57 protein-coding genes (1 of these 57 cut by a window edge) are annotated in these 55,561 nt (G+C 69.9%); 33 read left to right on the forward strand and 24 right to left on the reverse strand.

Going from position 1 to position 55,561, the window contains the following annotated elements; genetic code table 11:
- Positions 1-122 precede the first annotated feature (122 nt).
- The 3 genes from ABD259_RS19705 to ABD259_RS19715 form a co-directional block, all read right to left on the reverse strand.
- A complete protein-coding gene (locus ABD259_RS19705) occupies positions 123-899 on the reverse strand; it encodes an LOG family protein (protein ID WP_344101614.1) in 777 nt (258 codons plus the stop codon).
- 94 nt (positions 900-993) lie between these two features.
- Positions 994-2,106: a succinyl-diaminopimelate desuccinylase gene (gene dapE, locus ABD259_RS19710; RefSeq protein WP_344101616.1), complete on the reverse strand. Its 1,113-nt coding sequence runs from the start codon at positions 2,104-2,106 to the stop codon at positions 994-996.
- A 145-nt stretch (positions 2,107-2,251) separates the two neighbouring features.
- Complete coding sequence (locus tag ABD259_RS19715) at positions 2,252-3,088, reverse strand: 2,3,4,5-tetrahydropyridine-2,6-dicarboxylate N-succinyltransferase (protein ID WP_344101618.1); 837 nt, start codon at positions 3,086-3,088, stop codon at positions 2,252-2,254.
- Between the two features lie 311 nt (positions 3,089-3,399).
- Between ABD259_RS19715 and ABD259_RS19720 the strand changes: the two genes are divergently transcribed.
- Positions 3,400-4,254, forward strand: a complete 855-nt coding sequence (locus tag ABD259_RS19720) for a hypothetical protein (RefSeq protein WP_344101620.1) — start codon at positions 3,400-3,402, stop codon at positions 4,252-4,254.
- A 118-nt stretch (positions 4,255-4,372) separates the two neighbouring features.
- Here the strand turns inward: ABD259_RS19720 and dapC are convergent, their stop codons facing one another.
- Positions 4,373-5,491 carry a succinyldiaminopimelate transaminase gene (gene dapC, locus ABD259_RS19725; RefSeq protein ID WP_344101622.1) on the reverse strand — a complete coding sequence of 373 codons (1,119 nt, stop codon included), beginning with the start codon at positions 5,489-5,491 and terminating at the stop codon, positions 4,373-4,375.
- Between the two features lie 314 nt (positions 5,492-5,805).
- The gene (gene fdxA / locus ABD259_RS19730) at positions 5,806-6,126 is read right to left on the reverse strand and encodes a ferredoxin (protein ID WP_344101624.1); all 321 of its coding nucleotides are present in this window, start codon (positions 6,124-6,126) and stop codon (positions 5,806-5,808) included.
- Between the two features lie 174 nt (positions 6,127-6,300).
- Here fdxA and ABD259_RS19735 point away from each other — a divergent pair, with 174 nt between their 5' ends.
- The 3 genes from ABD259_RS19735 to ABD259_RS19745 all read left to right on the forward strand — a co-directional run bounded on the left by ABD259_RS19735 (position 6,301) and on the right by ABD259_RS19745 (position 9,228).
- On the forward strand, positions 6,301-6,573 hold the full coding sequence (locus tag ABD259_RS19735; protein WP_344101626.1) for a putative acetyltransferase: 273 nt from the start codon (positions 6,301-6,303) through the stop codon (positions 6,571-6,573).
- Between the two features lie 139 nt (positions 6,574-6,712).
- Entirely contained in the window at positions 6,713-8,047 is a 1,335-nt protein-coding gene (locus ABD259_RS19740) for a hypothetical protein (RefSeq protein WP_344101628.1), read from the forward strand.
- A 146-nt stretch (positions 8,048-8,193) separates the two neighbouring features.
- Positions 8,194-9,228, forward strand: coding sequence for a site-2 protease family protein (locus ABD259_RS19745; RefSeq protein ID WP_344101630.1), 1,035 nt, complete (start codon positions 8,194-8,196; stop codon positions 9,226-9,228).
- Between the two features lie 31 nt (positions 9,229-9,259).
- Here ABD259_RS19745 and ABD259_RS19750 read toward each other — a convergent pair whose 3' ends face one another.
- Both ABD259_RS19750 and mshB read right to left on the reverse strand, forming a co-directional pair.
- Positions 9,260-9,715: a hypothetical protein gene (locus tag ABD259_RS19750; RefSeq protein WP_344101632.1), complete on the reverse strand. Its 456-nt coding sequence runs from the start codon at positions 9,713-9,715 to the stop codon at positions 9,260-9,262.
- A gap of 41 nt (positions 9,716-9,756) precedes the next feature.
- On the reverse strand, positions 9,757-10,617 hold the full coding sequence (gene mshB, locus ABD259_RS19755; RefSeq protein ID WP_344101634.1) for an N-acetyl-1-D-myo-inositol-2-amino-2-deoxy-alpha-D-glucopyranoside deacetylase: 861 nt from the start codon (positions 10,615-10,617) through the stop codon (positions 9,757-9,759).
- Between the two features lie 123 nt (positions 10,618-10,740).
- On the opposite strand from mshB, the gene ABD259_RS19760 reads away from it, so the two are divergent.
- The 7 genes from ABD259_RS19760 to ABD259_RS19790 all read left to right on the forward strand — a co-directional run bounded on the left by ABD259_RS19760 (position 10,741) and on the right by ABD259_RS19790 (position 19,458).
- Complete coding sequence (locus ABD259_RS19760) at positions 10,741-12,900, forward strand: S9 family peptidase (protein ID WP_344101636.1); 2,160 nt, start codon at positions 10,741-10,743, stop codon at positions 12,898-12,900.
- 607 nt (positions 12,901-13,507) lie between these two features.
- Entirely contained in the window at positions 13,508-14,677 is a 1,170-nt protein-coding gene (locus ABD259_RS19765; protein WP_344164435.1) for a S1 family peptidase, read from the forward strand.
- 233 nt (positions 14,678-14,910) lie between these two features.
- Positions 14,911-16,098, forward strand: coding sequence for a S1 family peptidase (locus ABD259_RS19770; protein WP_344101640.1), 1,188 nt, complete (start codon positions 14,911-14,913; stop codon positions 16,096-16,098).
- Positions 16,099-16,350: 252 nt separating this feature from the next.
- Positions 16,351-17,709 carry an MFS transporter gene (locus ABD259_RS19775; RefSeq protein WP_344101642.1) on the forward strand — a complete coding sequence of 453 codons (1,359 nt, stop codon included), beginning with the start codon at positions 16,351-16,353 and terminating at the stop codon, positions 17,707-17,709.
- Positions 17,710-17,774: 65 nt separating this feature from the next.
- Complete coding sequence (locus tag ABD259_RS19780) at positions 17,775-18,152, forward strand: DUF3054 domain-containing protein (RefSeq protein ID WP_344101644.1); 378 nt, start codon at positions 17,775-17,777, stop codon at positions 18,150-18,152.
- A gap of 130 nt (positions 18,153-18,282) precedes the next feature.
- A complete protein-coding gene (locus tag ABD259_RS19785; RefSeq protein ID WP_344101646.1) occupies positions 18,283-18,663 on the forward strand; it encodes a hypothetical protein in 381 nt (126 codons plus the stop codon).
- A gap of 123 nt (positions 18,664-18,786) precedes the next feature.
- Positions 18,787-19,458 (forward strand): TrmH family RNA methyltransferase, encoded by a 672-nt coding sequence (locus ABD259_RS19790; protein WP_412759362.1) that lies wholly within the window; start codon positions 18,787-18,789, stop codon positions 19,456-19,458.
- A gap of 120 nt (positions 19,459-19,578) precedes the next feature.
- Here ABD259_RS19790 and ABD259_RS19795 read toward each other — a convergent pair whose 3' ends face one another.
- Genes ABD259_RS19795 through ABD259_RS19805 form a run of 3 tightly spaced genes read right to left on the reverse strand, consistent with a single transcriptional unit; the run spans position 19,579 to position 22,913 of the window.
- The gene (locus tag ABD259_RS19795) at positions 19,579-20,325 is read right to left on the reverse strand and encodes a succinate dehydrogenase/fumarate reductase iron-sulfur subunit (protein WP_344101648.1); all 747 of its coding nucleotides are present in this window, start codon (positions 20,323-20,325) and stop codon (positions 19,579-19,581) included.
- A complete protein-coding gene (locus ABD259_RS19800) occupies positions 20,322-22,262 on the reverse strand; it encodes a fumarate reductase/succinate dehydrogenase flavoprotein subunit (protein WP_344101650.1) in 1,941 nt (646 codons plus the stop codon). Before ABD259_RS19800 ends, ABD259_RS19795 begins: the two co-directional genes overlap by 4 nt.
- Positions 22,263-22,913 carry a succinate dehydrogenase cytochrome b subunit gene (locus ABD259_RS19805; RefSeq protein WP_344101652.1) on the reverse strand — a complete coding sequence of 217 codons (651 nt, stop codon included), beginning with the start codon at positions 22,911-22,913 and terminating at the stop codon, positions 22,263-22,265.
- A gap of 130 nt (positions 22,914-23,043) precedes the next feature.
- Here ABD259_RS19805 and ABD259_RS19810 point away from each other — a divergent pair, with 130 nt between their 5' ends.
- The 4 genes from ABD259_RS19810 to ABD259_RS19825 all read left to right on the forward strand — a co-directional run bounded on the left by ABD259_RS19810 (position 23,044) and on the right by ABD259_RS19825 (position 28,145).
- A complete protein-coding gene (locus ABD259_RS19810; RefSeq protein WP_344164438.1) occupies positions 23,044-23,988 on the forward strand; it encodes a LysR family transcriptional regulator in 945 nt (314 codons plus the stop codon).
- 425 nt (positions 23,989-24,413) lie between these two features.
- On the forward strand, positions 24,414-25,232 hold the full coding sequence (locus ABD259_RS19815) for a hypothetical protein (protein WP_344164441.1): 819 nt from the start codon (positions 24,414-24,416) through the stop codon (positions 25,230-25,232).
- 136 nt (positions 25,233-25,368) lie between these two features.
- Positions 25,369-27,324 (forward strand): fumarate reductase/succinate dehydrogenase flavoprotein subunit, encoded by a 1,956-nt coding sequence (locus tag ABD259_RS19820; protein WP_344164444.1) that lies wholly within the window; start codon positions 25,369-25,371, stop codon positions 27,322-27,324.
- Positions 27,321-28,145: a succinate dehydrogenase/fumarate reductase iron-sulfur subunit gene (locus tag ABD259_RS19825; protein WP_344101660.1), complete on the forward strand. Its 825-nt coding sequence runs from the start codon at positions 27,321-27,323 to the stop codon at positions 28,143-28,145. The genes ABD259_RS19820 and ABD259_RS19825 overlap by 4 nt, the downstream gene beginning before the upstream one ends.
- Before the next feature lie 49 nt (positions 28,146-28,194).
- Here ABD259_RS19825 and ABD259_RS19830 read toward each other — a convergent pair whose 3' ends face one another.
- Positions 28,195-28,626, reverse strand: coding sequence for an NUDIX hydrolase (locus ABD259_RS19830; RefSeq protein WP_344101662.1), 432 nt, complete (start codon positions 28,624-28,626; stop codon positions 28,195-28,197).
- A gap of 73 nt (positions 28,627-28,699) precedes the next feature.
- On the opposite strand from ABD259_RS19830, the gene ABD259_RS19835 reads away from it, so the two are divergent.
- Both ABD259_RS19835 and ABD259_RS19840 read left to right on the forward strand, forming a co-directional pair.
- Positions 28,700-29,479: a GntR family transcriptional regulator gene (locus ABD259_RS19835; protein ID WP_344101664.1), complete on the forward strand. Its 780-nt coding sequence runs from the start codon at positions 28,700-28,702 to the stop codon at positions 29,477-29,479.
- An 80-nt stretch (positions 29,480-29,559) separates the two neighbouring features.
- The gene (locus ABD259_RS19840) at positions 29,560-30,108 is read left to right on the forward strand and encodes an ATP-binding protein (protein WP_344101666.1); all 549 of its coding nucleotides are present in this window, start codon (positions 29,560-29,562) and stop codon (positions 30,106-30,108) included.
- Between the two features lie 79 nt (positions 30,109-30,187).
- On the opposite strand, the gene ABD259_RS19845 is transcribed toward ABD259_RS19840, so the two are convergent.
- Positions 30,188-31,387: an FAD-dependent monooxygenase gene (locus ABD259_RS19845; protein ID WP_344164447.1), complete on the reverse strand. Its 1,200-nt coding sequence runs from the start codon at positions 31,385-31,387 to the stop codon at positions 30,188-30,190.
- Between the two features lie 62 nt (positions 31,388-31,449).
- On the opposite strand from ABD259_RS19845, the gene ABD259_RS19850 reads away from it, so the two are divergent.
- Entirely contained in the window at positions 31,450-32,076 is a 627-nt protein-coding gene (locus ABD259_RS19850; protein ID WP_344101669.1) for a TetR/AcrR family transcriptional regulator, read from the forward strand.
- Positions 32,077-32,116: 40 nt separating this feature from the next.
- Here the strand turns inward: ABD259_RS19850 and ABD259_RS19855 are convergent, their stop codons facing one another.
- Both ABD259_RS19855 and ABD259_RS19860 read right to left on the reverse strand, forming a co-directional pair.
- On the reverse strand, positions 32,117-33,289 hold the full coding sequence (locus tag ABD259_RS19855) for an FAD-dependent oxidoreductase (RefSeq protein WP_344101671.1): 1,173 nt from the start codon (positions 33,287-33,289) through the stop codon (positions 32,117-32,119).
- A 69-nt stretch (positions 33,290-33,358) separates the two neighbouring features.
- Entirely contained in the window at positions 33,359-33,934 is a 576-nt protein-coding gene (locus ABD259_RS19860; protein ID WP_344164450.1) for a maleylpyruvate isomerase N-terminal domain-containing protein, read from the reverse strand.
- A 171-nt stretch (positions 33,935-34,105) separates the two neighbouring features.
- Between ABD259_RS19860 and ABD259_RS19865 the strand changes: the two genes are divergently transcribed.
- Positions 34,106-34,630 (forward strand): nitroreductase/quinone reductase family protein, encoded by a 525-nt coding sequence (locus ABD259_RS19865; protein ID WP_344101675.1) that lies wholly within the window; start codon positions 34,106-34,108, stop codon positions 34,628-34,630.
- 104 nt (positions 34,631-34,734) lie between these two features.
- Here ABD259_RS19865 and ABD259_RS19870 read toward each other — a convergent pair whose 3' ends face one another.
- Genes ABD259_RS19870 through ABD259_RS19880 form a run of 3 tightly spaced genes read right to left on the reverse strand, consistent with a single transcriptional unit; the run spans position 34,735 to position 37,618 of the window.
- On the reverse strand, positions 34,735-36,015 hold the full coding sequence (locus ABD259_RS19870) for an outer membrane protein assembly factor BamB family protein (protein WP_344164453.1): 1,281 nt from the start codon (positions 36,013-36,015) through the stop codon (positions 34,735-34,737).
- The gene (locus ABD259_RS19875; protein WP_344101680.1) at positions 36,012-36,893 is read right to left on the reverse strand and encodes a cytochrome c biogenesis CcdA family protein; all 882 of its coding nucleotides are present in this window, start codon (positions 36,891-36,893) and stop codon (positions 36,012-36,014) included. The genes ABD259_RS19870 and ABD259_RS19875 overlap by 4 nt, the downstream gene beginning before the upstream one ends.
- Positions 36,890-37,618 carry a thioredoxin domain-containing protein gene (locus ABD259_RS19880; RefSeq protein WP_344164456.1) on the reverse strand — a complete coding sequence of 243 codons (729 nt, stop codon included), beginning with the start codon at positions 37,616-37,618 and terminating at the stop codon, positions 36,890-36,892. Before ABD259_RS19880 ends, ABD259_RS19875 begins: the two co-directional genes overlap by 4 nt.
- Positions 37,619-37,744: 126 nt before the next feature.
- On the opposite strand from ABD259_RS19880, the gene ABD259_RS19885 reads away from it, so the two are divergent.
- From ABD259_RS19885 to ABD259_RS19910, 6 genes are all read left to right on the forward strand, one after another.
- Positions 37,745-38,203 (forward strand): hypothetical protein, encoded by a 459-nt coding sequence (locus ABD259_RS19885; protein ID WP_344101685.1) that lies wholly within the window; start codon positions 37,745-37,747, stop codon positions 38,201-38,203.
- Position 38,204: 1 nt separating this feature from the next.
- The gene (locus ABD259_RS19890; RefSeq protein WP_344164459.1) at positions 38,205-38,615 is read left to right on the forward strand and encodes a BlaI/MecI/CopY family transcriptional regulator; all 411 of its coding nucleotides are present in this window, start codon (positions 38,205-38,207) and stop codon (positions 38,613-38,615) included.
- A complete protein-coding gene (locus tag ABD259_RS19895; RefSeq protein WP_344164461.1) occupies positions 38,612-39,574 on the forward strand; it encodes a M56 family metallopeptidase in 963 nt (320 codons plus the stop codon). The genes ABD259_RS19890 and ABD259_RS19895 overlap by 4 nt, the downstream gene beginning before the upstream one ends.
- Positions 39,575-39,674: 100 nt before the next feature.
- Positions 39,675-39,875 (forward strand): type II toxin-antitoxin system VapB family antitoxin, encoded by a 201-nt coding sequence (locus ABD259_RS19900; RefSeq protein ID WP_344164464.1) that lies wholly within the window; start codon positions 39,675-39,677, stop codon positions 39,873-39,875.
- Positions 39,866-40,039: a PIN domain-containing protein gene (locus ABD259_RS19905; RefSeq protein ID WP_344101694.1), complete on the forward strand. Its 174-nt coding sequence runs from the start codon at positions 39,866-39,868 to the stop codon at positions 40,037-40,039. Before ABD259_RS19900 ends, ABD259_RS19905 begins: the two co-directional genes overlap by 10 nt.
- 63 nt (positions 40,040-40,102) lie before the next feature.
- Positions 40,103-40,285, forward strand: a complete 183-nt coding sequence (locus tag ABD259_RS19910; protein ID WP_425573545.1) for a PIN domain-containing protein — start codon at positions 40,103-40,105, stop codon at positions 40,283-40,285.
- A gap of 12 nt (positions 40,286-40,297) precedes the next feature.
- On the opposite strand, the gene typA is transcribed toward ABD259_RS19910, so the two are convergent.
- The 3 genes from typA to ABD259_RS19925 all read right to left on the reverse strand — a co-directional run bounded on the left by typA (position 40,298) and on the right by ABD259_RS19925 (position 43,313).
- Complete coding sequence (gene typA / locus ABD259_RS19915; protein ID WP_344101696.1) at positions 40,298-42,184, reverse strand: translational GTPase TypA; 1,887 nt, start codon at positions 42,182-42,184, stop codon at positions 40,298-40,300.
- A 315-nt stretch (positions 42,185-42,499) separates the two neighbouring features.
- Positions 42,500-42,910: a (deoxy)nucleoside triphosphate pyrophosphohydrolase gene (locus ABD259_RS19920; RefSeq protein WP_344101698.1), complete on the reverse strand. Its 411-nt coding sequence runs from the start codon at positions 42,908-42,910 to the stop codon at positions 42,500-42,502.
- Positions 42,911-43,013: 103 nt separating this feature from the next.
- On the reverse strand, positions 43,014-43,313 hold the full coding sequence (locus tag ABD259_RS19925; protein WP_344101700.1) for a hypothetical protein: 300 nt from the start codon (positions 43,311-43,313) through the stop codon (positions 43,014-43,016).
- Positions 43,314-43,722: 409 nt separating this feature from the next.
- Here ABD259_RS19925 and ABD259_RS19930 point away from each other — a divergent pair, with 409 nt between their 5' ends.
- Positions 43,723-44,040: a hypothetical protein gene (locus ABD259_RS19930; RefSeq protein ID WP_344101702.1), complete on the forward strand. Its 318-nt coding sequence runs from the start codon at positions 43,723-43,725 to the stop codon at positions 44,038-44,040.
- 706 nt (positions 44,041-44,746) lie between these two features.
- Here the strand turns inward: ABD259_RS19930 and recD2 are convergent.
- Positions 44,747-47,053, reverse strand: coding sequence for an SF1B family DNA helicase RecD2 (recD2, locus tag ABD259_RS19935; RefSeq protein WP_344164467.1), 2,307 nt, complete (start codon positions 47,051-47,053; stop codon positions 44,747-44,749).
- A 184-nt stretch (positions 47,054-47,237) separates the two neighbouring features.
- Here recD2 and ABD259_RS19940 point away from each other — a divergent pair, with 184 nt between their 5' ends.
- The 4 genes from ABD259_RS19940 to ABD259_RS19955 all read left to right on the forward strand — a co-directional run bounded on the left by ABD259_RS19940 (position 47,238) and on the right by ABD259_RS19955 (position 50,772).
- The gene (locus ABD259_RS19940) at positions 47,238-48,068 is read left to right on the forward strand and encodes a polysaccharide deacetylase family protein (protein ID WP_344101706.1); all 831 of its coding nucleotides are present in this window, start codon (positions 47,238-47,240) and stop codon (positions 48,066-48,068) included.
- 668 nt (positions 48,069-48,736) lie between these two features.
- Complete coding sequence (locus ABD259_RS19945; RefSeq protein ID WP_344164470.1) at positions 48,737-49,306, forward strand: ATP-binding protein; 570 nt, start codon at positions 48,737-48,739, stop codon at positions 49,304-49,306.
- A 30-nt stretch (positions 49,307-49,336) separates the two neighbouring features.
- Positions 49,337-49,522 carry a hypothetical protein gene (locus ABD259_RS19950; RefSeq protein ID WP_344164473.1) on the forward strand — a complete coding sequence of 62 codons (186 nt, stop codon included), beginning with the start codon at positions 49,337-49,339 and terminating at the stop codon, positions 49,520-49,522.
- A gap of 176 nt (positions 49,523-49,698) precedes the next feature.
- Positions 49,699-50,772, forward strand: a complete 1,074-nt coding sequence (locus ABD259_RS19955) for a serine/threonine-protein kinase (RefSeq protein ID WP_344164476.1) — start codon at positions 49,699-49,701, stop codon at positions 50,770-50,772.
- An 88-nt stretch (positions 50,773-50,860) separates the two neighbouring features.
- Here the strand turns inward: ABD259_RS19955 and ABD259_RS19960 are convergent, their stop codons facing one another.
- Positions 50,861-51,619, reverse strand: coding sequence for an SDR family oxidoreductase (locus ABD259_RS19960; protein WP_344101714.1), 759 nt, complete (start codon positions 51,617-51,619; stop codon positions 50,861-50,863).
- A 180-nt stretch (positions 51,620-51,799) separates the two neighbouring features.
- Here ABD259_RS19960 and ABD259_RS19965 point away from each other — a divergent pair, with 180 nt between their 5' ends.
- The gene (locus tag ABD259_RS19965) at positions 51,800-52,675 is read left to right on the forward strand and encodes a helix-turn-helix domain-containing protein (protein ID WP_344164479.1); all 876 of its coding nucleotides are present in this window, start codon (positions 51,800-51,802) and stop codon (positions 52,673-52,675) included.
- A gap of 67 nt (positions 52,676-52,742) precedes the next feature.
- On the opposite strand, the gene ABD259_RS19970 is transcribed toward ABD259_RS19965, so the two are convergent.
- Positions 52,743-53,162: an MmcQ/YjbR family DNA-binding protein gene (locus ABD259_RS19970; protein ID WP_344101718.1), complete on the reverse strand. Its 420-nt coding sequence runs from the start codon at positions 53,160-53,162 to the stop codon at positions 52,743-52,745.
- Between the two features lie 232 nt (positions 53,163-53,394).
- Between ABD259_RS19970 and ABD259_RS19975 the strand changes: the two genes are divergently transcribed.
- Complete coding sequence (locus ABD259_RS19975) at positions 53,395-53,742, forward strand: 50S ribosomal protein L7/L12 (RefSeq protein WP_344101720.1); 348 nt, start codon at positions 53,395-53,397, stop codon at positions 53,740-53,742.
- Between the two features lie 33 nt (positions 53,743-53,775).
- Here ABD259_RS19975 and ABD259_RS19980 read toward each other — a convergent pair whose 3' ends face one another.
- Positions 53,776-54,177, reverse strand: a complete 402-nt coding sequence (locus ABD259_RS19980; RefSeq protein ID WP_344164482.1) for a hypothetical protein — start codon at positions 54,175-54,177, stop codon at positions 53,776-53,778.
- Between the two features lie 737 nt (positions 54,178-54,914).
- Here ABD259_RS19980 and ABD259_RS19985 point away from each other — a divergent pair.
- Positions 54,915-55,561, forward strand: partial view of a bifunctional metallophosphatase/5'-nucleotidase gene (locus tag ABD259_RS19985; RefSeq protein ID WP_344164485.1) — the 5' portion only. It continues 1,210 nt past the right edge of the window; only the first 647 of its 1,857 coding nucleotides appear in the window; its start codon is at positions 54,915-54,917; the stop codon falls past the right edge of the window.

Genomic DNA, 55,561 nt, shown 5'->3' on the forward strand with positions numbered 1-55,561 from the left:
GATGTGGTCGTCGCAGAACACGTAGAGTGCGGTGAGAAGGGTGTCCAGGTTTCGTGTCACAACTTAACCATCGGGCACCCTTCGTCATGTCCGCAGCCAGTTCAGACATCGGACTCAGTCATCTAGGTCCCGTCCTGCTCCCCGGCCGCGTACTCCATCTGGGCCAGGTTCCGGTGGGCGTCGCGGATGGTCTCGACGACCTCGTCCGGGTCGTCGGTGAGGTGCATCAAATCCGGGTCGCCCGGCGAGATCAGTCCTTCCTCCAGCAGGTTCTTGCGGATCCAGTCGCGCAGCCCGCCCCAGAACTCCGTGCCGACCAGCACCACCGGGAACCGGGTCACCTTGCCGGTCTGCACCAGGGTGATCGCCTCGAACAGTTCGTCCAGGGTGCCGAACCCGCCCGGCATCACGACGAACGCCTGCGAGTACTTCACGAACATGGTCTTGCGCACGAAGAAGTACCGGAACGTGACGCCGATGTCGATGTACTCGTTGAGCGCCTGCTCGAACGGCAGCTCGATACCGAGCCCGATCGACGTGCCCCCCGCCTTCTGGGCACCCCTGTTCGCGGCCTCCATCACGCCGGGCCCGCCCCCGGTGATGACCGTGTAGCCGGCCTCGGCGAGCTTGCCGCCGATCGTCTCTCCGAGTTCGTAGTGCGGGCTGTCCGGCTGGGTCCGCGCCGACCCGAAGACACTAACCGCCTGGCCGACCTCGGACAGCAGGCCGAACCCCTCCACGAACTCCGACTGGATGCGCATGACCCGCCACGGGTCGGTGTGCACCCATTCGGCCGGACCGCGGCGGTCCAACAGCCGCTGGTCCGTGGTGGTCTCAGGGATAGCGCGGCCGTGGAAGGTCAACGGACCCGCACGGCGGATTTTCTGAGATTCCGTCATGTGGCAACGCTATCCGGATCTCGGGCACGCGCGCTGAATCCCAGGTCACCTGTTTTCGTCGCGAGGGACAACGCTCAGATCGCGCCCGCGGCGCTCATCCCTTGTCGACGTCCCCGATCGTGTCCGTGGCCGCGGACGCGGTGGCGTCCGCCCCGGTGAGCCAGCCGACCATCCGCTTCTCCGCGTCGACGATGGCGTCGAGCTCCACGAACTCGTCCTTGGTGTGGGCAAGCGTGGGTTCGCCGGGTCCGTAGTTGACCGCGGGGATCCCCAGCTCCGACATCCGCGCCACATCGGTCCAGCCCAGCTTGGCGCGGGCCTGGCCGTCGCCCACCGTCCGGACGAAGGCCGCGGCGGCGGGGTGGTCGAGCCCGGGCCGGGCGGGCGGCGCCACGTCGGTGACCCGCACGTCATACCCGGCGAACAGCTCGCGCAGGTGCTGTTCGGCGTCCTGCGCGCTGAGGTCGGGGGCGAACCGGTAGTTGATAGTGACGACGCACTCGTCGGGGATGACGTTGCCCGCGACGCCGCCGGAGACGAACACGGCGTTGAGGCCCTCGTGGAACCGGAGCCCTTCGACCTCCGGCCGGCGCGGCGCGTACTCGCGCAGGATGTCGATGACGCGCCCGGCCTCGTGGATGGCGTTGTGTCCCATCCAGGAGCGGGCGCTGTGCGCGCGCTTGCCCCGGGCGCTCACTTCGATGCGCATGGTCCCCTGGCAACCGCCCTCGATGAAGCCGCCGGTCGGCTCCATCAGCACGGCGAAGTCGCCCTCCAGCCACTCGGGGTGCTGGGCGGCGAGGCGGCGGAGGCCGTTGCGGTCGGCCTCGATCTCCTCGCAGTCGTAGAAGACGTAGGTGACGTCGTGCACCGGTTCGGGCACCGCGGCCGCCAGCTTGAGCTGGACCGCCACCCCGCTCTTCATGTCGCTGGTCCCGCAGCCGTAGAGCCGCTCGCCCTCAACGTGGGAGGGGACGTTGCCCACGATGGGGACGGTGTCGATGTGGCCCGCGATCACGACACGCTGCTCGCGGCCCAGGTCGGTGCGAGCCACGACGGCGTCGCCGTCCCGATACACGGTGAGGTGCGGCAGATCGGTGAGCGCCTGCTCGATAGCGTCGGCGAGCGCGCGTTCGCCGCCGCTGACCGATTCGACATCGACGATGGTGGCGGTGAGGGTCCGGACGTCCGCGGTGAGATCCAGCATGTCGGGCACGCTTTCGTGATCGGGGGCCGATGTAGACCGCCGACCACCTGGTGGCCCGCCCCCGCCGGGACACGGCGGGGGCGGGGCGGCCGACGGCGGGATGCACTTCGCGCCTGCTGTGGCAGCGCTGTTCCGTCGGTGTCGGCTAGGCGTTGACGCCGTGCTCGCGCAGCATGTCGTTCAGCGCGAGCTTGTCGTGCTCCTGGCCCTCCTCCAGACGCTTGAGCACGAGCAGGACCGGCATGCCGAAGTCGCCGCCGGGGAAGCTCTTGACCCGGTTGGCGGTGACGCACACCGACCAGGCCGGGGCCTCGCCGCGGGGCAGCTCCGCACCGGTCTCGGCGTCGAAGACGCGGGTGGAGGAGGTCAGGATCGTGCCGGCGCCGAGCTTGGCCCCGCGGCGGACGCGGGCGCCCTCGACGACCATGGTGCGCGAGCCGAGGAAGGCGTCGTCCTCGATGACGACCGGGGCCGCCTGGGGCGGCTCCAGCACGCCGCCGACGCCGACGCCGCCGGACAGGTGCACGTTCTTGCCGACCTGGGCGCAGGAGCCCACGGTGGCCCAGGTGTCGACCATGGTTCCGGAGCCGACCCACGCCCCGATATTGGTGAAGGACGGCATCAGCACGACGCCGGGGGCCAGGTGGGCGCCCCAGCGAGCGATGGCGCCCGGGACGACGCGCACGCCGTCGAAGCGGGTCTTGAGCGGAATGCGGTCGTGGTGGTAGAAGTCGCCGACCTTGGACTCTTCCATGCCGAGGACCCGGAATCCCAGCAGGATCGAACGCTTGGCACGCTCGTCCACGACGACCTCGTCGGTGGCCTCATCGACGAAGGCGACACGTGCCTTGCCAGCGTCGATGTCGTCGATGGCGCCCACGATGATGTCGCGGGCGTCCTTGTGGTCAGGGGTCAGCTCGGTGCGGCGCTCCCACAGGTCGTCGATCTCCTGGGGCAGCGGACTGATGAACGCGGTGGTCATGGCCCCCGAGCCTACTGGGTCCGGCCGCCGGAGAACCAACCCGCGACCGGTGTGTGGACACGGCGGGTGACCGAGGAGAAGCGAGAATCCCCTCGCGCGAAGGCCTGCCCAGGAGGGGGCCGGGCCATCTCGACGCCGCCGCAAGAGGATCACGGGGACGCGCACGCCTTACTATTCGGGGTGTACGCCACTGCCCCGGTCGTGTGTCCCCTGGCCCTGCGGCACGTTCCCGGGCTTATCGATACCTGTCAGCAGAAGGTCACCCACAGTGTCCCGCCTGTGGAGGCCTCCCTACGCAAAACGGTCTGCCTGTGCCTCGAAAGCAGCGAAGAGTTTCCGCCTTCTTCAAGATCCTGGCAGTGCTAACCGTCACCTGCGGCCTGTTGCTCGCGGTCGGTTACTACGCCATCACCTCCCTGAAGCCCCTTGAGGTCGCCGAACCCGAACCGACCGAGAGCTGCACGATCACCGCGAACGGGGACACCCGCGACCTCGACGTGGAGCAGGCCGCCAACGCCGCCACGGTCAACGGCGTGGCGTTCGCCCTGGACATGCCCGAGGACGCCGTCGTCATCGCCTACGCGACGGTGTGGCAGGAGTCCAAGTTCTTCAACATCGACTACGGCGACCGCGACTCGCTGGGCCTGTTCCAGCAGCGCCCCTCGCAGGAGTGGGGCGAACCGGAGCAGATCATGGACCAGGTGTTCGCCACGCGGTCGTTCTACGAGGAGCTGAAGGAGGTCCCCGGCTACCAGGAGATGCCCGTGTACGAGGCGGCGCAGGCCGTACAGCGCAGCGCCGACGGATTCGCCTACGACCAGCACGAGGACCTGTCCCGCGTGATGGCCGCGGCGTTCAACGGCTCCGGGGGGCCGGCGGTGAGCTGCTGGTACGAATCGAAGACGAGTCCCAAGAGCGACGTCGCGGAGGCGAAGGCGGAGCTGAAGCGGGTGTTCGGCACCGACCCGGACGACCTCCCGGTGACCGACGGACCGCGGACGGGCGAGATCGGCTGGTCGATGGCGGTGTGGGCGGTGACCCACGCCCGCGACTACGGCCTGGCGTCGGTGACCTTCGGCGACCAGCGCTGGAGGGCGGTAGCCGGCAAGGAGGGCTGGTCCACGGTCCCCGACGGGGCGGCGCGCGGCACCCTCGTGCTCAAGTAGCCGCCCCCTTGCCCGCCCTACTCCGATGATCACGGCACCTCTTCGGGCACAACAGACAGAATCGAAGACGTCGGCCGTGGTCATCGCGGGGATAAGGAGGGCAGTCTCCTGAGCCTCCTCAGCGCGCCAGGGCCTCCAGGCGCTTGGCCCCCATGGCGACCCGCTCGTCGGTGGCCGTGAACGCGACCCGGATGTGGCGATCCCCGGAGGGCCCGTAGAAGTCGCCGGGGGCCACGAGAATGCCCTGCTCGGCCAGGGCCGCCACCGAGCCCCATGCGTCGTGGTCGGGATGGGAGGCCCACAGGTACAGCCCCGCCTCGGAGTGGGTGATGGCCCACCCGGCGGACTCCAGCGCGGTGCGCAGCCGCGCGCGGCGGGCGCGGTAGCGCTCCTTCTGCTCCCGTGCGTGGGCGTCGTCGTCGAGAGCCGCGCCCATGGCCGCCTGCACCGGGGCGGGAACGATCATCCCGGCGTGCTTGCGGACCGCCAGCAGCTCCTCGACCAGGGCGGGGTCGCCGGCGAGGAAGGCCGCGCGGTAGCCGGCCAGGTTGGAGCGCTTGGACAGGGAATGCACGGCCAGCAGGCCCTCGTGCGAACCGCCGCACACGTCGGGGTGGAGGATCGACACGGGCCGCGTGTCGCCCCAGCCGAGGTCGAGGTAGCACTCGTCGGACGCGACGATAACGTCCCGCTCGCGCGCCCACTCCACCACCTTGCGCAGGTGGTCGACGCCGAGGACACGGCCGGTCGGATTGGCCGGGGAGTTGAGCCACACCAGCCGTACGCGGGCCGGGCCGAGGGCGGTGAGGCCGTCGGACGCGACCGGGGCGGCCCCGGCGATCCGGATGCCGATGTCGTAGGTGGGGTAGGCCAGCTCGGGGTAGACGACGGTGTCGCCCTGGCCCAGGCCGAGCAGCGTGGGCAGCCAGGCCACCAGCTCCTTGGAGCCGACCAGCGGCAGGGTGGCTGCGGGGTCCACCGCGACGCCGTGGCGGCGGCTCAGCCAGTCGGCGATGGAGGCGCGCAGCGCCGCCGTGCCGTGGGTCGCCGGGTAGCCCGGCGCGTCGGCGGCGTTGGCCAGGGCCGCCCGTACCTTCTCCGGGACCGGGTCGACCGGCGTCCCCACCGAGAAATCGACGATCCCGTCCGGGTGCGCGGCGGCGGTCTCCTTGTAGGCGGTCAGCCGGTCCCACGGGAAGGTCGGCAGCCGGTTGGCCACGCGTCGTCGATCGGCCATGTCGTTAAGGTCCCCTTTTCTGTTTCTGTCTCGCGACCCGTGTCGGGCGGGCCGCGGCGCGTCCGCCGCCGGTTCGCATCGCCGCCGAACGCATCGGAACCGCCGCCCCATCCGCCTGCGCGCGGATGGCACGACGGTCCCCACCGTCCGTGCCCGCTCCGGCTGCGTCGCCCTCCCCCCTGGAGCGGGGCGCCACGGTTGTCATCCGCCCGCGGAGTGCCCCGGGACGTCCGGGCTCGCCCTCGTGGCGTGCCCGCACTCCGCGGCGGCCGGGCCCGCGCCGCTCGTCCGCGGTTCGAGGATGTCCCGCGGCCCTACTCCGCCTGCGGGGGCAGCTCGGCCACCACGGGGTGGTCCTTGTCGATCTGGCCCACCTTGGAGGCGCCCCCGGGGGACCCGAGCTCGTCGAAGAACTCCACGTTGGCCTTGTAGAAACTGCCCCACTGGTCCGGGAGGTCGTCTTCGTAGTAAATGGCCTCTACAGGGCACACCGGCTCGCAGGCGCCGCAGTCGACGCACTCGTCCGGGTGGATGTAGAGCATGCGCTTGCCCTCGTAGATGCAGTCGACGGGGCATTCTTCGATGCACGCCTTGTCGAGCACATCGACGCAGGGCTGCGCGATGACGTAGGTCACGTCTTACTCCTCCTCGGTCTTCGCCACGTTGACCGCGTATCAGGTGCCGTCGCTGTCGTAGCCTGGGCGGTGCCGGGACTCCGGCACGCGGATCCGCCCGGCGTCCGGCACACGATTCGCAGTTTCCAGTATGGCGCTCGTCGCGCTTTCGTGCGCACTTGGGGGGTCGATCACGTGGGTTTCGTCTCGCGGTTCACGACCGAGGTGACACCCGACGACCTCGGCCGCCGTGCCACTCTGCGGATCCAGCTGCCCGACGGCCGCTTCCGGGATATCGTCGGTGTGCTGGAAGCCTGGCAGAACGGGGTGATCATGGTCCGCCGACGCGACGGTAGTGTGATCGAGGTCATAGCCGACGATGTCGTTGGGAGCAGGATCATCCCGCAGCAGCCGCCCCGGCGCCGGGGTCGGGCCGACACCGATGTGCCCGATGGCACCGGTGGATGACCGACACGCCGCGAGGTGGCGGGGGTCCCCCCACAGAGATGTACGTCGGAGAGCAATAGGGACACGGGAATCGAGAGGGACGGCCGACCGCACAGGCCAGGGCGGCCACCTGTGATGGGGAAGGTGGTGCACACGCGCCATGCAGGAGACGGTCGCTTCCGCCCTCGCCCAGTTGGCACGCCTCGATGCTCGCGCGGCTCAGGTGGCGGGGAGCGCCCTGGCCACGGTCACCGCGGGGCAGAAGCTGGAGACGCTCACCCAGCGGGCGGTGCAGGAGTTCTGCTGGTTCGCCCTCCCCGTGCGGTTCTGCTCGGAGGCGACCGAGCGCGTCTTCGTCTCCCAGTCGCTGGGTGAGCTGTTCTCCCTTCTCGGCCTGGACCGCTACGCGGAAATCTGCACGTCGAAGACGACCCGCGACATCCTGGACGCCTACAGCGTCAGCCGCGACAGCGGGCTGTCGGCCTACCGGCGCGCAATGCGCGGCTCCGGTGTGCAGCCGCCCGACCTTCCCGAGCTGACCTGGGGGACGACCCTGGGCAGCGCCGAGATCGAGGCCTATGAGGCCACCTCCGCCGCCCTGGAACTGGCCATTTCCCTGCGTGAGATCCGGCCGGGGACCCGCGGCTGGCGGTCGTCGCAGGAGCAGTTCGCCCGCACGTTCCTGGCCCAGCCCGACGACCAGGGGCGCAGCCGCCTCGACCGGATCCGGGAGGAGCGGGTCCGCAACTGGCTGAGCGCGCCGTCCCAGCCGCACCGGCAGCGCTTCTGGCCACTCCTCGGCCAGCTCATCAACGGCGCGGAGCCGCCGTACGACGCCGCCCGCGCCCTGGCGCCGCTCCAGCGGCTGCTCGACTACGCCGACGACGGCATCAGCATGACCCAGATCGGCTACATCTCCCCGACCGTGGTCCGCGAGCTGTGCTCCGAGTTCGGCTGGTCCACCTCCCCCTCGCCGCCGCGCAGCGAGACCGACGTCATGCAGCTGCTCGCGCTGAACAAGCTGCTGCGCCGCATGCGCGCCGTCCGGCGGTCGGGCCGGCGGCTGGTGCTCACCCGCCGGGGCCGCCGACTGCACGACGATGTCGCCGCCCTGTGGCGGGCCGCCGCCGAGGCCGTCCTCGACACCGACGGGCTCGGCCAGGCCACGACCGAGACCCTGTTCGGCCTGCTGCTGGCCCGGTCGCCGCGCTCCACCGGCAGCCACGCCCGCGCCGACGACCTCGACCTCGCCGAGGAGATCCGCGAGACGCTGCTGGAGTCCGGCTGGGGCGGGGAGAACCCCGCCCGGGTCCCCGAGACCCACGAGGTGCACTCCATCATGATCACGGTCACCTGGCTGCTGGAGACCCTGGGCTTCGTCACGGGCCGCGACCCCGACGCCGAGCCCGGAAACCGCAGGTTGACCGCCCCCGGTCGGGCGTTCGCGCTGACCGCGATGCACCTGTCGGCGACCGTTCCCTACGCGACAGTGTGAGCGCGCCCGGCACGGGCCGGGGGGCGGAGGCCGCGCCCCGGTGCCGGAGTGCCGCCGCGCCCCCATAGCCTGGAAGACGGGTCCGGGCCGTTCCCCCACGCCTGAATCCGCCGTCCAGCACACTTTTTTCGACCAGTGGGAGCAGCATGTCCACGCCCGAGCCGACCGACGACACCGGCAACGACGCGTCGGCGGAGACGGTCACCCTCGCGGAGGACGCGGCCGGGGAGCACGCGGGGAACGACAGCGGACCGGGCCCCGCGGCGGAGGACGCCCACGGCGGCGCCCCCGCCCCCGAGGATGCGCCGGGCACGGACTCCGCTGACTCCGCCGAAAGCGCGGAGGCCGCCGAGGCGGCGGACGGCGCTACCGCTGGAGCGAGGCCCGAGCAGGCGGCGTCCGACCGGTTCGCCTTCCTGCCCAGCCCCCTGTTCGTGCTGCTCGTCGGAGTGACCGCGCTGGCCGGGTACTTCTCCTGGACCCGCGCCGAGGTCGAGTGGACCGGCGACGCGTCCACCGTCTACCTGCCAGCCGTGTTCATCCTGGGCGGCTGGATCACCTCACTCGCGGTTCACGAGTACGCCCACGCGCTGCTGGCCTACCGCTTCGGCGACCGGTCCCTGCGCGGCGGCCCCTACCTGCGGCTCAACCCGTTCCGCTTCCGCGAGCTGTTCGCCGGGCTGCTCATGCCGCTCGTGTTCCTCGTCCTCGGCCCTCTGGGACTGACCGGCCCCGCGCTGTATGTGGACCGCTCGGCCGTGCCGAGCCGCGGCAAGCGCACACTGATCGCGCTGTCGGGCATCGCCGCCAGTCTGCTGCTCGCCGTCGCCTTCGCCATCGCCGTCCGATCGCTGGTGCCGCCGGACGCGGTCACCGACAACTGGATGATCGGCGGCCTGATGTTCCTGTGCTATCTGAACCTGACCGCGGCACTGGTCAACCTGCTGCCCATCCCCGGCACGGACGGATTTGACGCCATCGCGCCCTACCTGCCCGGGGGAGTCGCCCGCCAGGCCCGCGAGGCCGGGCTGTTCGGCGTCATCGCGATCTTCGCCGTGCTGTGGTTCCCGGAGGCCAACGCGGTCTTCATCAACCTCATGTACGGCCTGTTCCGGCTGGTGGGACTGCCGCAGCTGGACATCGGCTTCGGCCAGTTCCTGTTCCAGTTCTGGCTGGGCTGAGGCGCGGGCGATACCGTGCGGCCGCCCCGCTCTAGGAGCGGGGCGGGGTGAGCACGACGGCGAGCGCCAGCGCGGCGAGGCCGCCGTACAGGTAGACGTAGTCGACGGCGGTGGCCGTGAGCACGATGGAGCCGCCGGTGGTGAGGCTGATATAGGCGAAGGCGGCCAGGGTCCAGCCCACCGCGGGCAGGATGGCGCCCAGCCGCGAGCCCATCCCCCAGCCGGCAGCACGGCAGCCCGCGAACAGCAGGACCAGCACCACCGCGGCCGCGATCGCGGCGGCGACCTGTGCCGAGGTCCCGGCCGCCCACAGCCACGACAGCCACCCCGCGGCGAGCCCGCCGACCATGCCCACGACGAATCCTACGACCAGCAGGACCGTGTGGCCGATAATCGACACGATGAGGTCGGCCGAGGCGGTCCCGGATCCGTGCGGCGGGGCGGGCGCGTCGGACGACTCCGACTCCGGCGAGATCGAAACAGACACGTGAGCAGCCTATGGGAACCGGCCGGGCACCCGTGGGCGCCCTAGGCGAACAGGTCCTTTTCCAGCCCGTCCGGTCCGAGCCTGGGCGTGGGGCCCCGGAGCAGGGTGAAGTGCTCAACGGCGTCGATCTCCTGGGCGATGCCGTTGGACAGCGCGAACCGGTCGCCGTCGACGGTGATCTGGGTGGCGTGCGCGCGCATGGCCAGGGCCTTGGCCGCCCAGTAGCGCGAGGCGTCGATGCGGGTGGTGACGAGCCGGTCGGGCGTGCCGGGCCCGATGTCGGCGGTCGACATCGGCGCGGTGAAGGAACCCGGCTCCCGGTGGAGTCGCGCCACCCACCTTTCGAGGACCGACTGGGGCTGGGCGATCGCGTACAGCTTGCGGGTCTGCCAGGGCGTACCGGGCAGCGCGCGTTCGGCGGCCTTGCCGAAGGCGCGGACGGCGACGCGGTGGGCCTGGATGTGGTCGGGGTGCCCGTAGCCCCCGTTGCTGTCGTAGGTGACCATGACGTGCGGCCGAACGTCGCGGATGATGTCGGCGAGGCGGTGCGCGGCCTCCTCGACGTCGGCCTGCCAGAAGCAGTCGGGGCGCGCGTTGCTCGGGGCTCCCATCATGCCGGAGTCCCTGTAGTGGCCGGGACCGCCGAGGAAGCGGTGATCGCGCACGCCCAGCGCGACGCAGGCCTTGTCGAGTTCGCCGATGCGGTGCTGGCCCAAGCCGCCCTCGCGGTCGGCGGCCAGGTGTGCCAAATCGTCGGGGATCACCTCGCCCTCGTCCCCGAGTGTGCAGGTCACCAGGGTCACCTGGGCGCCTTCGGCCGCGTATTTGGCCATGGTCGCTCCGGTGACGATGCTCTCGTCATCGGGGTGGGCGTGCACCAGCAACAGTCGACGGTCTGCCATGACACGCGACGATACCGGGAAACGGCCCTCACGCGCTCATTAGACGTTCGGTGCCGCCGGGTCGCGGCGGCGCACCGATGCCCGAAGGACGTCGTGCGACTCAGATGCGGAACAATCGACACCATGAGCTTTCCTCGGCAACAGGCCCGGACCCAGCGGTTCACCCTGGGCGTCCCGCGGGCATTCCAGATCTCTCCGGACGGCCGACGCGTGGCGTTCCTCCGTAGCAGGCACGGGACCGACCCCGCCGCCTGCCTGTGGATGCTGGAGCTGGAGAGCGGCCGCGAATGGGTGGTCGCCGACCCGCGCGCGATGGGCGCCGACGACGAGGACCTGCCGCCCGAGGAGCGGGCGCGGCGCGAACGGCTCCGCGAGACCGGCGGGGGGATCGTCTCCTACACGGTCGATGACGCCTTCACCCGCGCGGCGTTCACCCTGTCCGGCCGTCTCTACTACGCAGACCTGGTGGGTGACGCCACCCAGCCGCGGGAGCTGCCGGCCACCGGCTCGGTCGTGGCGCCGATGATCTGCCCGCGCGGCGACCGGGTGGCCTACGTCAGCGCCGGTGCCGTGCGGCTCATCGACATCAACAGCGGCAAGGACCGCGCGGTCGCGGAGCCCGACGCGCCGAACGTGACCTGGGGGCTGGCCGAGTTCATCGCCGCCGAGGAGATGGGCCGCTACCGCGGCATGTGGTGGTCTCCGGACGGCGCGGCCCTGCTGGCGACGCGGGTGGACGACACCCGGGTCACCCGCTGGCACATCGCGGATCCTGCCAACCCCGCGGCGGAGCCGCAGGTCATCGCCTACCCGCCGGCGGGGTCGGCCAACGCCGACGTTCGCTTGGCGGTGTTCCAGGCCGACGGCGTGGAACCGCAGTGGGTGGAGTGGGACCGCGAGGCACTCCCCTACCTGGTGCGGGCCGGGTGGACGACGGGCCCCGACGGCAACCCGACCGTGGTGTTCAGCGCGCAGAGCCGCGACCAGCGCACCCTGACCCTGTTCAGCGCGGACCCGGCCACCGGACTCACCTTCGAGCTGCGGAGCGAGACCGATGACGTGTGGGTGGAGATCATGCCGGGGGTCCCGGACTTCACCAAGGACGGCGAGCTGGTGTGGATCGGCCGCGAGCCGGGAGGGGATCAGCGCCGCCTGTACGTCGGCGACCGCGTGGTGGGCCCGGACGGCGTCTATCTGCGCGCGGTGGTCGATGTCGACGGTCGGCGCGTGCTGTGCTCGGGTTCGCCGGAGAGCCGGCCCGAGGAGATCGGTCTGTGGCTGGTCGATCTGCAGGAGGGCGGGGTCGCCCCGATGGAGTTCCCCGGAGCGGGCGGGGGCGGTGTGCACTCCGGAACGATGCGCGGCGACACGCTGGTGCTGCACCGCCGTGACCTGGAGACCGACGGGGTGCGCACGGTCGTCGTCCGTAATGCCTCCTCTGTGACGCGGCAGCAGGTCACCGCGGTGGAGAGCCTGGCCGAGCGGCCGGAGGTGCCGACGCCGAACGTGCGCCTGTCGGTCGGGCCGACGGGCGGGGTGCCCACCGCGTTGGTCCTGCCGTCCTGGTACGAGGAGGGGTCCGGCACGAAGTTGCCGGTACTGATGGATCCCTACGGCGGTCCGCACGCGCAGCGGGTCATGGGCGCCCGTGCGGCCTACCTCACCTCGCAGTGGTTCGCGGAGCAGGGGTTCGCGGTGCTGATCGCCGACGGCCGCGGCACCCCGGGGATCAGCGTGCCCTGGGAGCAGGCTGTGCGCGGCGATCTGGCCACTCCGGTGCTGGAGGACCAGGTGGCCGCGCTGCGGGACGCCGCGGAACACTACGGCTGCTTGGACCTGGAGCGGGTCGCGATCCGCGGCTGGTCGTTCGGCGGCTACCTGGCGGCGCTGGCCGTGCTGCGGCGGCCCGATGCGTTCCACGCGGCGGTGGCGGGGGCGCCGGTGATCGACTGGCGGCTGTACGACACCCACTACACCGAGCGCTATCTGGGCGCGCCCGACGCGGAGGAGGAGGCCTACGCCCGCAGCTCGCTGCTGGACGACGCGCCGGGGCTGCGCCGCCCACTGATGCTCATCCATGGGCTGGCCGACGACAACGTCGTCTTCGCCCACTCCCAGCGGCTCTCCACAGCGCTGCTGGCGGCGGGGCGGCCGCACACGGTGCTGCCGCTGTCGGGCATCACGCACATGCCGTCGGAGGAGGCCACGGCGGAGAACCTGCTCCTGCTGCAAGTGGAATTCGTCAAGGACGCGCTCGGCGACGGCCGGGCCACGGGGTCGTAGCGGCCGCCTCGGGCGGCGACATAAGCGCCATAGATAGATCGAGGGGCGTCGGAGACGGCGCCCCTCGTGTGCTGTCCGAGTTGGGCCGCTCCCCACGGGGTGGCCCAGCCTCGACACTGCGCGCGTGAAAGCCGGTGAGAAACGACCGAACGCTCACTCGGGTCAAAGAATATTGCCAGATCGTACAAATCGGAGTAAACGTCGTATGATCCTACAATGCAAGGGGAGCTCCAAATTTTGACCACATCCGGTCAATGCACATGCCCAGAAAAATAGATAACCTACTTTTCAGTAGGTTATTTTCCCGACGGCAAGCCCCGGATCCACGTCGGATTTCGGCCGCACCCCACCGCCCCCGCCAGCCCCGCCGATGACATCAAAGCCGCCGAATATCGACATGAAATGATATCTCGGACTCGCCAAAACTCTGTCGCGGTTGCATGGCATGTCCTAGGGTGCGAATTGGTTACCGACCAGTCGGTGAACGCGCGTCGACGGTTTTCCCCCAACCAGGGTGTCCAGCCGCGCCCAGGGCTTCCTCGTTGAGTCCCCGCTCATTAACGAGGACACCGCCCCTTCGTCTTTCCCCAAGGAAAAGGACAGGACATTGCGGAAGTCCCCGACATTCCGAGTGCTGGGCGGCGGCGCCATGGCGCTCGGCCTCGTCGCCGTAGGTACCACCATCGCCACCGCCTCCGGCGGCACCGAGATCTCCCCGGTCTCCTCCGGCGGTGCCGACACCGCCGCCACCGCCGACGACCAGCTCACCGCGCTCCAGCGGGACCTGGGCCTGACCAGCGAAGAGGCCACCCGCCTGCTCGACACGCAGGCCGAGGCCCGCAAGCTCGACAGCGAGCTGCGCACCAAGCTCGGCGACGACTTCGGCGGCAGCCGCTTCGACATCGACAGCGGCGAGCTCACCGTCGCGGTGACCGACAAGGCCGCGGTCGACACGGTCGAGAAGGCCGGTGCCACGCCACAAGTCGTCACCTACGGGATGAGCGGCCTCGAAAAGATCGTCGACGACCTCAACGAGGAACGCGTCTCCCTCTCCGACGGCGTCACCGGCTGGTACCCCAGCGCGACAGACGACGCCGTGGTCGTCACGGTCCTGAAGGGCAGGAAGGCCGCCGCCGAGAAGCTCATCGCGGGCGCCGGGGTCCAGGCCGATGCCGTGACCGTCGAGGAGACCACCGACAAGCCGCGCACGTACGCCGACAGCTTCGGCGGTGACGCCTACATCATCAACGGCAGCGGGCGCTGCTCCATTGGCTTCGCCGTCGAGGGCGGCTTCGCGACCGCCGGCCACTGCGGCGCCAAGGGCACGCCGGTCGCCGCGCAGAGCGGTGGCGGCACCGGCACGGTCGCCGAGTCCTACTTCCCCGGACGCGACATGGGCTACGTCGCGACCGACGCCAACTGGACGCCGACCGGCTTCGTGAACGATTACAACGGCGGGGCCGTCAGCGTCGCCGGTTCCCAGGAGGCGCCCTCGGGCTCCTCGGTCTGCCGGTCGGGGTCGACCACCGGCTGGCACTGCGGCACCATCGGCGCCAAGAACCAGACCGTCGTCTACCCCGAGGGCCAGGTCGCGGGCCTGACCCAAACCGACGTCTGCGCCGAGCCGGGCGACTCCGGCGGCTCCTGGATCAGCGCCGACCAGGCCCAGGGCGTCACCTCCGGCGGATCGGGCGACTGCACGTCCGGCGGCGTCACCTTCTTCCAGCCGCTCAACCCGATCCTGCGGGAGTGGAACCTCACCCTCAGCACGAGCTGACCTCCGACCCCCGGGACCTCACCAGTGGAGGTACCGGGAACTCGCGCAGCCGAGTGTCCGCGGTTGCACGAGGCCGGTCGGCGCCCCCCACATGTCCATCCCCAGGCGCCGACCGGCACTCCCCCAACCATCCCCCGACTCCCGACCGAACCGACGTCCGTGCGGGTCCCCTCCCCGGGGCATCGGCGCCCCCGGGCGGGCTCCCCCCATCCCCCGATCACGGAGCCGACAACATGCAAAAGTCCATAGTGTCCCGACGGAAAACGCCGTTCCTGGCGGCCCTGAGTACCGGTGTCCTCGCGCTCGGCCTGGCCGGAACAGCGGCGCCCGGTACCGCGGCCGCGGCCCAGGGCGCACCCGCCGATCCCCCGCGTCTCTCCCCCGACCACTTGCAGGCACTCCACCGCGATCTCGGAATCGACCCTCAGGAGGCCGCCACGCTGTACCGGCAGACGGACCTGGCCCGGACCCTGGAATCCCGCGCCCGCGACGTCGCAGGCGCGGCGTTCGGCGGCGCCGTCTTCGACATCGAGAGCGGCGAGCTCACCGTCGCCGTGACCGACCGCGCGACGGCCGACGCCGTTGACGACCTCGGCGTCGCGACCGAAGTCGTGGAGCACAGCGAAGAGGAGCTGAACGATGTCATCGACGGTCTCAACAACGTCGACGGCGGCGCAGACAACAGCGTGACCGGCTGGTACCTGGACCCCAAGGCCAATGCGGTGGTCGTGACCGTCCTCGAAGGCGGTCAGGCAGCGGCGGCGGACCTCATCGCCCAGGCCGGGGTGGACGCCGACGCGGTGACGATCGACGAGGAGGCCGACCGGCCGCGCCTCTACGCCGACACCGCCATCCACGGCGGAAACCCGTACTACTCCCAACACACCGAGCGCACCTCCATCTGCTCGGTCGGCTTCGGTGTCAAGGGCGGCTACGTCACCGCCGGACACTGCGGGGAACGCGGGAACGGCGCCTTCCAGGACACCGACCTGACCACGCGGTACGGGGAGGTCGCGGACGCCGACTTCCCCGGCAGCGACATGGGGTGGGTGAAGACCACGGACCGCTGGACCACCACCCGCCACGTGAACGACCATAACGGCGGGGTCGTGACGGTCGCGGGCGCGGAGGAGGTCCCGGTGGGCGCGGCGGTCTGCAGATCCGGCCAGACCACCGGCTGGCACTGCGGCACGATTGTCGCCAAGAACCAGACCATATATATCCCCGTCACCGTCCACGGCCTGACCCGCACCACCGTCTGCGCGGAACCCGGCGACTCGGGCGGGCCCTATCTGGCCGGCGACCAGGCCCAAGGCGTGACCTCGGGCGGGTCCGGCAACTGCACGAGCGGTGGGACCACCTACTTCCAGCCGCTTCGGCCGATCATCGAAAAGTACGACCTGACCCTGCTCACCTCATGAGCGCGTCCGGGACCATCCCACCCGCGCCTACCCGCTGACCCTTTCTCCGATCCCCCACGCCCGGGCCCCGTGCGACCGTCCCGCACGGGGCCCGGTGCCGTCCGGATGCCTTCCCGGTCGCGCCGCGGCGCGTTCCTTCGGCGCGTTTCCTCGTCTCACACTCTGGGAATCTGGTCTCGCATTTCAATCCCTCGCCCTATCATGATCCGGACACAAGCCCGAAAACGGGGACGAATAGGAGGTGCGCCCGTCGTGGCCACGCAGACGTCCGGGGGCGAGCAGGGGGCCGAACCTTACGGGTCGCCAGGAGCCCCACCCGCTAACCGCCGCGGCCAGGTGATCATCGCCAGCCTCGCGGGAACGTCCATCGAGTTCTACGACTTCTACATCTATGCGACCGCGGCCGTCCTGGTCTTCCCCTATCTCTTCTTTCCCACCGGGGACCCCGCCGCCGCGACCCTGCAGTCGCTCGCCACCTTCGGGATCGCGTTCGTCGCCCGACCGGTCGGCTCCGCGCTCTTCGGCCACTTCGGCGACCGGATCGGCCGCAAGGCCACCCTGGTCGCCTCCCTCCTCACTATGGGCGCGTCGACCGTCCTCATCGGCCTGATTCCGGCCTACGCGCAGATCGGCGTGGCCGCGCCTCTGCTGCTGGCGCTGTGCCGGTTCGGCCAGGGGCTGGGACTGGGCGGGGAGTGGGGCGGCGCCGCGTTGCTCGCCACCGAGAACGCGCCCCGGCACAAGCGCGCACTGTACGGCACGTTCCCGCAGCTGGGGGCGCCCATCGGGTTCTTCCTCGCCAACGGCGTGTTCCTCATCCTGACGCAGAGCATGAGCGACGAGGCGTTCCTGTCGTGGGGATGGCGGGTGCCGTTCGTCCTGTCCGCCGTCCTGATCGTGATCGGACTGTGGGTGCGGCTGACCCTGCACGAGAGCCCCGCGTTCGCCAAGGTGGTGGCGGACGGGACGCGGGCGCGTCAGCCCGTCGTGCAGGTGCTGAGGACCAGCACGGCCGGGATCGTCCTGGGCACGCTCATCATGATCGCCACCTACGTGTTCTTCTATCTGATGACCGTGTTCTCGATGTCGTACGGCACCGGCCCGGACGGTCCAGGCATCGAGCGCACCGACTTCCTGGTCATGCTGCTCATCGGCGTGCTGTTCTTCGGCCTGTTCACCCCGGTGGCCGGGCTGGTCGCCGACCGGTTCGGCCGACGGCCCACCCTGATCGCCGCCACGATCGCCATCCTGCTGTTCGGCTTCGCGCTCGACCCGATGCTGAGCTCCGGGTCGGCCCTCGGGGTGCAGATCTTCCTGATCATCGGCCTGTCTCTGATGGGCCTGACGTTCGGGCCGATGGGCGCGCTGCTGCCCGAGCTCTTCCCGACCAACGTCCGCTACAGCGGCGCGTCCATCTCCTACAACCTGGCAGGACTGCTGGGCGCCTCGCTCGCGCCCTATGCCGCCAGCAGGCTGGCGGCCGACTTCGGGCTGTGGGCGGTGGGCGGTTACGTCAGCACGGCCGCCCTGATCACCCTGATCGCGCTGGTGATCGCCCGTGAGACGCGGGACGACGCACTGGAGGAGACGCCCGCGCGAGCGCGGGCGTGAGGAACGTGCGGGCGGGGCACCCGGCCCGTGGTCACCCCGCCCGCAACCGCCCATAACCTGGCACCATGCGTCTTCCTCTGGTCCCCGTGGCCGCCCTTCTCGATCTCGTGTGCGTCGTCGCGTTCGTCGTGATCGGACGGGCCAGCCACAACGAGGGCAACGCCCTGCTCGGGATCCTCACCACACTGTGGCCGTTCGCGCTCGCGCTCGCCGTCGGGTGGGCCGCCACCCTGGCCTGGCGGGACCCCCTGCGTCTCCTGCCGGTCGGCGCGGGCGTGTGGGCGGTCACCGTGGGCGGGGGCCTCCTGCTGCGCGTCGCCACGGGTCAGGGCGCTCCCCTGGCGTTCGCGATCGTCACCGCTCTGTTCCTCGCCGCGACCCTGCTCGGCTGGCGCACGATCGCGCGGTTGGCGCGGTCACGTTCCACCGACGCCGCCTCCTGACCCGGACGGTGACCATCGGCGACCCGCCGGATCCGGCCATTGCCGGGGGACGCGCCCATCCCACCGTCGGCACGTGCGAGAGTGGAAAGGCCGTGAATTCCCCTCGTTCCCGGACCTCTCTGGAGCCCCCATGGCCGATCCGATCACCCTGGCCGTCGTCGCCGCCGTCGCGGGCAAGGTCACCGAAGCGCTGGACGACGGCGCCCGAGCGGTTCTGAAGAAGCTGCGCGTGGCACTGCGCGAGAGGTTCGGCAACGACCCGGACGCCCGCCGCGCACTGGAGGCGGCGCGGGACGACGACGGCGAGGACGCGATCCTGGTCGAGGAACTCGCCACCCACATCGACAGCGCACAGCGGGACGACGAGCAGATTCGCTCCCTCGTCGAAGAGCTGCGCCCGCACTTCGACGCCAGCGGCGGAACCGTCACCAACACCATCACGGGCAACGTCGAGGGGGTCGCTATCCAGGCCCGCGACGTCCACGGCGTGAACCTGAACCGCCCCCGCTGACCCTTCCCCAGCGATATCGCCGAGATCAACGGAGGGGCAGGGCGGAAACCGAGCTCGCGCGTGAAAGCCCGGCGGTCGGCCGCGCGGACCGGACCGTCCGGGGCGCGACCTAAGCTGGAGCTCGTGAACGAGCAGGTCGCAACGTCCCCATCCGCCTCCCCCGACACCGAGTCGCCCGGCGCCGCGCCCCGGGTCGGCGTGGGCCCGTGGGAAGGGCCCTGGCCCGAAGGCGACCACTACGATCCCGAGCTGCTGGCCGAGGGCGACCGGCGCAACGTGGTGGACCGGTACCGGTACTGGCGCCGCGAGGCGATCGTCGCCGATCTCGACACCCGCCGCCACCCGTTCCACGTGGCGGTGGAGAACTGGGAGCACGACTTCAACATCGGGTCGGTCGTGCGCACCGCCAACGCGTTCGGCACGGAGGCCGTGCACATCGTCGGTCGCCGCCGCTGGAACCGGCGCGGCGCCATGGTCACCGACCGGTACCAGCACGTGCACCACCACCCCGACACCGCGGCGCTGGTGGCCTGGGCCGCGGAGCGCGGGCTGCCGCTGGTCGGCATCGACAACCTGCCCGGTGCCGTGCCGCTGGAGACCTACCCCCTCCCCCGCGCCTGCGTCCTGGTGTTCGGTCAGGAGGGACCGGGGCTGTCGGAGGAGGTCCGCACGGCATGCCATGCGGTGCTGTCCATCGCCCAGTTCGGGTCCACCCGCTCCATCAACGCGGGGGCCGCCGCAGCCATCGCCATGCACTCCTGGGTCCGGGCGCACGTCTTCGACCAGCGCCTGTGAGGTCGCCCTCCGGGGCCTCCTGAGGCGTCGGGAACACCTCCGCCCCCGTCCTTCGACCATGAAAAAAGGGCCGACCCTGGAGAACAGGATCGGCCCGGTGCTGACGTGTCAGCCGACGATCTACAGCTCGCCGCTCGACAGCGCGCCCAGGAGGTCGCGGTTGAGCTGGGAGATGGTGTCCAGCGGGATGCCCTTCGGGCAGACCGCGGCGCACTCGCCGATGTTGGTGCAGCCGCCGAAGTCCTCCTCGTCGTGCTGGTTCACCATCTTCACCACACGGGCCGCCCGCTCGGGCTGGCCCTGCGGGAGGCTGCCCAGGTGGGTGACCTTCGCGGCGGTGAACAGCATGCCCGAGGCGTTCGGGCAGGCGGCGACGCAGGCGCCGCAGCCGATGCAGGTGGCCGCGTCGAACGCGCGGTCCGCGTCGGCCTTGGGCACCGGGGTCGCGTGGGCGTCCGGCGCGGTACCGGTCGGGGCGCTGATGTAGCCCCCGGCCTGGATGACCCGGTCGAACGCGCCGCGGTCCACCACGAGGTCCCTGACCACGGGGAACGCCTTGGCACGCCACGGCTCGACGGTGATGACGTCGCCGTCGCTGAAGCTGCGCATGTGCAGCTGGCAGGTGGTGGTGTTCTCCGGGCCGTGGGCGACCCCGTCGATCACGACACCGCACGCGCCACAGATGCCCTCGCGGCAGTCGTGGTCGAAGGCCACCGGCTCCTCGCCCGCAAGCTGGAGCTTCTCGTTGAGGACGTCGAGCATCTCAAGGAAGGACATGTCGGGCGACACGTCCTCGACCTTGTAGGTGACCATCCGGCCCTCGTCGTCGCGGCCCTTCTGGCGCCAAACTCGCAGGGTGATGTTCACTTGTAGCTCCGCTGCTTCATCTCGACGTACTCGTACTCCAGGGCTTCCTTGTGCAGCACCGGCTGCTCGCCCTCGCCGCCGAACTCCCAGGCAGCGACGTAGGCGAACTCGTCGTCGTGCCGCAGCGCCTCGCCGTCCTCGGTCTGGCTCTCGGCGCGGAAGTGGCCGCCGCAGGACTCCCGGCGGTGCAGCGCGTCGATGCACATGAGCTCGCCGAGCTCCAGGAAGTCGGCCACCCGGCCGGCCTTCTCCAGAGCCTGGTTGAGCTCGTCGTTGGTGCCCAGGACCTTGACGTTGGTCCAGAACTCCCGGCGCAGCTCGCGGATCCGGTCGATGGCCTTGCGCAGGCCCTCGTCGGTCCGCTCCATGCCGCAGTACTCCCACATGATCTGGCCGAGCTCCTTGTGGAAGGAGTCCACGGTGCGCTCGCCCTGGATGGAGAGCAGCTTGTCGATGCGCTGGCGCACCGCGTCCGCCGCCTCCTTGGCCTGCGGGTGGTTCTCGTCGATCGACTCGAACGGGCCGGCCGCGAGGTAGTCGTTGATGGTGTTGGGCAGGACGAAGTAGCCGTCGGCCAGACCCTGCATCAGCGCGCTCGCGCCCAGGCGGTTAGCGCCGTGGTCGGAGAAGTTGGCCTCACCGGTCACGAACAGGCCCGGGATGCTGCTCTGCAGGTCGTAGTCGACCCACAGCCCGCCCATGGTGTAGTGCACGGCCGGGTAGATGCGCATCGGAACCTCGTAGGGGTTCTCGCCGGTGATGCGCTGGTACATGTCGAAGAGGTTGCCGTACTTGGCCTCGACGGCCGGGCGGCCCATCCGCTTGATGGCGTCGGCGAAGTCCAGGTACACACCGAGACCGCCGGGGCCGACGCCGCGGCCCTCGTCGCAGACGTTCTTGGCGGCGCGGGAGGCGATGTCACGCGGCACCAGGTTGCCGAAAGCGGGGTAGATCCGCTCCAGGTAGTAGTCGCGGTCCTCCTCCGGGATCTCCCGCGGGTCGCGCTTGTCGTCGCCGCGCTTGGGCACCCAGATGCGGCCGTCGTTGCGCAGCGATTCGCTCATCAGGGTGAGCTTGGACTGGTAGTCGCCGCTGACGGGAATGCAGGTGGGGTGGATCTGCGTGTAGCAGGGGTTAGCGAACAGCGCGCCCTTGCGGTGTGCCCGCCAGGAGGCGGTCACGTTGCAGCCCATGGCGTTGGTCGACAGGTAGAAGACGTTGCCGTAGCCGCCGGAGGCGAGCACGACCGCGTCGGCGAAGTGCGTCTCGATCTCGCCGGTGACCATGTCGCGGGCGATGATGCCGCGCGCCTTGCCGTCGACGACGATGAGCTCCAGCATCTCGTGCCGGGTGTTCATCTCGACGGTCCCGGCCGCGACCTGGCGCTCCAGCGCCTGGTAGGCGCCGATCAGCAGCTGCTGACCGGTCTGGCCGCGGGCGTAGAAGGTGCGCGACACCTGCACGCCGCCGAAGGAGCGGTTGTCGAGCAGACCGCCGTACTCGCGCGCGAAGGGCACGCCCTGCGCGACGCACTGGTCGATGATCTCGACGCTGACCTGCGACAGGCGGTAGACGTTGGACTCGCGGGAACGGAAGTCGCCGCCCTTGACGGTGTCGTAGAACAGCCGGTAGATGCTGTCGCCGTCGTTGCGGTAGTTCTTCGCCGCGTTGATGCCGCCCTGCGCCGCGATGCTGTGCGCGCGCCGCGGGCTGTCCTGGTAGCAGAAGGACTTGACCTTGTAGCCGGCCTCGCCCAGGGTCGCGGCGGCGGAGGCGCCGGCCAGCCCGGTGCCGACGATGATGACCGACAGCTTGCGGCGGTTGGCCGGGTTGACCAGCTTGGCCGAGAAGCGGCGCTTGTCCCAGCGCTCGGCGATGGGACCGGCGGGCGCCTTCTCGTCCTGGATCGGGTCGCCTTCGATGTAGAGCTCAGACATTTATCCCACCAGCCCGAAAGTCACGGAGAGCGGGGTGATCAGGAAGCCGATCGTGACGACCAGCGCGATCACCGTCGCGATGATGTTCAGCGCACGCTGCCGGGTCGCCCGGTTCGCTCCCAGCGTGGTGAGCGCGCTCCAGATCCCGTGCCGCAGGTGGAACCCGACCGCGATCACGGAGAGGCAGTAGAACAGGGTGACGTACCAGAACTCCGGCTGGAAGCCGTTGACCAGGCGCTGGTAGGGGCTGTCGGATGCCCCGCCCGGCGCGATGTCGTTGGTCGTCATGTGCAGGATGTGGAAGATCGCGAAGAGCGCGATCAGCACGCCGCCCCAGCGCATGGTGTAGGACGCATAGGTGCGCTGCAGCGCCTTCTTGTTCTGGTAGCGGGTCGGCCGGGCCCGCTTCGCGCGGGACCACAGCACGACCGCCGCGTAGGCGTGGATGAGGATGCTGGCCAGCAGGACCACGCGCATGATCCACAGGAAGCCCTCATAGGGCAGCATCGGCTGGCCCAGCACGCGCAGGTGATGGGAATAGGAGTCGAAGGCCTCCTGGCCCGCGAACACGTTCAGGTTGCCGTACATGTGCGCGATCAGGAAGAGCACGAGGATCACGCCGGTGACCGCCATCGCGGATTTGAGAGCCACCGTGGATCTGAACGCCTCTGATCGCTGTTTGGTCAGGGTACTGTTCGCCACAGTGCGTCACTTTATTTGTCCCTAACAGATACGTCTAAGTCATCGGATTGCTTGTGTCGATAGTCGTAGGCTATGAAGCATGCAGTTCCAGCAGCTGACGTACTTTCTCGCCGTCGCGGAAACACGCCATTTCACCCGCGCAGCCGAGCTTTGCCGCGTCGCACAGCCCAGCCTGAGCAAGCAGGTCCGCAACCTCGAAGAGGAGCTCGGGGCGTCGTTATTCAGTCGTGCCCGGGGAAATATCACACTCACGCTGGCCGGTGAGGCGCTGCTACCGCTAGCCCAGCGCATCGTCGCCGACGTAGAGACGGCCCGGCGCGAGGTGGGCGAACTGGCCGGGATGCGGCGGGGCCGGGTCCGCCTCGGCGCCACACCCTCGTTGTGCGCCGGCCTGCTCGCCGACGTGCTCGCGGGGTTCCACACCCGGTTTCCCGGGGTGGAGCTCCAGGTGGAGGAGGGCGGGTCGCGCGACCTGATCCGCGCGCTCGGCAAGGGCGAGCTCGACCTCGCGCTGATTATCCTGCCCCTGCACAGCAGCGACCCGGCGTTCGTGACCACGCCGATCCTCCGCGAGAACCTCGTCGTGGTCAGCCCCACCAGCCGCCCCTCGCCCAACGGACGCGCGTCCATGCGCATCACCGAGCTCCGCGACCGGCCCCTGGTGATGTTCCGCCGCGGCTATGACGTGCGCGAGGCCACCCTGCACGCCTGCCGCGCCGCGGGCTTCGAGCCGCAGCTCGCGGTGGAGGGCGGCGAGATGGACGCCGTGCTCCGCTTCGTCGAGGCCGGGCTGGGCATCGCGGTCGTGCCGAGCATGGCCCTGAAGAACCGCCCCGGCCTGCGCGGGACCCCCCTGGCCCGACCCCGCCTGCTGCGGACCATCGCGCTGGCCCACCGCAAGGACGTCGAACCGCAGCGCGCGGCCAAGGCGTTCCACCGCCATCTCATGCACCACCTGCGCCAGCTCACCCCCGAAGAACTCGGCGACGACCTGGAGGTCATCGCCGAGGGCGGTCCCGAGTAGGTCCACGCCAGCGGCCCGGCGGGCCGACGGTACGGCACCGAAACCGAATAGGGCGGGGATCACACCGCGAAACAGCGGCAAGAGCACGCCGAATTCACCACAGGCGGATAAATTCGACAAAGAGCAGTGCGATGACGCCGCTATTCACATCAGCCCCCTGCGCCTCAATAACACCAAAGGCGACAAAATTCGCTCTTCACGACAAAACCCGATAATCATTACAAAACACGCCAACCCGGTGAACGGGAGTGGCATTTTTCACATTCGCTTCGGGTGAATTTCTTGCTGATTCCGTGATGGCGCGGGCTTAACGTTGCTTCCCATACGCATCCGCACTGCCTTATCAGCGGCTGAGGGCGACCGGCCTGCTCCTAACCCGTGATTTCCTCCGGTCGGCTCTCCGCCCGAGATGGAGAACGCAGGGAATGACAGCGACACTTCCCCCGCCGGAAAGCTCCGGCGCTACGCGTGCCCGCCTTCCGCATCGGACACTGCGCACGGACCGATGGTGGCTCGGCCCGGCGCTGACCGTCGCGGGGCTGACCGCCTTCCTCGTGTACGGCCTGCTCCGGGCCCTCCAACAGGACCACTACTGGGTGCCGGAGTACCACTACCTCACCCCCTTCTACTCCCCCTGCCTATCGGCGTCCTGCGAGCCGGGATCGGCGCTCTTCGGGACCTTTCCGTGGGCTTTCCCATGGTTCCTTCCCTATGCCGTGATCAGCCTGCCGCTTCTCCTGGCGTTCCGGTTCACCTGCTACTACTACCGGAAGGCCTATTACCGCGCGTTCTGGCAGTCGCCCACCGCGTGCGCCGTGCGCGAGCCGCACGGCCGCTACACCGGCGAGACGCGATTTCCGCTGCTCGGCCAGAACCTGCACCGCTATTTCTTCTACGCCGCGTTCGCCATCTCGGTCATCAACACCTATGACGCCACGAACGCCCTCCTGCACGGCGAGAACGGCGGATTCGGTATCGGGATCGGAAACATCATCCTGTTCGGCAATGTGATCCTGCTCTGGGCCTACACCCTGAGCTGCCACTCCTGTCGGCACGTCTTCGGCGGGCGGCTGAAGAGTTTCGGCGACCGACCGCTCCGCTACTGGATGTGGACGCAGATCTCCCGGCTGAACACCCGGCACATGCTGTACGCCTGGATCACGCTGGGAACGCTGGTGATAACGGACCTCTACGTCGCGCTGGTCTCCGGAGGAGTCATCACCGACCTGCGGATCTTCAACTAGGGCCCGACGGCCTTTTTTCCCGACCGCGGATACGGCGGCGGCCTGGACCCCATCCTCCGCGGCACCGCGCCCTCCGCGGCGCCGACGCGACCGGTCTCCGGCGCCGAATGTATCGACGCAACCGAAAGTCAGGCAGATGTCCGAGATCAAACGGCACACCTACGACGTGGTGGTGATCGGAGCCGGAGGCGCCGGCCTCCGCGCCGCCATCGAAGCACGCGAACAGGGCAAGAAAACCGCCATCATCTCCAAGTCCCTGTTCGGCAAGGCGCACACCGTCATGGCCGAGGGCGGCGCGGCGGCCGCGCTCGGCAACGTCAACCCCGGCGACAACTGGCAGGTCCACTTCCGCGACACCATGCGGGGCGGCAAGTTCCTGAACAACCCCCGCATGGCCGAGCTACACGCCCGCGAGGCCCCCGAGCGCATTCTGGAACTGGAGTACTGGGGGGCGCTGTTCGACCGCACCGGCGACGGCCGGATCAGCCAGCGCAACTTCGGCGGCCACGAGTACGCCCGGCTCGCCCACGTCGGCGACCGCACCGGCCTGGAGATGATCCGCACCCTGCAGCAGCGGGTGGTCCAGTTGCAGCAGGCCGACGCCGCCGAACTGGGCCACCCCGAGGCGATGCTGAAGGTCTTCGCCGAGACCACCATCACCGATCTGCTCAAGGACGGCGAGCGGCTGTCCGGGGCACTGGGCTACATCCGGGAGACCGGGGAGCTCGTGCTGTTCGAAACACCCGCCGTGGTGCTGGCCACCGGCGGCATCGGCAAGTCCTTCAAGGTCACCTCCAACTCCTGGGAGTACACCGGCGACGGCCACGCCCTGGCCCTGCGCTGCGGGGCGTCCCTGGTCAACATGGAGTTCGTGCAGTTCCACCCCACCGGCATGGTCTGGCCGCCCTCGGTCAAGGGCATCCTGGTCACCGAGTCCGTACGCGGCGACGGCGGGGTGCTGCGCAACGCCGAGAACGAGCGGTTCATGTTCCGCTACGTGCCCGACGTGTTCCGCTCCCAGTACGCCGAGACCGAGGCGGAGGCCGACGGCTGGTACTCCGATCCGGAGAACCACCGGCGGCCCCCGGAGCTGCTGCCCCGCGACGAGGTGGCGCGCGCCATCAACACCGAGGTCAAAGAGGGGCGGGGCTCCCCGCACGGCGGCGTCTTCCTGGACATCGCCAACCGCCTGCCGGCCGACCAGATCATGCGCAAGCTGCCGTCGATGCACCACCAGTTCAAGGAGCTGGCCGACGTCGACATCACCGCCGAACCCATGGAGGTCGGCCCGACCTGCCACTACGTGATGGGCGGCGTGGAAGTGGACGCCGCGACCGGGGCGGCACTCGTGCCGGGGCTGTTCGCGGCCGGAGAAGTCGCCGGCGGTATGCACGGTTCTAACCGGCTGGGCGGCAACTCCCTGTCCGACCTGCTGGTGTTCGGCCGCCGGGCCGGTCTGGGCGCCGCCGAGTACGTCACCGAGCTGGCGGGCGAGCGTCCGCCCGCCGACCCCGCTCAGGTGGAGCGTGCCGTGGAGCAGGTGCGGGCGCCGCTGGAGCGCGAGCACGGCGAGAACCCCTACGCCGTGCACTCCGAGCTCCAGCAGACCATGAACACCCTGGTCGGCATCATCCGCCGGGGGCCGGAAATCGAACAGGCGCTGGAGGCGCTGCACAAGCTCGGTGACCGCGTCGCCTGCGTCCGCGCCGAGGGCGGACCTGTCTACAACCCCGCCTGGCACCTCGCCCTGGACCTGCGGAGCATGGTGCTGGTCGCCGAGGCCATCGCGCGGGCGGCACTGGAGCGCGAGGAGTCGCGCGGCGGGCACACCCGCGACGACTTCCCGGAAATGTCGCCGGAGTGGCGCCGGGTCAACCTGATCGAGTCGCTGACCGCGGACGGTCGGGTGCGCCTGCGCCGCCAGCGGGTCGACCCGCTCCGGCCGGACCTGCTGGAGCTCTTCGACCGCGAGGAGCTGGCCAAGTACTTCACCGACAACGAGCTGCCAGCGGTCCCGGCGCCGGCAGTGCCGGAGCCGACGGCGGCCCCGGGAACCGAGCAGGGCACCGCGAAGGAGGACGACCAGGGATGACCACCGAGACGACCGGCACCGGCACCACGCGGACGTTCCGCGTCTGGCGCGGCGGTGGCGACGGAGAGCTCACCACCTACGAGGTCGAGGTCAATGAGGGCGAAGTCGTCCTCGACGTGCTGCACCGGCTGCAGGCGACCCAGACACCGGACCTCGCGGTCCGGTGGAACTGCAAGGCGGGGAAGTGCGGCTCGTGCTCGATGGAGATCAACGGGCGGCCGCGTCTGTCGTGTATGACGCGGATGAGCACGTTCGCACCCGAGGAGACCGTCACGGTCACGCCCATGCAGACCTTTCCCGTCATCCGCGACCTGGTGTGCGATGTCTCGTACAACTACGCCAAAGCCCGTGAGATCCCCTCCTTCACCCCGGACCCGGGGACCGCGCCGGGCGACTTCCGGATGCGGCAGGAGGATGTCCAGCGCTCGCAGGAGTTCCGCAAGTGCATCGAGTGCTTCCTGTGCCAGAACGTCTGCCATGTGATCCGCGACCACGAGGAGAACAAGGAGAGCTTCTCCGGCCCGCGCTTCCTGATGCGGGTCTCTGAGCTGGAGATGCACCCGGAGGACACCGCCGACCGCCGGATGATCGCCCAGGACGAGTTCGGTCTGGGCTACTGCAACATCACCAAGTGCTGCACGGAGGTGTGCCCCGAGAACATCAAGATCACCGACAACGCGCTGATCCCGATGAAGGAGCGGGTCGCGGGGCGCCGCTACGACCCGCTGGTCTGGCTCGGCTCCACGATCGGCAGGCGGAAGGGGGCCGACACCCCGATGGCCCCCAACACCCGGAAACCGTCGTCGGCGCCGGAGCAGTAGCCGGGCGCGGTGCGGGATCCGGCCACCGGGAGCCTGGTGGCCGGATCTGTCATGGGTCGAGGGGGACGGCGGTGAGGAGATCGTGGCCGTCATGCGCGCGGATCCGCGGCGGCCCGGCGTCCAGGGCGTCGAGGAGGCGGCAGGCGTAGGCGGGCGCCATACGCAGCGCGACCTCGTCGGGCGTCAGCCATTCGACGGCGGTCGTCTCCTCGGAGAGGCGCACGTGGCTGGTTTTCGGTACGCAGCGGAAGACCAAGGCGACGATGCCCTGCTTGATGTTCTTGTAGACACCGGTCAATGTATCGACATGGACACTCAGTCCGGTTTCCTCGTAGATTTCCCGACGTACCCCGGCCTCGATGTCCTCATCGGGTTCGAGCACGCCGCCGGGCGGTTCCCAGTGGCCGTTGTCAGCCCGCTGAATGGCCAGAATTCGGCCCTCCCTATCGACGACCGCTCCCGCGACCGAAACTGAGTGCATGGGCGTGGAACCACCTTGTAATGTCTGATTGCTCTTCTACAGGAGAGGCCCCGGCAAGGAAGCAGGTGTCGAGTTGGAGAATCCGACCACGACCGACGGTGGCCGACCGCGCTACCTGCGCATCGCTCAGGATCTCAAGCTGCAGATCCACACGGGCGAGCTGCCCGCCGGGGCGCGGGTTCCCAGCGAGTCCGAACTGATCGAGCGCTACGGCGTCGCCCAGGGAACGGTCCGCAAGGCCGTGACCGAGCTCCGCGCGGTCGGCCTGGTCGAGACGCACCACGGCAAGGGCACGTTCGTGCGCAGCCGTCCGCCGGTCCGGCGCAAGTCCTCCGACCGGTTCCGCAGATCGCATCGCGCCGCGGGAAAGGCCGCCTACCTGGCCGAATCCGACCAGGCGGGCGTCGAGGCCGAGGTCAGGGTGCGCTTCGTGGGGTCGCTTGACGCGCCGGAGGACATCGCCCGCCGGCTGTGCCTGCCCCGCGGCACCAAGGTTCTGGCCCGACGCCGCCTCTACCTGAGCGACGGCACGCCCACCGAGGAGGCGACCTCCTACATTCCGTGGGACATCGCCAAGGAGACGCCGGAGCTGTTCGCCGAGAACCCCGGCCCCGGCGGCATCTACGCCCGGCTCGAAGAACGCGGCCATCAGCTCGCCGAGTACATCGAGGAGATCTCCGTCCGCGTCGCGACCAAGGAGGAGACGTCGGCCCTGTCCATGGGGACGGGCTCGCCGGTCATCCAGCTCGTTCGGGAGGCAGTAGACAAGAGCGGTCGCACCGTGGAGGTATGTGACACGATCATGTCCGCCAGCCAATTTGTCCTCGAATATCGCATTTCTGCCGACGACTGAGCGATCGACACGCCCGGTTCTCCCAAACCGCTTGACTCTCCACCGCGAAGTCGAGCACTCTTATATCATCACTCCTGTATATGAGTGAAGAAGTTGCATATCAGCTTCTTTCGGGGGTCCTCATGTCGGTCGTGTCGTCCGCCCCGTCGTTCCATTCGGTCCGATGGGAACCGCGTATTTATCCAGGAGACCCCGCCCGCACCATCCAGGTGCGCGCTGATATCCGCCACGACCTGCGAGGATTCCCCGACGACCTGATCTGGACCGTGCAGCTGTGCTGCTCCGAGCTCTACACCAACGCGGTACTCCACACCGTTTCCGGCGCACCGGGCGGAGAGGTGGCACGCCGCCTCTGGCTCCACCGACCCGACACCCTGCGGCTGGAAGTGGCCGACGGCGGCTGGACCACCGCCCGGCCCGCCCTCCCGCCCGACCGCGATGGCTCCGCGTGGTTGACCTCCGAAGGGCAGCGCGGCCTCCTCCTCGTCAACGCCTTCGCGATCGACTGGGGCTATGACCAGGTGCTCCCCTACTCCCAGCTCAACCTCGGACTCGCTGTCTGGGCCGATTTCCGCGTCGACCCCGGCGACGTCCCTCGCGGCTTAGACCATTTCATCTTCACGGGCTGAGTCGCGCAGCCCGCGCACGGCCACCGGGCCGCCCTGTGGAGGGGCCAGGGCGGTCCGGTCCCCCAGCGTTTTCCCCCTTTCAGCGGGTCGGCTCGGTCGGCCGCGGCGGCGTCCAGTCGAAGACCTCGTCGAACGAACGGAGGAACCCGCCGGGTGCGAGGCGCCCGAGCGCGGTGACCAGGGCGTCGCGACCGGCCGCCAACACAGGCGACGTCGAGGACAGGAAACCGCCGATGCGGCCGGAGCGCCGCACGATCCGGTTGGTGCGGGGCAGCCGCAGGCGCGTGTACTCGGCGAGCCCGGCGTGGATATCGGCCGAGGCGGCCACCAGGTGCGCTAACGTCACGCCGTCCTCGATCGCCTGGCAGGCCCCCTGCCCCAGGTTGGGCGCCATCGCGTGCGCGGCGTCGCCGAGCAGCGCCACCCGCCCCCGGTGGAAGGCCGGCAGCGGTGTGCGCAGCGACCACACGTCGTTGCGGATCACGTGCTCCGCCGTGGCGATCACCTGGGGGATCGGATCGTGCCACGCCCCGAACCGGCGCAGCAGCCCGGCCCGCTCGTCGTCCTCGTGCTGACCGGGCTCGCCGCTGTCGGTGAAGTAGGCGTAGACATCGCCGTCGGCCAGCGGGTACAGGCCCGCCACCCGGCCCACGCCCCAACTCTCGGTCCCCAGAACGGCGCCCTCGGGCGCCGGGGCGATGACCCACCAGCAGGGGTAGGCGAAGACCGGCCCCGGGTGCCGCGGGAACAGGGCGCGCCGCACCCGCGAGTTGACGCCGTCGGCCGCGACGACGAGGTCCGCGTCGATCCCCTCCCCCGTCTCGGTACGCACCCGCGCCGGGCGCCGCACGTCGCCGGGGTCGACCTCCGCGACCGCGGTCGAGGTGCGCAGCGCACCGTCCGGGAGGCTCCGCCGGAGCACGTCGATCACTTCGGCGCGGCGCAGGATAACGGCGATGTCGCCGAACCGCTCCCTCACGGCGTCCATGTCAGTGCGTACCAGCCAGCGGCCGTCCCACCGACGGAGACCGCCGGTCTGCGCCGCCGACCGCGCCCGGATCGCGTCTCCGTCGCCGAGCACGTCGAGTGCGCGCAGCGCGTTCGGTCCGATGCCGATCCCGGATCCCACCGGTCCCACCTCGGGCGCGCGTTCCAGGACGGTCACGCTCCAGCCCACGTCGACAAGGGCGCGTGCGGCGGTCAGCCCGCCGATCCCGGCTCCGATGACCACGGCCCGTCCCCGCCCCACCATGCCGCTCTCCACCCTCAGCCACCCCATCGCCCGTAGAACTCTACATCTGTAGTAAACCTACACCTGTAGAGACGATCTAGGATTTGGGGGTGCCGGAAACCAGCAGTCAGCGCGTCGACCTCATCGCGCGCACCGCCGTCCACCTCATCGCCTCCCGGGGCCTGCGGGGGCTCACCCACCGGGCGGTGGACGAGGCGGCGGGCCTACCGCCCGGCTCGACCTCCTACCACGCGCGCACCCGCGCGCGGCTGATCGAGATCGCCCTCCTTCACCTCGCCGACGAGGGGGCCGCTCGCACCGACACGGTGGCGCTCGGCGTCCCCGCATCCCTCACGGGCGGCGGACTCGACGCGATGGCCCGGTTGATCGCCGACTACCTGCACACCACGATCTACGAGGACACCGAGCGCAGCCTGGCCCGCTTCGAGCTCGCCCTGGAGGCCAACCGCCGCCCGGAGCTGCGCGCGGTCTACGACAGCCTCGGCCGCAGGTTCGAGACCGTGGCCAGGATGGTGCTGCGCGACCTCGGCTCTTCCGCCCCGCAACGCCACGCCCGCGCACTCATCGCCTGGTCGGAGGGGATGGTCTTCGACTCCCTGGCGGGCTCCGGGGCCGCGCGTCCGCCGTCCCGCGGCGAACTCCGCGCCGACGCCGCGGAGTTCCTCCGGGCGCTCCTCGCGCCCTCCGACGCCTCCGCCAAAGACGGCGGCGGCTGAGAGGCCGACGCACAGGGAGACCGGCGGTCCAGCGGTGGCCTCACATCTCCGCTGGCGGCTTCCAGTCGTCGATGGGGCGGGTGTAGCGGGCCAGCAGCGTGGGGGCGAGCCGGCCGACGACGCCCGCGGCGGTGTCGCGGAGGATGGTGACCAGCGGGGACTCGTTCTGCACGGCCTCGGCCAGCTGCGCGGATCTCTGCACCAGCGCGCTGGTGCGGGGCAGCCGGGCGTCGGTGTAGGACCGCAGCGCCGTCGGTAGGTAGGCCACGGATCCGTCGATGTGGTGCGCCAGCACGACCGCGTCCTCGATCGCCTGGCCGGCGCCCTGCACCAGGTTGGGCGTCATCGCGTGCGCGGCGTCGCCGAGCAGCGCCACCCGCCCCCGGTGGAAGGCCGGGAGGGGGGTGTCGACATGCCAGACGTCCATGCGCACGATCGCCTCGGGCCGAGCGGCCTCGAAGAGCTCGGCCAGGGGCGCGTGCCAGTCGTCCATGCGTCGGACGAGCTCGGACTTCTCATCCTGGGCGCTCCCACCGGCGGGGACGTTGCCGGTCACGTAGCAGTACACCTCGTCCCCATTCAGCGGGAGGACACCGGCGACCCCGCCCTGCCCCCAGCTCTCGCCGTACTCCAGCGGGTAGTCCGGTGGCTGGGGCACGATGGCGCGCCAACAGGCGAACCCCGCGTACACGGCGCCGGGGTGTTCCAAGAACAGTTCGGGGCGCACGGTCGAGCGGGCGCCGTCGGCCACCACCACGAGGTCGGCGCTCAGCTCCCCGACGTCCGTCACGACCCGCGCGGGGCGCCGCGTGTCGCCGGGCTCGACGTTGGTGACCCTGGTGGCGGTGTGCAGCGCCGAACGGGGCAGCCGCTCCAGCAGGACGTCGACGAGGTCGACGTTGCGGAGCACGCACACCGCGTCGCCGAAGCGCCGACGCGTCTCCTCCACCCCCGTGCGCAGGATCCACCGACCGTCCTTGCGCCGGATCGAGGCGACGTCGTGGGCGGCGGAGCGCTTCCGGACATCGTCACCCGCGTTGAGCGCGTCGAGAGCGCGCAGGCCGTTGGGTGCCAGAGCCAGACCGACATCGGCGGGGTCGAGGACCGGTGCCCGTTCGCAGACGGTCACGGCCCATCCACGGCGGTCGAGAGCGAGGGCGGCGGTCAACCCGCCGATACCACCACCGACGATGACGGCGTGCGGCTCTGCCATGAAGTCGTCCTTCTTCGGACACGCGTAGGGGGCGGCCCCGGGGGCGGGATTCCGTGGGCTCCTGCCCCCTCAGGCTAGGGCTGCCGCCCGAGGAATGCCATGAGTTGCTGGGTTTTCGTCGCATCTGGCCCAAGCTGGACTTCCGGCCCGAACAGCACACCCCGCGCTTCGGGCCGGAGAAATCCGCGGGCACACGCGTAAGCCTCGTCCACGAGCGGCTCGGGGATGGTCGCGTCCTGCCCGGTCGCGCGCGATGTCCCAGCCGTGCCCCGTGACGTCGCCGACCGCCACCCCGGCGATGTCGCGCGCGCTGTCCGCGGAGAAGGCCCCGGTGAATCGCCGGTCCCAGATTCCGGGGTCGGCGAAGACCACGCGGGCGCGGGCCGCCGCCGCGGCGAAGGCGGCCTCCGGGGTACCGCTGATCGGCGTGGCGGCCGTGGCCTGCGGATCGAGGGACGCCGGGTCGACCTGCTCGCCCGCCAGGCCCCGGGCCACCAGGTCCAGGGTGTTGATCATGTGGTTGAGCACCTGGCCCAGATCCCACTCGGCGCAGGGGGTGGGGGCCGACAGCGGGACGTCGCCGATGCCCCTGACCTTCCCGGCCGCCCAGTCGAGCGCGCTGTACACCGTGTTTTCGGAGACCACGGCCGCTCCAATCGATCATATGTACGAAAACACGCTCACCCTACTTCACCGCGCTCTCTCAACGCACCCGTATTCCCAGATGTCCACGGCCTCGATTCCACCCTTGGCCGGGGCTGCGGACCGCCGTAGGTTGCGGGTAGTCCGCCGACTCCCCACGGAAAGGACACGACCATGGCGCCGCTCGCCCCCCGCTCCGGCTCGCCGTCATTGGGCCGCGCGCTCCTCCCGCTGATCCAGCGGATGGCGGCGAGCGCCCTGTTCGCCCGGATCGCGCCCCGGGTCCTGCCGCGGCTCGACCGCTTCCTCGCCCGCCGTACCGGAGGCAGGGTGCAGACCGCCCGCTGGGCGGTCCCCAGCCTGATGCTGACCACCATCGGGCAGAAGAGCGGCCAGCCCCGCCAGACACCCGTGGCCTGCCTGCCCGAGCGGGAGACCGGCTCCTTCCTCGTCGTCGGCAGCAATTTCGGGCGCGAGAAGCACCCCGCCTGGACTGGGAACCTCCTCAGCACGCCCGAGGCCGTGATCAATTACAAGGGCCGCGAGATCCCCGTGACCGGTGTCCTGCTCTCCCCCGAGGAGAAGGCCGCGGTCTGGGGGAAGCTCAACGCGATGTGGCCGTATGACTCCTATGCCACGCGCGCTGGACGCGAGCCCCGGGTGTTCCGGCTCGCGCCCCGGCGGTCACCGGAGCGGTGACGGATGCGCCCCGGCGGCCACGGGGTGGTCCGCGAGCGTCGTCCCCGGCGGCGTCGGCCGGGATCACGCCCGCGGACCGGGCAGCGTCCACGCCGCGATGCCGCTCAGCTCGGCGCGCCGACCGCGACGCAGGAGCCGTCCTTCTTGTCGCAGTCGGCGTCCGGAAGGGCGAAGGCGGTCGCGCCCGACGGTGTGGCCGCGATCGGAAAGGGCCAGGTGCCGCGTTCCTCCGTCGTGCCGTCGGCCGCCGCGAGCACCACCTTCTCCGCGCGGTCCGGCTGTGCGCCGAACAGCTTCCCGCCGAGCAGGGTCCGGGGCGCGTAGTCGGCCGTGGCGTCCCGCCACAGTTCGCGTCCCGTCTCACCGTCGTACGCGGCGACGAAGCCGTCCGCGTCCGCCACCGATGTGGCGACCAGGACGCCCGTCACAGGGTCGGAGAGGGCGCGCGGTTCCACGACCTCATCCGGGAGAACCGCCACGGTCGTTCCGGTGCGCAGGTCGTTCACGGTGGTGATGGGGCGGCCTCCGCCATCCGCCGGTGTCCAGGAGAGGAGGACCCGTGCGCCGTCGCCCTCAACGGCCCGCGCGTAGCCGACCCTTCGTCCCCCGGCGCCCTTCGGGGGCCGCAGGTCGCTTCCGCTCCACAGCTCTCGGCCGGACACGGTGTCGCGCGCCCGGAGTTCGCCGTCCTCCTCGACCAGGAGCACCCCGTTGTGCTCGTGGTCGATCACCACGCCGTCGGTCTCATCGGCCTGGACCGAGCCGTCAGCGGGCGAGAGCGCTACCGTGGCTCCTGCGTCATCGCTGACCACGGTTCCGGGCATATCGCCGAACACCAGCCCCGGCCCGATGACCGCGCCCGGCACGTCCACGGGGCCCCACAGCCGCTCGCCGGTCACCGCGTCGTAGCCGCTGGCCTCGGTCGGGGGGTCGGCTTCGCCGCGCAGCGGATCGAAGTCGTTGTCTAGCAGCACGACGATGTCGCGGCCGTCCGTGCGCGAGACCGTGAAGCTGGTGCAGGAGGGGTTGACGGAGCGGCTCCACCGGGAGGTGCCGTCAGCGTCGGTGAGGACGAAGGTCAGCTCGGGGTCCTCATCGGTGGGCAGGACGGTTCCGATGAACCCCTCGCCGACCGCCGCGGGCGGACCGTCCACGGGCAGCCGGGCGAGCGCGTCGGGGTCGAGCGGCGGGGGGACGTCCCAGCGGTCGACGCCGCTCAGCTTCTCCGCGGGATCGCCGAGGGGCGTGACCTCCTCAGCCGGCCGGGCGGTCTCCTCCTCACCCGACGCCCCGCCTCCCGCCGTGCAGGCCGTGAGGGCGACGAGGGCCGCGCACACGGCGGCACCGAGGGCGGTGGCCCGCCTCCGCCGACGGTCCGGCGTCATCGGGCCGTCTCCCGCTCCGACGCCGCCGGAGCGCCGCCCTCGGGCGTGCTCCGAGGTGCCCGCCGCTCGCGGTACCACCGCCAGGCGCCCGCGCCGACCAGCGCGAGCCCCACCGCGCCGAAGAACACCAGGTCGGCCCCTGAACCGCTGAGCCGGGCGAGCCACTGCTGGGCGCGGTAGGCCTGGTCCTCGAACAGCGCGCCGCCGAACAGCGACGCCGTGCCGTCGTAGCGGAGGAACAGCACGCCGATGAGGATGAACAGCAGGCCCGAGGCGGTACTCGTGGTGTGCAGCCGCACCGGTCCGATCTTCACGAGGCGGCCGCGCAGCCAACCCCTTCGGCCCAGGTCGAAGCGGTCCCACAGCAGGGCCAGGACGAACAGGGGCAGCGCCATGCCCAGCGCGTACACCGCCAGGAGCAGGGCGCCGCGCACCGCACCGCCGGTGGCGGCCACGGTGAGGACAGCGCCGAGGATCGGGCCGGAGCAGAAACCCGCGAGGCCGTAGACCGCGCCGAGCGCGAACACCGACACGGCGTCCGTCCGCCCGGAGAAGCGCCCCTCCAGGCGCTGCATGAACCCGAAGGCGATCCCGAGTCCGGCGATCTGGGCGGCGCCGAAGGCGATGATCAGCCACCCGGCGATCGTGATGAGGAGATCGCGCTCGCCGTAGAAGAGCTGGCTGACCGCGGCCGATCCCGCGCCGAGGGGCACCAGCGTCACGCACAGGCCGAGGTAGAACAGGGCGGTGCGGGCGAAGAGCCGCCGGGGGTCGCGGAAGGCGTAGCCGAAGAACGAGGGGAGGAGCAGCGCGCTGCAGGGGCTCAGCAGGGCGAGCACACCGCCCGCGAGCGCCGCGGCGAAGCCGATGTCGGTCACTTCTCCCCCTTCGCGTCGTCCAGGGCGGTGTCGATGGCCTGGGTGAACACCGGAAGCGGCTGCGCGCCCATGACGGGCTGCCCGTTGACCAGGAACGCGGGGGTGCCGGTGACGCCGATCCCCATGCCCTCGTCGAAGTCGCGCTGCACGGCCTGGGCGGCGTCGCCGCTCTCGCGGTCCTCGTCGAAGCGCTTCTTGTCCAGGCCGATGTCGTCGGCGATCGCGTCGAGCTCGTTCTTCAGGGCGTCGCCCTCGAACTTCTCGTCCTCGCCGTAGTAGGTGTCGTGGAACTCCCAGAACTTGCCCTGGACCCCGGCGGCGTGCGCGGCCCGCGCGGCGGTCGTGGAGTCGTCGCTGAGGTAGGGGAACTCGCGCCATTCGATGCGCAGCTGGCCATCGTCGACGTAGCGCATCAGCTCGGGCTGGATCTCGCGGACCCAGCGCCCGCAGAACGGGCAGTTGTAGTCCGAGTAGGCGATGAGGACGACCGGGGCGTCGGTGTCGCCCAGTGCCATGGGGTCGTCGGCGTCGCGGCGGGCCAGTTCCTCGCCCATCGCGCGGATATCGGAGGAGACGGGGGCGGACTGGGGCGCCGCTTCCCGGTCGGCGGCGTCGCCGCCGGAGGCGACGATCGCGTATCCCGCGATCGCCAGCAGGATGGCCGTCCCGATGAGGAACGGCGCCCAGGGGGCCCACCGCCCGGTTGTCCTTGCTGATCTGGGCATACGTCGCTCCTCCATCACACGAGACGTTTTCTATCGCGCATAGTAGTATTTCTATGAAGCATAGAAGAACCACCCCGGCTCACGGGCCGGGGACGGCACACCACCGACGAGAGAAAGAGGGATCACATGCGGGAGTGGGGCGCGCGCAGGTGGTGGGCGGCGGCCATCGGGGCCGCGGCGACCGCGGTACTCCTGGGGGTGGTGACCGCGCTCATCCCCAACCCGCTGTTCAGCCGCATGATCGCGCCCGAGTGGTGGAATTACCCGGTCTGGATCGCGTCCGCCCTTCTCAGCGGGCTCCTGCTGGCCACCTACGTTACCCCGGGTGGGGACGACGGCACGGGCGCCACACCCGACCGCGGCGCCCGCTCCTCCCTCAGCGGCGGGCTGCTGTCCTGGTTCGCCATCGGTTGCCCGGTCTGCAATAAGTTGGTGCTGCTCGCGGTCGGCGCTTCCGGCGCCCTCACCTGGTTCGCGCCCCTGCAACCACTGCTCGCCGCCGCGGGACTGGTGCTGCTCGGCTGGGCCCTGCACACCCGGCTGCGCAACGCCGCGTCCTGCCCGTCCCCCGCACGAAAGGCCTGACATGGGTGGATTCGGCCCCCTGGAACGGGCCGTGATGGACGTCGTCTGGGACGCCGCGGAACCGGTCACGGTCCGCGCCGTCACCGAGGCGATGGAGCATCGCGGCCTGGCCTACACGACGATCTCCACGGTGCTGCAGAAGCTCTACGACAAGGGGTGGCTGCGGCGCGAGCGGATCGGCCGGGTGTGGTTCTACCGGGCGGCGGTCGGCCGCACCGACTACGCGGCGCGGGTCATGCACGAGGCGCTGCACGAGAGCGGCGGCACCCGCACCACGCTGCTGCGCTTCGTGGACGCGATGAGCGATGAGGAGGCGCGGACGCTCCGGGACCTACTGGCCGAGGACAGCGAGGACAGCCGCCCGGACAGCGGCGGGGACCCCGGCACCGACAGCGGCGGAGACCGGCCATGACCGCGGGAGTCGCCCTGCTGCTCACGGCCTGCTACACACTCCTGCTCGGCCTGTCCGGCCCGCGCCTGCTGGCCCGGCTGCACCGCGCCGCGACGCGCGCACCGGGCGTCGGGCTCCACGCGGTGACGGCGCTGGCCACCTCCTGGGGCGCCGCCGTGGTCTCCACCGGACTGCTGCTGGTCGTCGAGGTGACCGGCGGCGTCGGCCTGGCCGCCCTGATCGAGCTGTGCGTCGCGACCGTCTGCGCGGTGTTCGGCAGCCCCGCCGAGCCGAACGCGCCCGCCCTCATCGCGCTCGCCGTCCCCGCCGCCGCGCTGGGCCGCCTGGGCTGGTGCGCCCTGGCTCGCGGATACCGCGAATGGCGGTGGAGCGCCCGGCACCGCACGATGCTGGGCAGCGTCGGGTGCCGCCGCAGGCTGCAGGGCACCCGCGTGTGGCTGCTGCCTACCGGGCAGCCCTCCGCCTACTGTGTGGGCGGGCCCGGGGCGCGCGTTGTGCTCAGCCAGGGGACGTTGGACACCCTGGACACCGACGAACTCGCCGCCGTCATCGCACACGAGCGCGCCCACCTGCGCGGACGGCACCACCTATTGCTCGGCTGGCTCCGCACGCTCGACGCCGCCTTTCCCGGTGTGCCGCTGCTGCGGCGGGCCGCGCCGCTCGCCGCCGAGCTGGCGGAGTGGGCCGCCGACGACGCGGCCGCGCGCGGCCGCGACCGCCGCGTGGTCGCGCGGGCGATCGCCGCCATGGCCCCGGCCCTGGTCGCGGCCGCCCTCGCCGCCGGCGGAGGTGTCGTGGTCGAACGCGTCCGCCGCCTGGTCCGCCCCGCTCCGGGCGGGTCCGCCTGGCCGCGCACGCTCATCGCCGCCGTCACGGCGACCGCGCTGGCGACGGCCGCCGTGGTGCTCCTCGCCCCGATCTCCGCCACCACGTTCGGCGTGAGCTGCGGCATGATCTGACGCAGCCGCGACGTCGAGATTCGCTGGTCCGACGGGCCCCAGCCCACTCTGCCGATATCATGTGTCTGGAGTCATCGATATCTTCCGGGAAGCGAATCTGATGTCGCGAACAGTCTTAGACATCGACGACGAGACGCTCGCCATCGCCGCGGATGAACTCGGAACCACGACCAAGGTTGAAACCGTTAACCGGGCTTTGGCCGAAATCGCCGCGCGCCGACGATCCCGGGATTTCTTGGACTTCATGGACGAGCTGGATCTCGACCTCTCCAACGAGACCATGGAGGGTGCGTGGCATTGATCCACTACCTGGTGGACAAGTCCGCCTACGAGGTCTCCAAGCGATCGTCGGAGGCGAAGGCCATGATGAGGGCCCTCGTCTCGTCCGGTGGTGTCATCGCGATGTGCGACATGACCGCCTTGGAACTGCTCTATTCGGCTCGCAACCTGGCCGACTATGAGTAGCTACGAGCGGCCTACGAAAAGCTGCCCTGGCTCGACACGACCCACGCAGCGATGCGACGGGCGATGGATGTCCAACACGCGTTGGCCCGCAAAGGCCACCACCGGCGAGCGCTGCCCGACCTGATCATCGCGGCCACCGCAGAGGAACACGGCGCTGTCGTGGTTCACTACGACAAGGATTACGATCTCATCTCCGAGGTGACCGGGCAGGAAACCCGCTGGGTGGTCCCAGCGGGCTCCCTGTGAGGCCGTTACCCACTAGCCGCGCTTCTTGTTCGCGGTGATCCGGCCGCGCTCCTTCTGGTCGAGGATGACCTTGCGGATACGCACGGCGTCGGGTGTGACCTCGACGCACTCGTCCTCGCGGCAGAACTCCAGCGCCTGCTCCAGGGAGAGCTTGCGCGGCGGGACCAGGCGCACCAGCTCGTCACCGGTGGAGGAGCGCATGTTCGTGAGCTTCTTCTCCTTGGTGATGTTGACGTCCATGTCGTCGGAGCGGGAGTTCTCGCCGACGATCATGCCCTCGTACACCTCGGTGCCGGGCTCCACGAACAGGGTGCCGCGCTCCTGCAGGTTGAACATGGCGAACGACACGGCCTGGCCGGGGCGGTCGGCCACCAGCACACCGTTTTGGCGGGTGCGCAGGTCGCCGAACCACGGCTCGAAGCCCTCGAAAACGTGGTGCGCGATACCGGTGCCGCGCGTCTCGGTGAGGAACTCGGTGCGGAATCCGATGAGCCCGCGCGAGGGGACCAGCCAGTCCATCCGGACCCAACCGGTGCCGTGGTTGGTCATCTGCTCCATGCGGCCCTTGCGCACGCTGAGCAGCTGGGTGATGGTGCCGAGGAACTCCTCGGGCGCGTCCACGGTCAGCCGCTCGACGGGCTCGTGCAGCTTGCCGTCGATCTGACGCGTGACCACCTGCGGCTTGCCGACGGTGATCTCGTAGCCCTCCCGGCGCATCTGCTCGACGAGGATCGCGAGCGCGAGCTCACCGCGGCCCTGCACCTCCCAGGCGTCAGGGCGCTCGGTGGGCAGGACGCGCATGCTGACGTTACCGATGAGCTCGCGGTCCAGCCGGTCCTTGACCAGGCGCGCGGTGACCTTGCCACCCTTGACCTTGCCGACGAGCGGCGAGGTGTTGATGCCGATCGTCATCGAGATCGCGGGTTCGTCGACCGTGATCAGCGGAAGGGGGCGGGGGTCCTCGGGGTCGGCGAGGGTCTCGCCGATCATGATGTCCGGGATACCCGCGATGGCGATGATGTCGCCCGGCCCGGCCTTCTCGGCGGACTTGCGCTCCAGTGCCTCGGTCATCAGCAGTTCGGTGATCTTGACCTGCTGGGTCTCACCGTCACCGCGGATCCAGGCGACCTGCTGGCCCTTGCTGATCTCGCCCTGGCGCACGCGGCACAGCGCGAGGCGGCCGAGGAACGGCGAGGCGTCGAGGTTGGTCACGTGCGCCTGCAGCGGGGCGCCCGGCTGGTACTCGGGGGCCGGGATGGTGTCGAGGATGGTGCGGAACAGCGGAGTCAGGTCGTCGCTCTCCGGGGCGGCGCCGTTCGCCGGCCGCTCCAGGGACGCCTTCCCGTCCAGGGCGCAGGCGTAGACGATGGGGAAGTCGATCTGGGACTCGTCGGCGTCGAGGTCCATGAACAGCTCGTAGGTGTCGTCGACGACCTCGGGGATACGGCTGTCGGGCCGGTCCACCTTGTTGATGACGAGGATCACCGGGAGCTTGGCGGCGAGTGCCTTGCGCAGGACGAAGCGGGTCTGCGGCAGCGGGCCCTCACTCGCGTCGACCAGGAGTACGACACCGTCGACCATGGACAGGCCGCGCTCGACCTCACCGCCGAAGTCGGCGTGGCCGGGGGTGTCGATGATGTTGATGACGACGTCCTCGCCCTCGGGCGTCGTGTAGTGGACGGCGGTGTTCTTGGCGAGAATGGTGATGCCCTTCTCGCGCTCCAGATCGTTGGAGTCCATGACCCGGTCATCGACGTCCTGGTTGGCTCGAAAGGCTCCCGACTGCCAGAGCATCGCGTCGACGAGAGTGGTCTTGCCATGGTCGACGTGGGCGACGATGGCGACGTTGCGAAGGTCGGTCCGGCGGGCGGAACCTTCGGCGTGCGTGGCGCTGGACATGCGAAAGTCTCGATCTCATGTGGTGGGAAGAACCGCGACTCCCGCGGCCGTCCATCAGTTTATGCCGGGATACCGGACAGCTTGGGAAACGAGCTGGTCAGAAGGGGTATCCGCAGGGCACCGCCCGCGGTTCGCGCGGCTGTGCGCGACGATGCGCGGTCGATGCGGGGCTCTGCCGAGCGGTGTAACACCGCCGCGCTCGGAAAACTTCCACGCCGCCTCCCCGGGCGGAGGACAGACGCGCCACGCTTGTCACTCGCGCGTGGCTGCCGCCATCTGGGGGGATTACCGGGGCCCGACCGGGCCCGCACGGCCTCAGGGACGCAGGCGCGGGCGGATCGCGTCGAGGAAGGGGACGTCGGCCGGGAGCCAGTCGATGTCGGCGAGGACATCGGACTTGAGCCAGCGCAGGGCGAGGTGTTCGAGGGCCACGGGCTCCGCGTCGCCGATGAGTTCGGCGGTCCACACGCGCAGGACCGCCTCGGAGCCGTCCCCGCGTGGCGGGAAGGTCACCTCGTAGTTGATGCGCTCGACGGGACGGATCGCCACGCCCAGCTCCTCGCGGCACTCGCGGACGAGTGCGTCCAGTTCATCCTCTCCGGGGTCGACCTTGCCGCCCGGGAGTTCCCAGCGCCCGAACATCTCCTCGGGTTGGGAACGCTGGGCGGCCAAGAGGGAGCCATCGCGAATGATCGCCGCACCGACGATGATCTGTTTCTCTGTCACGAGGCCCAACGTTAGCGGTGGACGGCAGACCGTGAACCCCGCGGGCTCGAACCGCTTCACCGCGTTCGGCGGGGAGCTGGTCGCGGTCCGTCCGGGCTTCCCTTCAGGCGGCGGAGCGCACCGGCCGCGCCCCTTTGATGGCGGAGATCCGACGCGCCGCGCCCTCGGGGTCGGCCGCGCTGTGGGTCTGCGGCGTGCCCAGGTCGTCGCACCAGCGGAAGAGTCCGCCCATGCACCAAACGGTGAGCCCGGTGCGGACCGACAGCGATGCCACCGTCCCCCGGTCCCCAGCGTAGAGGCGTTCCGTCGTCGCCGCGGCGAGGTAGCCGCGCAGCTGGTCGATGGCCTGGGCGGGGGTGGCCGGGGATGAGCCGTTGATCCAGGAGAGGGTGCCCACAAGCATGCCTTTCCGCGTCCGTCGCGGGCGACGTCGCCCGCGTGGTCAATTGCGTGGGGGAGGACGGGACGCATCCCGCCACTGGCGTCGCTCATACCCCCGTTTGGGACATCCATAAACAAGTCAGATCGTTTGGATCACTAACTGATCACATTGGTCGACTTTCGGCCACACCGGTCACCCCCGAGCAGAACACGCCCACCCCTACCTGGGATAAGGCGGACCCACACGGCACCGGCCCCGCGTTCCGGACCCTCCACCCACCCGGGTTGAGGCTGTGACGGCAGGCCTCCCAACGGTGCTCTACCGGAAAATCTGCCCGGAACCGGCCGCAACGGTGTGGGATCACACCCAATGGGGCACCTCAGCAAGCAGGTCACCCGAGGACGCCGCCGCGACGCAGGAGGGTGCGCACATGTCGGCTCTGCACGGTCTGAAGGGGTCCTCACTGGAAGGAATCTGGGTCGATGCCCCGGGTCACACCGTCACTCTGGCGCTACAGTCCACCAATCTGACACCCGCCGTCGGGTACACCCTGGTACTCGAAGGCGTCACCGATTTCAGCTTCTTCGACGAGACAACCAGCCCCTGGTCCGCCGCCGAGGTGACCGATATCCGAGCCGACCACGACCCCGACTCGCTGCGCCTGGACTTCTCATTCGGCAGCGAGGCCTCCGGGCTGGCCGCGACTTGCGCCAAGGTCGTCCTCCACCGGACGAGACCGGGCGACTGACCGCCACCGACCACCACGGGCTTCACGTCGCGCCTCACCAGCCCAGCGGAAGCCGAACCGCCTGTCGAGGACCTCGGGCGCCGACCGCCGTAGGTCGGCGCCCGAGGGGGCCGACGCTCTCCGGGGGGAGTGGAAAGAGCGTCAGCGTCCGGGGTGGCTCGTCCTACCGCGGCGCCCGGCATCGAAGCTCCGCAGTAAACCCGTAAACGACATGTTGAAGGGAATTGGGGCCCATGGGGCTGCCGACAGCGGGCCGCCCGCCGGTACCAGCCGCATAACCGGAGCCTATTCACCCATGGGCGACCTTGGGGCGGAAACTCGAAAAACACGGGATGAGCAGTGGGGAACAGTCCCGGAACGGGCCGGGAACCGCCGCCGCTCTATTATCCGCGACATCTCCTTCGAGGCGGTTATCGAGCCGCCTCGCCAGGGGACGGCGGTCCCGACCCTGGCGCGATCGGCGCCCAGGAGAGGGGCGAGCACCGTTGCGCCCGACGGCGACGCGCTACCGGAGAGGGGGGCGCGGCTCCGCGCGGCCGTCGCCTCCACGGTAAACGACACAGACCCCGAATTCATTTGTCCAGGCCTACGAATTTATGTGAGATATCCAGCCAATCAGACAGCACTCAGTCCGAAAAGTCAGATATGACCCAAACCGACGCATGGTTGAATATGAACCAAGTACATTTTATCCTTTTCGCCCTTTTCATGACTGAAGCCCCCGATCGGACAATCGATACGCCAGGGCCGTATATCTCCGCCCCGCCGACGCATTACGGACAGCCTGCGCGATGGCCTTGCGGGAACCGACCAGGACCACCAACTTCTTCGCCCGTGTGATCGCGGTGTACAGCAGGTTGCGCTGCAGCATCATCCACGCGCTCGTCGTCACCGGGATCACCACCGCCGGGTACTCGCTGCCCTGCGACCGGTGCACGGTGACGGCGTAGGCGTGCGCGAGCTCGTCGAGCTCGGCGAAGTCGTAACCGATCTCCTCGTCCTCGTCGGTGCGGACGGTGAGCTCCTGCTCATCGGTATCGATGGCGGTGATGACGCCGAGCGTGCCGTTGAAGACGCCATTCGCGCCCTTCTCGTAGTTGTTGCGAATCTGGGTGACCTTGTCGCCGACTCGGAAGATCCGACCGCCGAAACGCCGTTCGGCCACCCCTTCGCGCGGTGGCGTGAGCGCGCTCTGCAGCACCGTATTGAGATTGCCCGCCCCGGCCGGGCCCCGGTGCATGGGCGTCAGTACCTGGACATCGCGGCGCGGGTCGAAGCCGAACTTCCGCGGAATCCGGTTGGCGACGACATCGACCGTCAGCTCGGCGGTGAGTTCGGTGTCGTCGCAGGAGAACAGGAAGAAGTCGGTCATACCGCGCAGTTCCGGCGGCTTTCCCCGGTTCACCCGGTGGGCGTTGGTCACCACGCCCGACTGCTGCGCCTGGCGGAAGACCTTGGTCAACCGGACATTGGGCACCGGGGCCTCCCCGCCGCCGTCTCCACTTTCCGCCTGCTCTCGGCGCTCCTCCTGGTCCGTGGCCAGAAGGTCGCGCAGCACCTGACCCGCGCCCACGGACGGGAGCTGGTCGACGTCGCCCACCAGCAGCAGATGGGCGCCGGGCGGCACCGCCTTCACCAGCTTGTTGGCCAGGAGGAGGTCGAGCATCGACGCCTCGTCGACGACCAGCAGATCGCAGTCCAGCGGTCGGTCCTTGTCATAGGAGGCGTCGCCCCCGGGTTTGAGCTCCAAGAGCCGATGCACCGTGGACGCGTCGTGCCCTGTCAACTCGGTCATGCGCTTGGCGGCCCGGCCCGTGGGCGCGGCAAGGATGATCTTGGCCCGCTTGGCGGCGGCCAGCCGGATGATGGAGTCGACCGTGAAGGACTTGCCGCAGCCCGGCCCGCCGGTGAGCACCGCGACCTTCCTCGTGAGCGCCAACTTCACCGCCTCCTCCTGCTCGGCCGCGAGGTCGGCCCCGGTCTGGGATTTCAGCCAGGCCAGCGCTTTGGCCCAGTCGACGTCATGGAAGGCACCCATCCGATCGGTGGGGTGCTCCAGCAGCGTGCGCAGCTGGCTCGCGAGCCCGACCTCGGCCCGTTGGAAGGGCACGAGATAGATGGCGTTGATCGCCTCGCCGTCGGGGCCGGGGACCTTCTCCTGGACCACGCCCTCCTCGGCGACCAGATCCGCCAGGCATTCGATCACCAGACCGGCGTCGACCTGCAGAATCTTCACGGCGTCCGAGATCAGCCGGTCCTCGGGAAGGAAGCAGTGCCCGTCGGACGTGGACTCCGAGAGCGTGAACTGGATCCCGGCCATGACCCGCTGCGGACTGTCGTGCGGGATGCCGACGGCACGGGCGATGGTGTCGGCGGTCTTGAAGCCGATGCCCCACACATCGGTGGCCAGCTTGTAGGGCTCGTTGCGCACCACGCTGATGGAGGCGTCGCCGTACTTCTTGTAGATGCGGACGGCGAGCGAGGTGGAGACATCGATGCCCTGGAGGAAGACCATGACCTCCTTGATGGCCTTCTGCTCCTCCCACGCCTCCGCGATGAGTTTGGTGCGCTTGGGGCCGAGCTTGGGCACCTCGATAAGGCGTTCGGGCGTCTGCTCGATGACATCCAGGGCCTCGACCCCGAAGTAGTCGACGATCTTCTCCGCCAGACGGGGACCGATGCCTTTGATCAGCCCGGACCCGAGATAACGGCGCACACCCTGCACGGTGGCCGGCAGAACGGTCGTGTAGTTCTCGACCATGAACTGCCGTCCGTACTGCGGATGCGAGCCCCACCGGCCCTCCATCCGCAGCGACTCCCCGGGCTGCGCACCCAGCAGTGCCCCGACCACCGTGGTCAGCTCCCCGCCGTTGCCCCGCCCGTTGTCGATCTTGGCGACGGTATAGCCGGTCTCTTCGTTGGCGTAGGTGATGCGCTCCAGCACACCCTCAAGCACCGCCGGCCGAAACGGCTGCCCGCTCCCCTGCCCCTGCCCGGCTCGCCTATCGGCCACGAAGACCCCTCCCGCAACTCGGCATCCACCCCCATCATGCCGGGACGGACCGACGCGCGGCGCCCGCCGTCCACGTACCGGACGCCCCGAGGCAGGAAAAGACGAGCGAACCGGAGGGTTCTTAGCCGCGCGTGCAGGAAACGATACTTGGCGTCATTATCCCCCGAGTTCAGAAGGCTCGCCGATGCGCGGATCACGCTTGCGCCTCATCGCCTCCCGTTCGACCGCCGAGACAGTCCCGAAGCCGCACAGCGCAGCTCGCGGCCACCGGATGGGCACGGTCGCGCTGTTCACGTCCCTGCTGCTGATGCTCAGCGGCGGCCCCGCCACCGCCGCGCCCGCCGAGACGGCTCCCCCGGGCGCCGTTCCCGACTGCTCCTCCCCGGGGGCCAAGTGCATCGCCCTGACCTTCGATGACGGGCCCGCGCCGCGCACCGGCGAACTCCTCGACATCCTCGACGCCCATGGTGTGCGGTCGACGTTCTTCATGGTCGGATACCAGATCGAGCGGCACCCGGCCACCGTCAGCCTTGCGCACTCCCGTGGGCACGAAGTCGCCAACCACAGCGCGAACCACCCCGACCTCACCGAACTGAGCGAAAGCGAGATCCGCGCGGAAATATCAGAAGTCAACAGGCAGATCCGGCGCGAGATCGGTTTCACGCCGCCCCTGATGCGTCCGCCCTACGGTGAGACCAACGCGACCGTCGAACGGATCATTCGGGAATTCGGGATGACCCAGGTCCTGTGGAACGTCGACAGCGAGGACTGGAAGGACCACGACTCCGCGACCATCGCCCACCAGGTCCTGGACGACGCCAGGCCCGGAGCCGTGGTCCTCATGCACGACATCCACGACACGACGATCGAGGCGGTCCCCACCATCCTCGATGGGCTCTCCGAGCGGGGCTACACCATGGTGACGGTGTCGCAGCTGCTCAGCGGCGCGCACGCGGACATGAGCCGCGTCGATGACGCGCCGGCGCTGCCGTACGGCTCCGGTTCGGCACCGTAGTCAGGCGGGCCGACCGGGCACACCGGGGGTGTTCGGGGATCACCGGATCACGGTGCCGAGCACCCCACTCCCACCCGGCCGCCATCCGGCCCGAGGCGGGCACACCGCCACCGCGGCCAGAACAGGCCACCGGAACACGCTTACTGGGCGCTCTCCGCGCGCACGCGCCGTCAGGGCGGCGCCACCCCCGCCACAAACACGAATCGCAAGAATAAATATTCATAAATCCGCCGCCGCCTTCACCGAACGAAGACATGCGCATACACACGGGGAACTTCCGCCGCCCCATCCGCCAAAGCACGAACAATTACCCCACTATGCGACCGCGGCCAACCCCAGAACCAACCTCGGCAAACCTGAGAGAATTCTCTGGAATTAGCTTCTCTAAGGTGCGACGTTATATGGGAAAGCCTTGTAAGGACGACCTTGTCCGGATGATCTTTCATTCCGGTAGGAAAACCGACCCTACCCCGGTGCACGCGCACCGGCCAGGGTCCCGCCACTGAACCGTGGAAGGCCAGGTGAGGAATGTTCATGGAAGTCGGTGCCCCTCGCACGAAACGGACGCCGGGGCGGAAACGGAGGATCCCTCGCTCATCTCATGAGCGGTGCCCGGCCACTCCCGCCCCCGACGCGACGCGCACGACCCTGCGGGGAGTGTGCTGAGTATGCGAGCGTTCGCGCGCACGTTCCCCGGCCGGGCCGAGAGCGCGGCCAGGGCCCGCCACTGGCTCAAGGATCTCCTCGATCACGAAACCTGCGGCGCCAGGGTCCCCACGGAAACCGCCGAAACCGCGTATCTCCTCCTGTCTGAACTCGCCACTAACGCGGCGCAGCACACGGCCTCCGGGCGGCCCGGCGGATACTTCTCCGTGTTCGCCCGCTTCACCGCCAGCCGACTGCGCATCGAGGTCACCGACGAGCCGGCCCTCGCGGATCCGCCGGTCGCCTCCTCCGCTCGCCCTCATGACGAGAGCGGGCGCGGCCTCGGCATCGTCGCCGCGCTCTCAACCCGCTGCGGCGACTACCGGCGCGCCCGCAGCCACACGGTGTTCTTCGAACTGGCCCACGGCTCACGCAATGGGAACGGCAACGGCAACCTCCCCCCGCCCCTCGCCCTGACCCCACTCCGCCACTGGCTGCAGCGACAGTCCCCCGCAAGGAGCCTCCCCCTACGATCCCCGGCCCGCGGAAGGGGCCGCCTGTTCGCCCCTTCCCCTTCCCCGGCCAGCGCCTGACACCCCGCACCCGGTCGGCCGCACACCAGCGTGGCCGCGCCGGGTGCACGTGACGGCGTCTACCGCTCTCCGTGGTCACGGGCCACGAGGGTCGAGCGGCTTCGGACGGCTCTCCTCGCGATCACGGCGGTCCAGGGAGTGCTCTGCCCACTGGCCGGAGTCGGCGTGCTCATCGTCCTCGCGGTCGACTTTCTGGTCCCCGCCGGAGTCGCGTGATGACCACGCTCGGGTCGTAGACTCCTGTGCACCGAGACATCCCCCCACGGCACTGGATGGTCTTCTGTGGTCACGGTCCACCGGAGCGCACCCGCTCGCGCCCGTCTGGCGTCGTCGATGTACGCGCACGGCGTGCCCCCGGTATCCCCAGCCGCGGGCGCCGGGCGGGAGGAGCGGTGAAGGCCCGCGGTGTTCGGCGCCTCGGACGGCTGCTGCCGGATGATCCGCGGGAGGTCGGCGGCTACCGCCTGGTCGGGCGGGTCGGTGCGGGCGGTATGGGGACCGTGTACGCGGGAACGGCCGAGGGGATCAGCGGGTACCTCGCCATCAAGGTGGTGCACGCGGAGCACGCCGCCGACGTGCGGTTCCGGGAGCAGTTCGCGCATGAGGCCCGACTGCTGGCGCGCGTGAACAGCCCGTGCGTGACCCGGTTTATCAGCGCAGATGTGGAGGCCGAGCGCCCCTGGCTGGCCACCGAGTACGCGCCGGGTCCGACCGTGCGCCACCACGTCGAGCGGCACGGTCCGCTCCGCGCCACCATGGTGCGCGCCCTCGCGGTCGGCATCGCCGACGCGCTGCGCGCGATTCATTCGGCTGGGGTCGTGCACCGCGATCTCAAACCGAGCAACATCATCATGGCGCCCAGCGGGCCGAAGGTGCTCGACTTCGGCATCGCTCGCCCGTCCACCAGGACGGACGCGACGCGCTGGGTGCGGGTCCGCCGCATGCGCCGGGCGTTTCGCGCGCTGCGGCTGCCGTCCCCCGACACCCTGCCCGGCCCGGAGGCGGGGAGCGGGGTGCCGCGCGACAAGGTCGGCACGCCCGGCTGGATCAGTCCGGAGCAGTACCGAAGGCAGCCGGTCACCGACCGCTCCGACGTCTTCCTGTGGGGCGCCCTGATCGCGTTCGCGGCGGCCGCCCACGACCCGTTCGGGCACGGGCACCCCCGCGAACTCGCCCGACGTGTCCTGCACGAGGACCCCGACCTGGACCGGCTTCCTCCCGGACTCGACGAGCTCGTGCCGATCGCGATGGCGAAGGATCCCGACGACCGGCCCGACTCCGCTGAGCTCCTACGGCTCCTCCTCGCACGGGAGGACATCGCGGGCGGCGGCCAGACAAGCCGGAGGAGTGGCGGGCCCATGGGCGAGAGAACGGCGACGGTACGGGACGTGCTCGCCGAACAGTGGACCGACGTCGCGGCCCGGCTGCCTCGGCCGCCCCGCGGGCGCTGGTGGCCACCGCGCTGAGGAAGCGTTCGTGACGAGGCCGCGACCGCGTTCCGGGCCCGGTGCGGTCCCCCATTCCGTGGCCGTTCGCACCGGGCCCGGACGGTAACTATCGGGTGGTGTAGCCGCCGTTGGCGAAGATGGTCTGACCGGTGATCCACCAGCCGTCCGTGGCCAGGAAGCGCACCAGCGGAACGATGTCCTCGATCTGGGTGAGCTGGTTGCGCAGCGCCTGCGACTTGTGAAACTCCACCCGCTCGGGCGTCTCCTGCCCGTAGAAGAACGGGGTGTCCATCGGCCCCGGGGCGATGTTGTTGACGGAGATGCCGCGTGGAGCGAACTCCTTGGCGGCGGCCCGGGTGAAGTGTTCGACCGGCGCCTTGCCCCCCGCGTAGGTGGAGTAGCCGTCGGTGAAGGCGGCGAGCAGGGCGGTCACGATCGTGATGAGCTTGCCGTCGTCGTTCAGGTGCCGCCCGGCCTCGCGGATGAAGAAGTACGCGGCCTTGGCGTTCACGTCCGCCATCCGGTCGTACTCGTCTTCGGTGGTGTCCACAATGGGCTTGCGCAGCACCATGCCCGCGGTGTTCACCGCGACGTCGATCCCGCCGAACTGTTCCACGGCGGTGGCGAACAGGCGCTCGACGTCCTCCACGCGTGTCAGGTCGCCCTGAACCGCGAGGGCCTTGGCCCCTGCCGCGTGGACCGCGTCGACGGTCTTCTCGGCGTCGGACGCGGTGGCGTCGGAGTGGTAGTGGACGATGACGTTGGCGCCGTCGCCCGCCACGGTCCGGCTGATCAGCCCGCCGAGGTTCTTCGCTCCGCCGCCGACCAGGACCGTCTTCCCCGAGAGGGAGTGGTTCGTGCTCATGCTGGCTCCTTTGCGCGTTATGCACGGTGTGCACGCAACATCCTGGAACCGCGTTGAGGGTCGGGTCTTGAACATTCCGGCGGTTGTAGAACGTTCCCACCCCGACTGTGGCGGCGGGGAGGAGTGACGAGTCGGCTGCGACCATTTGCTCCGAAAACAGACCAGGTCACAATGGGGTTTATGGCAGGTTCGCTGATCAAACCTCATCTGGTGCACCTCTCCGGTAGTGGAGCGGAGCTGGGGCACGCGGTGGTGGAACGCGACGTCGAGCGCGCCGCGGGGAAGACGGCAACGGCGCCGCCACCGGTCGGCCCGGCGTCGCACGTCCTGGTCGTGCATGCCGGTACGTCGACGCATCTGCGCTGGTCCGCGGACGGCCGGGCGTGCCGCGAACGGTTCCATCGCGGCCAGTCGCTGATCAACCCGGCGGGGTGGGCCGCACGGCCCCGGTGGGAAGAGGACGTCGAACTGATGCTGGTCGCGCTGGATCCCACGTGGCTCGAACGCTTGGCCGAGGAGGGCGGCGCTCACCGGGCATTCGAACTCGTCCCCCGCTTTCACCTCAGCGATCCGCTGCTGGCGATGATGGTCGAACGGCTGGTCACGGAGTACGAGCGGCCCGAACCGGTCGACGCGCTCTACGTCCAGGCGCTCGTCCAAGCGGTGGCCGCCCACGTGGTGCGGATGTCGTCAGAGCGGTCCGCCACCCCGCCGCGGGTCGGCGGGCTGTCCCCACGGAGGATGGCGCACGTGGAGGACTACATCAACGCCCACCTCCGGGACCGCCTGCGCCTGGAGGACCTCGCCGATGCGGCCGGGCTGAGCTCCTCGCACTTCACGCGCGCTTTCCGCGCCTCCACCGGGCAGTCGCCGCACCAGTACGTGCTGCGGCTGCGGCTGGACCGGGCACGCCGCGCCCTGCAGGCGACCGGCGATTCCATCGCGCACATCGCCGAGGCCACCGGCTTCGCCGATCAGAGCCACCTGACGCGCACCATGCGCCGTCACCTCGGCATCACGCCCAGCGCGCTGCGTGCCGCTCGCTCGAACCGGTGAGGCGGTCGGCGCACGCGCCTCCCGCACCTTGCCCGCGGTCGTTCCGGCTCCGGGCACGCCCTTCGGCTCAGGGGGTCTCCGGCCCTCCCCTCCCCCTGGAGGGAAGCGGGGGCGTGTCGTCGCCCAGGACCGCGAGCAGGCGGTCCCGGTCGGCGCGGCGGAGGCCGCTGACGACCCGCACGTAGGAGTGCCGCACCATCTCCACGACCTCGTCGTCCGGGATGCCGCCGTCCAGGGCGACGGAGTTCCAGTGCCGCTTGTTCATGTGGTAGGCGGGAGTGACGCCGGGGAATTCGGCGCGGAGTTCGAGCGCCAGGACAGGGTCGCACTTGAGGTTGACCGTGGCGGGCTTGTCACCGCCCTCGTCCATGAGCAGCGCGAACATCTTCCCCGCGACCTTGTAGACCGGGACCCCCGGCACGAACGGCTCGGTCTCCACAGCCTCGGGAAACCACAGTGCGATGTCGATGAACTGCTCCGGAGCCACCGGCTTTTCCTCTTCTCGTTGGCGATCACCACCGATACGCCCATCGTGTCACCCACCGATGACAACGCGGCGCGGCACCTGACCGCTGCCGCGATCGCGGGCCTGCCGTGTCGGCATGCTCCCCACCGCGAAGATGCGCTAGGCTCCGCCGTCAAAGCTGGGGCTCGGTCGAGACGTTCCCCCGCTCTCTCCCGCCCTCTTCTTTCTTTTCCTTTTCCTTTTGGTGGTGGTCATGGCCGGACTGTTCGGACGCTCATCGAAGTCTCCGCAGGATGGGCTGCCGCTGACCGAAGACGCGGTCGCCCAGGCCCGGGAGCTGGTCCGCCGAGGCAAACAGATCCACGCGATCAAGGTGCTCCGGGAGGGCACGGGGATGGGCCTGTCCGAGGCGAAATTGATCGCCGACGCGCTGCGCGAAGGACGCCATGTCTCGGACTCTCACGCCCCGGGCATGAGCCTGGCCGACCGGGTCCGGCGCCTGCGAGGTGAAGACCGGATCGCCGACGCCGTGCGGCTGGTGGCCACGGAGACCGGCATGACCGAGACCGAGGCCGCTCTGTTCATCGAGCATCTGTCGTGAGCGCCCGAACGCCCGCGCCTCCCCTCGGACCGATCAGGCGTAGCCGCGGTAGTACTCGCGGCAGGATCGCGGCAGCAAGCTGCCGAACAAGGCCACCGCGAAAATGAGCGGGACGGACGAGCCGCCGTTACCCGCCAACACCCCCCACAGGCACCACACCGCCGCGCATCCTTGGAAGATCACCACGAGCCACCAGACAGCCTGCGACCGCTTGCCCATCAGCGCGGCCAGACCGACCGAGAGCACCCCGTAGACCCCGGTGATCAGCAGGATCACGAGGAAGACCTCCGGCGGGAAATCGGCAAGTAGGTCCGTCTGTCCGCCCCCGGCCTCCGACCCGGCCCACAGGACAAGGGCGCACACGCCCGAGAACAGGAGCCCGATGCCACCGAGGATGAACATCGTGATCCGGACACCGAGCAGCTTGCCCGGCATATTCGCGGGGGGCGGCGCGCCATACGGGTATCCCGGCGGCTGAGGCGAGTAACCGGGCTGCGGGTGCCCCCACTGCGGGTGGCCCTGGTACGGCTGTCCGGGCGGCCCGTACGGCTGTTGGTGTGGGGGCGGATACTGCCCTTGGGGGTAGGACATGGGTGATTCTCCCCTAGATAGTTTTCCGGAAATGTTCGGCAACCCCATGAATGTACCGGACCCAAAAGCGAAGATTCGGCGCCTATTATCGCGTCACGATGAGTTCCATCTGACCGAAACCGGCAGTAGCCCACGTCCACGCGGCACGTCACCGTGTCGACGCCCTCGGACCATCACGGGACGGTCGTTGAGCGATCTGCGCGGCGAACCGCCGGAAATGGCGGTCCACGGCCGCCCGGTGGTGTCGCAGTGCCGTGATGGAGCGACGGGTGGCGGACCGCTGACCGCTCCGCAGACAGTTCGTCCGCAGGTGTCACCAGCTCCCCGATAGCCGATCGGTCGATTCCCTGGCGTGGACCCCACCGACTCCGGTGAGCCGGCGGGGTCCTCTCTTGTGTCCTCGTGATACGCGCGGGAAGGGCCGGAGCCTTCGGTTCGGCGACGCGTCGACGGGCGGGCGACCCGTGTCACATGTCCCGTAACACCGGGGCCGTATGATCCCCCCGGGTTCACGGCCGATCCCGGTGTGCCCTGTCGGATATCGCCCCGCCATGTCCCCCTGACCCGGAGAGGAACCGAGCATGTCGAGACGTTCCCGTCCACTGATGCGCGCCTCGGGCGCGTTGCTGATCGCATCCACCCTGGTCGCCTCATCGGTGACGCCGGCCAGTGCCGATCCGCGGCCGGGCCACGGCGGGAGTGAGCGCGGCAGGGCCGACTACACCCTGACCGTTCTGCACTCCAATGACGGAGAGTCGAAGCTGCTCGGTGCTCCGGCCGACGCCGACTACGGCGGCGCCGCACGGTTCACATCGTTGTTGCATCAGCTGCGCGACGCAGAGCGCAGCCCCAGGGCCGCCCGGCGCGGGGAGGCGCGGCGGCGCGGGGTCGTCACGGTCTCGTCCGGTGACGTGTTCCTTGCCGGTCCGCAGTTCGCGGCCAGCCAGCAGGACGGCGCTCCCTACTACGACGCGCTCGCCACCGGCTACGCCGACTACGACGCGATCTCCATGGGCAACCACGAGTTCGACCTCGGTCCCGACACCTACGCGGAGTTCATTGCGGCCACGCCTGGCGACACCCCCTACCTCGTGTCCAACATGGACGTCTCGGCCGAACCCGCCCTGGCCGAACTGAAGGAGAAGGGCCGGATCGCCCCGAGCACCGTGGTCAGGCAGCGCGGCGAGCGGATCGGTATCGTCGGCGCGATCACCCCGCTGCTCCCCTC

Source organism: Nocardiopsis rhodophaea, assembly GCF_039530945.1.
Taxonomy (GTDB): Bacteria; Actinomycetota; Actinomycetes; order Streptosporangiales; family Streptosporangiaceae; genus Nocardiopsis_C; species Nocardiopsis_C rhodophaea.

Coding starts and splice junctions, on each gene's coding strand:
- ABD259_RS19705 (WP_344101614.1), bottom strand. CDS start 899: ATGACGGAATCTCAGAAAATCCGCCGTGCGGGTCCGTTGACCTTCCAC.
- ABD259_RS19740 (WP_344101628.1), top strand. CDS start 6,713: ATGCAGGAGACGGTCGCTTCCGCCCTCGCCCAGTTGGCACGCCTCGAT.
- ABD259_RS19855 (WP_344101671.1), bottom strand. CDS start 33,289: ATGGCAGAGCCGCACGCCGTCATCGTCGGTGGTGGTATCGGCGGGTTG.
- ABD259_RS19895 (WP_344164461.1), top strand. CDS start 38,612: ATGACCGCGGGAGTCGCCCTGCTGCTCACGGCCTGCTACACACTCCTG.
- ABD259_RS19845 (WP_344164447.1), bottom strand. CDS start 31,387: ATGGGGTGGCTGAGGGTGGAGAGCGGCATGGTGGGGCGGGGACGGGCC.
- ABD259_RS19840 (WP_344101666.1), top strand. CDS start 29,560: ATGAGTGAAGAAGTTGCATATCAGCTTCTTTCGGGGGTCCTCATGTCG.
- ABD259_RS19885 (WP_344101685.1), top strand. CDS start 37,745: ATGCGGGAGTGGGGCGCGCGCAGGTGGTGGGCGGCGGCCATCGGGGCC.
- mshB (WP_344101634.1), bottom strand. CDS start 10,617: ATGGCAGACCGTCGACTGTTGCTGGTGCACGCCCACCCCGATGACGAG.
- typA (WP_344101696.1), bottom strand. CDS start 42,184: ATGTCCAGCGCCACGCACGCCGAAGGTTCCGCCCGCCGGACCGACCTT.
- ABD259_RS19910 (WP_425573545.1), top strand. CDS start 40,103: ATGGATGTCCAACACGCGTTGGCCCGCAAAGGCCACCACCGGCGAGCG.
- ABD259_RS19890 (WP_344164459.1), top strand. CDS start 38,205: ATGGGTGGATTCGGCCCCCTGGAACGGGCCGTGATGGACGTCGTCTGG.
- ABD259_RS19930 (WP_344101702.1), top strand. CDS start 43,723: ATGTCGGCTCTGCACGGTCTGAAGGGGTCCTCACTGGAAGGAATCTGG.
- ABD259_RS19870 (WP_344164453.1), bottom strand. CDS start 36,015: ATGACGCCGGACCGTCGGCGGAGGCGGGCCACCGCCCTCGGTGCCGCC.
- ABD259_RS19975 (WP_344101720.1), top strand. CDS start 53,395: ATGGCCGGACTGTTCGGACGCTCATCGAAGTCTCCGCAGGATGGGCTG.
- ABD259_RS19800 (WP_344101650.1), bottom strand. CDS start 22,262: ATGTCTGAGCTCTACATCGAAGGCGACCCGATCCAGGACGAGAAGGCG.
- ABD259_RS19770 (WP_344101640.1), top strand. CDS start 14,911: ATGCAAAAGTCCATAGTGTCCCGACGGAAAACGCCGTTCCTGGCGGCC.
- ABD259_RS19865 (WP_344101675.1), top strand. CDS start 34,106: ATGGCGCCGCTCGCCCCCCGCTCCGGCTCGCCGTCATTGGGCCGCGCG.
- ABD259_RS19980 (WP_344164482.1), bottom strand. CDS start 54,177: ATGCCGGGCAAGCTGCTCGGTGTCCGGATCACGATGTTCATCCTCGGT.
- ABD259_RS19745 (WP_344101630.1), top strand. CDS start 8,194: ATGTCCACGCCCGAGCCGACCGACGACACCGGCAACGACGCGTCGGCG.
- ABD259_RS19785 (WP_344101646.1), top strand. CDS start 18,283: ATGGCCGATCCGATCACCCTGGCCGTCGTCGCCGCCGTCGCGGGCAAG.
- ABD259_RS19830 (WP_344101662.1), bottom strand. CDS start 28,626: ATGCACTCAGTTTCGGTCGCGGGAGCGGTCGTCGATAGGGAGGGCCGA.
- ABD259_RS19965 (WP_344164479.1), top strand. CDS start 51,800: ATGGCAGGTTCGCTGATCAAACCTCATCTGGTGCACCTCTCCGGTAGT.
- dapE (WP_344101616.1), bottom strand. CDS start 2,106: ATGCTGGATCTCACCGCGGACGTCCGGACCCTCACCGCCACCATCGTC.
- ABD259_RS19945 (WP_344164470.1), top strand. CDS start 48,737: ATGCGAGCGTTCGCGCGCACGTTCCCCGGCCGGGCCGAGAGCGCGGCC.
- ABD259_RS19940 (WP_344101706.1), top strand. CDS start 47,238: ATGCGCGGATCACGCTTGCGCCTCATCGCCTCCCGTTCGACCGCCGAG.
- ABD259_RS19825 (WP_344101660.1), top strand. CDS start 27,321: ATGACCACCGAGACGACCGGCACCGGCACCACGCGGACGTTCCGCGTC.
- ABD259_RS19810 (WP_344164438.1), top strand. CDS start 23,044: ATGCAGTTCCAGCAGCTGACGTACTTTCTCGCCGTCGCGGAAACACGC.
- ABD259_RS19760 (WP_344101636.1), top strand. CDS start 10,741: ATGAGCTTTCCTCGGCAACAGGCCCGGACCCAGCGGTTCACCCTGGGC.
- ABD259_RS19780 (WP_344101644.1), top strand. CDS start 17,775: ATGCGTCTTCCTCTGGTCCCCGTGGCCGCCCTTCTCGATCTCGTGTGC.
- dapC (WP_344101622.1), bottom strand. CDS start 5,491: ATGGCCGATCGACGACGCGTGGCCAACCGGCTGCCGACCTTCCCGTGG.
- ABD259_RS19715 (WP_344101618.1), bottom strand. CDS start 3,088: ATGACCACCGCGTTCATCAGTCCGCTGCCCCAGGAGATCGACGACCTG.
- ABD259_RS19820 (WP_344164444.1), top strand. CDS start 25,369: ATGTCCGAGATCAAACGGCACACCTACGACGTGGTGGTGATCGGAGCC.
- ABD259_RS19900 (WP_344164464.1), top strand. CDS start 39,675: ATGTCGCGAACAGTCTTAGACATCGACGACGAGACGCTCGCCATCGCC.
- ABD259_RS19880 (WP_344164456.1), bottom strand. CDS start 37,618: ATGCCCAGATCAGCAAGGACAACCGGGCGGTGGGCCCCCTGGGCGCCG.
- ABD259_RS19815 (WP_344164441.1), top strand. CDS start 24,414: ATGACAGCGACACTTCCCCCGCCGGAAAGCTCCGGCGCTACGCGTGCC.
- ABD259_RS19960 (WP_344101714.1), bottom strand. CDS start 51,619: ATGAGCACGAACCACTCCCTCTCGGGGAAGACGGTCCTGGTCGGCGGC.
- ABD259_RS19925 (WP_344101700.1), bottom strand. CDS start 43,313: ATGCTTGTGGGCACCCTCTCCTGGATCAACGGCTCATCCCCGGCCACC.